The following is a 43,450-nucleotide window of genomic DNA, read 5'->3' as shown; positions in this document are numbered from 1 at the left end:
TTAATCCTTTTTCAAATCCGATATGATAAATTGCACCTTCTGACCAAATCAGATCAAATTCCTCTTCTTGAAATGGAAGGTTTTCCATATTCCCAACAATGCCTTTCACTTTATCTTGAAGATTTTTATTTTGGGCATTTTGGTTTAATTGACTAATAAAACCGTGCCAAGCATCAATACCGATAATTTCACACGGTGTATGTGCTCCTAATACCATTGTTTGACCACCTGTTCCACAACCAATGTCAGCAATTTTGGACTTTTCGGTAAGACCGTCTATAAAACCTAATGCTTTAAGCGTTTCTTCTGGATTTCCAGGTCCTTGTCTTTCTGTTTTTGAAAAATATTCATAAATAATATTCAAGTCAAATTCGTGAATTGTCTTTTTTTCGTTATTCATTTTTATTATTTTTTTGCACACACGAAAAGCATTACAATGCTTTCACAGTTGTACGCAGATTAAAACTTAAATTAATTCAATAAAAATAGCTCTCGAAAAGAATTATCCGAGAACAAACGAAGGTACAATCTATACAAAAAGCACAGATTGTTTACAGAACAATATCCAAATTAAAAGTAAACATCCATTTTTTTAATGTATGCAAAAGTATGAAAAAATTAGATAGATGAAAAAACCTAAAGCATTTTTCATCTATTTTTATTTAGTCGTTATACAATTCATAACTTTGCTTTCTGATAATCTGTCTATGTGCATTTTTTTACACTGACCGCTAACTTGTTTATATGGTACATAAACTGGACTTTATCTCCCCATATAGGATTGTAAAGCGCAGGTTTTTATGTTCTTTATATTTCAAAGTCATCCAACGGACTTTTTATGTTTTTCAAGCTATTTATGCTTACGAAGGTGTAGATTTCTGTAGTCTTGCTGGACTTATGTCCCAAAAGTTCCTGAATGTATCTTAAATCAGTTCCAGCTTCTAGTAAATGTGTAGCGTAACTATGTCGCAAACAATGTAAAGTAAATGTATGGTTTTTATTTATTTTACGAAACGATTCTTTAAAAATATTTCGCAAACTCGTGGCCGAATATTGCTGACCTACTTGTGGCCCTTCTATTAAATAGTAAACAGGTTTGTATTGCAGATAATACCTTCTGATCAATCCCAATAATTTTTCTGATAAAGGCAAACTCCGATCTCTATTTCCTTTTGCGTTAATAATGTAAACCATCATCCTTTTCGAGTCGATATCAACAATGCGTATATTTAATAACTCACTTCTTCTCAACCCTAAGCCATAAATTAAACTTAGCGCGGTTTTATGCTTGATGTTTTTGATCGATTCAAGCATTTTTTTGACATCCTCTTTTGCAATTACCTTTGGTAAAGTAGTTGATTTTCTGGGCCTTTCAATTTTTTCAATGTCATATGTTACATCCAGCATCTTAAAGAAAAATAATTTGATGGCATTTATCATCTGATTTTGAAACGAAACCGAAAACCCTTCTTTAATGATATAATCATAATTGAATTTGTTAATATCGTTTAGGTCAATTTCCGATATTTCTTTATCAGCATAAAAACCTAAAAATGTTTCGATCATACTCACGTAAGTGCGGATCGTATTTTCGCTGTACCGGTTTTGTATCAGCCATTTTTTAAAGGATGCGATAAGCCCGGTTTTTTCAGTATCAAGCAATTTCTTAATTGCTTTTGGCTTCGATTTCGACTTATTGTCTGTTTCACCGTAGATGATTCGGGATGGGTGTATGAAATATCGACTATCGTATTTTATTTGTTTCTGATCGAATTGATAGACCAGCTTTTTATAATTGTCGATAGAATATTCCTGATAAAAGCAACGGTTTGTCTGGCTCCACTTTACACCATCGATAACCGAAATCAACGATTTCAGGGCCACATCGTAAGGAAAGGTAATGGCAATACATGCCTTATCCTGATGTTTTAAATTACGTAATACGATAGTCGATATCATACAAAAAGCTTTAAATGCCTTTTATTAAATGGGGAGACGAAAATTTTTGATCGATTTATGTCATGCCGAACCTTAAATTTTCGAGGAATAAATGTATAAAAAAAATTCGAATGATAAATGATTATTGTTGAATGATAAATGAAGAATTTAGAATTCAGAATGTAAAATGTAGAATGTTAAATTTTGAATGATAAAGAATTTGTAAATGTTAATCAATTATCAATAATCATTCAACAATAATCATTTAACAGTCAATATTCCTCTTAAGCGAATGTCGTTGGAGGAAGCTCCTATCATGATCCTGAATTCACCCGGTTCTACGATGCGGTTCAGATTTAGGTCGAGCATGGCAAGCAATTCGGGGCCGATTTCAAAAGTCAGATCTTTTGTTTCTCCTTTTTTTAGGTAGATCCGTTGAAAGCCTTTTAGTTCCAATACAGGCCGTGCAACCGAAGCAAACAGATCCCTGATATATAATTGAACCACTTCGTCGCCATCGTAATCTCCGTTATTTGTCACTTTAAAATGAACAGTGGAACTTTCGTTTATATTGATCAGCGGCTTCTCAATGCTCAAAGCATGATATTCAAACCGCGTATAACTCAACCCATAACCGAACGGGAACAAAGGCTTTCCGCTAAGGTTTAAATAATCGTCGCCCCTTCCGGTGGGCTTATGGTTGTAATAAAGCGGCAATTGCGATTCATGAACCGGGAAAGTAATGGGCAATCGTCCGGCCGGATTGAAATCGCCAAACAAAATATCAGTCACTGCATTACCGCCTTCATCTCCGGGATACCAAACATCGATGATCGCTGGTACTTGGTCGATCCAGTTATTCATGGTAATGGCACTGCCTCCAACCAAAACAACTACCACAGGCTTTCCGGTAGCAGCTATCTTTTTAATCAATTCTTCCTGATGGCCGGGTAATGAAAGGTACGCACGGTCCCTGAATTCACCTTCTTCCAAGCCGGCAACAATGACTACCACATCACTTTTCATTGCCATTGCAACGGCATCCCCGATTTCTTTTTCATAGGAATTTTTTATACCCAAATTCCATATCAGTTTAAGCTTTACATTACCCGTGGTTTCATAAAATTCAACTTTTATATTATACTCCTTGCCTTTTTCAAAATGGTATTTTTTGGTAAGTGTCCGAAAAGATTGTTTTTTCCAATTATCGATAATTAATTGATCATCAAGATACAAGCGATATCCGTCGTCGCCTTCTAATCCGATATCAAATTCGCCTGTTTCGGGGGCCACAAGTTTACCCGTCCATCTGGCAGCAAACCAGTCGAAATTAATTTTTTCCTGATCGGGCGAAAACAAGGTCCACTGAAAGTTAATTTGCGGGTCAACACGGGTCAATGCAGGAGTCCCTTCCAGTGTTGTATTATTGAAATATTCTCCTTTTAATCCGGATATTTTTTTGTTATCCTTATAAAAAAAGAGGTTTTTATTTGGTATGGCAATATATGAAATTGATTCCCTGCCACAAGCCGGAGCATAATTAATGGTGCAGGTTTTGCCCACTTTACTTTCAATTCCCTGTAAAATATTTACGGGATTATTTCCGGGTCCTGAATAACCGCCCAATCGGGCTTCAATGGCATCAATTCCGATAAGTGCCAATGATTTTATGTCTTTTTTCAGCGGAAGGGTATTTCGCTCATTTTTAAGCAGTACAATCGATTCCAGGGCCGCTTTCTTTGCTAATTCACGATGTGCTGCCGATGCATTCCACTTTTCGGATTCATCCGCATCCACATATGGATTTTCGAACAATCCCAGTTTGAATTTAGCCCGAAGTACCCTTCGAACCGCTTCATCTATTGCTTTCTCGTCGATCATCCCATCTTCAAATGCCTTGTAAAATAAGGGGTAGTGATCGTAGGAAGTCTGGAAAATTACGTCCAACCCATTTTCGATGGATCGTTTGGTTGACTCAGCATAATCCTTAGTCGTAAAATGCAATACATTTGCTCCTCCGGTAGCACCGGCATCAGAGATTACGAATCCTTCAAAACCCCATTCATTTTTTAATTTTTTATTCAACAACCAATCATTTGCAGAGCATGGACTGCCATCGAGTGAGTTGTAGGACGTCATGATTGATCCGGCATTAGCTTTTTGAATACAGGCTTTAAATGCAGGGAAGTGAATTTCTTCGAGCAGGCGTTCGTTAAAATGAATCGGATAGCTGTCGCGCCCGCCATCACCAACATTTGCAATAAAATGTTTTGGGGTGGTTAAAACACCTGATTGCTCAAACTGCGAGATAAATGCTATCGCCATTTGAGTGGTGAGAAAGGGATCTTCGCCATAGGTTTCTTCGGTTCTGCCCCAGCGAACATCTCCGGCAATGTTTAGCACAGGTGAGAGGATTTGACGGATGCCTCTTGTTTTCGTCTCCATCGCGATGGCATGGGCAACCTTGCCCATCAATAAGGTATCCCAGGTTGCCGCCAAAGCAATGGATTGTGGAAATGCCGTGGCTCCATCCCTGATCAGGCCATGCAATGCTTCATCAAAAGGGATGATGGGTATTCCCAGCCGGGTTTCTTCAACGAAGTACTTTTGAATGTTGTTGATGAGTTCGGCTGTTTCTTTGGCTGTGCCACCATCTAAATGGTCCAGCAATTGTTCGACTTCTTTTCCTGATTTTCCTTTGGTCGACACCTGAAACCCAAATATTCCGTGTTTGTATTTTTCCTTTCCGTCTGATAAATCGTCCGGAATCATGAATAATTGCCAGAACTTCTCTTCCATTGTCATTCTTGACAAAAGATCATCAACTCTTTCTGCGATTGGAGTTTCCGGATTCTTATATTTTAAAACCTCATTCTTCCGACAAGAAATAAGCATTGCAATCACAATCGTAAAAATTAGATAGAGCGCAAAATTTCTAACCGGATTCTTACTCATAGTTTTTTGTTCTAAAATTCAACAAAATATGCCAATAGTCCCAAGAGTATCAATACAATCCCGGTTATCATCTTATCATGATTCTCGAGAAAATGAAAGTTAAATTTATTTACGCCTTTTAATCCGAAATGAACCAAGGCAATAATACTAAGCATTGTTACTGCCAGATAGGTAGTGGAAACGATTAAGATCCCAATCCAGCCAAGTGAGGCAGCCTGAAAATAATAAGCTTCTATTTCGAGACACGGCGAAAGAAACATGGCAATACTTAAAGAGGATATGATGGCAAATTTTGATTTCTTATTCTTAATGATTTGCTCTTCATTTTTATGATGATGGTGACGATGATCTGATTTTAGGTCGAGCAATAAATAAATTACCCCAATTGAAAGCAATACCAAAGGTGCGGCAATCTTAATGATATAATCATAATTTTCGGAGAGTTTAATGCCAAGAAAGCCAACAATAATCCCTATAATTATGGTACTCATCATATGTGCAAATCCAATAATGAAAGTTGCCGAAATGGTTTCTTTATACGTCCATTTTTGAATTTTTGAAATCGCGATTATCGGAATCCAATGATTGGGGATGGACGCGTGAATTAAGCTTAAAACTATACTGCCCAGAAATATTTGCCACATCTTTACTCGTTTTTGTTATTTTCGATAAAGGTCGGAAATGTATTTAATAATTGTACCTACAAAAATGGTAAAAATTTAACTGTTTTTTTGTTTCTTCTGTTGTTTGTATTTTGAAATGGTGAATTAGTAGATTGGTGAATTGGTGGATTGGTAAATTGGTGGATTGGTAAATTGGTGGATTGGTAAATAGGTGAATTTAAAATCAAATAAACACATAACTCATAATTTATAATTAGACATTCAACATTCTGCATTCAACATTAATCATTTGACATTCAAATAGCCTTTAATGTCTTCCACATATTTCTCGAATGCATCCCTGCCTATGCTCGTAATCTGGCAGCTTGTGTGAGGGTAATTGTTCCTGAAAGATTTGATGATTTCGATATAATTGGCTTCGTTCAGTTTTTTTAACTGATGGCTTAAATTGCCCTGTGTGGTGCCGATGGTTTCCATCAGGTAGAGGAAGTCGGCGCTTTTCACCCGCATGAGAATGGAGACGACTGCGAGACGAACCTGAGAACTTAAAACGGGGTCAAGATCTGTGAACATGGCTATGCTTTCTTAGGTTGAGTATATTTTAAAATATAGCCTGGTATTAGATAGCCTGTTACTATTGCAAGTGAGCTTACTAATGTATCAAATGGCTGCGGCACGAATAATGCAATGATCGAAAAGATGAAAAAAAGCACACCTCCAAAAATCATTGGTTTAAACTTAATAATTAATCCTGAAGCTAAGGTTCCTATTCCTGCTAGTAATAATACAAATGGAACAACTGTGTTGTGAAGCCATACGACCATAAATACAATAAAGAAGAATGAAACACCCAAAACGGTCCATAGATTCATAAAAACGGAATCGAGATATGTTTCATATTTTTTTTGTCGCTCAACTTTAAAACCGTAAATAATACAAGCAACAGTTCCAATTATTGCCATGATTGGCCAAACGTAATAATGGGTTTTTATATCCGTATATTTAATCATAATGAATTGCGCTATGCCGGAAATACTTACCAGCCATCCCCAAAGTAGAAAATAGAAGCTTCCGTTTTGCACATTTGATTTGGTTTTTTCAATGGTTTCGGCTATGAGTTTTAAACTTTCGGCCGGACTTAAAATTTTATCGTTTTCCATATTATTTGAGTTTTAAATATAAATTAACACTGCAATAATAATATAGTTTGCAATACAAACCTAATAATTTTAGTGATATTTTTTTGTCAATCTTGAATAGATTTTCAAAAGATGCTTGAAATCAGATATTTAAATGAATTTAAAAGAATGTTTTTTATTTTAATTTTAAATCAGCAATGATATTATTGATCTTGAACCCCAATTCTTTATCCAACTCGTCATATTCATCGGCTGAATAAAGTTGTTCCATTACGCTAAAGTAGAACTTGATTTTAGGTTCGGTACCTGAAGGGCGCACACTGATTTTCGACCCATCTTCGGTAAAGAACTGTAATACATTTGATTTGGGTAAGTCAATTTGTTTCATCGAATTGCCTGATAAATCAAATTCTTTTTGCAATTCATAATCTTTAATAATAATTACCCTGGAACCATTGATTTTCTCAGGAGGGTAGTTTCTGAAATCAGCCATCATTTGCTGGATTTCCTCTGCACCGGTTTTTCCCTTGCGAACGATTGAAATGAGCGACTCTTTATAAAGACCGAATTCAACTGCAATTTCGATGAGTATATCGTAAATGGTTTTGCCCTTTTTTGCTGCCCAGGCTGCTATTTCAGCAATCATTGCACAGGCACTTACGGCATCTTTATCGCGAATAAAATCACCAATCATATAGCCGTAACTTTCTTCACCGCCACCGATGAAGGTTTTAATTCCTTCTTTTTTGCGAATAACATCGGCAATCCATTTAAATCCGGTTAAAACATCAAAATATTCAACATTGAACTTGATGGCAATATCTTTCATTAATTCGCTGGTAACAATTGTTTTTACGATATATTCCTTACCGGTCAGTTTTTTATTATCTTCCCATTTTTTAAGCAAATAATAGGTGAGGAGGCAAGCAGTTTGATTGCCATTAACCAAAACGAATTCACTTTTTTGATTTCTAACGGCAATACCAACCCTGTCTCCATCCGGGTCGGTTGCCATTACCAATGAAGCATCAATTTTTATGGCCCTTTCGATAGCCATTTTTAAAGCTGCAGATTCTTCAGGGTTTGGTGACACTACCGTAGGAAAATTTCCGTCCGGAACAGATTGCTCTTCAACCGAGCTGATGTTTGTAAAGCCAAATTCTTTCAGGCATCTGGGAACCAGCATGGCACCTGTGCCATGCAGCGGTGTATAAACTATTTTAATATCATGATGGGCTTTTATGGCTTCGGGTGAAAGGGATAATCCCTTTATTTCTTTAAGATAGGCATTGTCGAGCACTTCACCAAGTATTTCGATATGCTCCTTTTTACCTTTAAATTTTACCTGGGCAATATCAAATATTTTAGAAGCTTCTTCAACCACATTTTTATCGTGTGGAGGAATGAGTTGTGCCCCATCGTTCCAATAAGCTTTGTAACCATTGTATTCTTTTGGGTTGTGCGATGCAGTAATGATAATTCCGCTATGACAATTTAAATAACGGATTGCAAAAGAAATTTCAGGAGTAGGGCGGAGATCCTCGAAAAGATAAACTTTACAACCGTTAGCAGAAAGAACATCCGCAGCAATTTCAGCGAAATATCGGCTATTATTACGTGAGTCGTATCCTATTACAACCTTAATTAATTCATCCTTAGGATAAGTTTTGATAAGATAATTGGCCAGTCCCTGTGTTGCCATCCCAACCGTATATTTGTTCATGCGATTGGTTCCAACGCCCATGATCCCTCTCAACCCTCCTGTGCCAAATTCCAAGTTTTTATAGAAAGACTCAGTGAGTTCTGCCGGGTCGTGATCAAGCAAATGCTGAACCTGAAGTCGTGTTTTTTCATCAAAACTTTTTGATAGCCAAGATTTTGCTTTTTCTAAGATTTCGCGTTCAGGGTTTTTCATTTTTGGTGGGTTAAATTTTTTTCAAACAGGTTTTTAAACTTTCTTTCCAAAATGGGATTTCTATATTCAACTCTTTTTTAATCTTGCTTTTATCGAGCAAACTGTATTTTGGCCTCACGGCTGCTGTTGGATATTCTTCGGTTGTGATAGGATTTACAACACAATTAATCTTTTTTAACTCCATGATGGCTTTTGCAAATTCGTACCAGGTACAACTACCTTCATTCGAATAATTGTAAAATGTAATTCCTTTAATTCTTACTTGTGTTAGGTTAATAATTGTATCAGCAAGATCAGCTGCATAAGTAGGTGACCCAAACTGGTCGTTAATTACATTTAAGCTTTCTTTCTCATTTCCTAACCTGATCATTGTTTTTACAAAATTGTTCCCGTATTCTGAATAGAGCCAGGAGGTGCGGATAATGATGGCATTTTCCGCGAACTGTTCGATCTTTTGTTCGGCTTCATATTTTGTAAGTCCGTAATACGATTTTGGATCAGGAATGTCAGTTTCCTTATAGGGGATATGGCTGGTGCCATCAAAAACATAATCGGTGGAAATGTGAATAAGTGTGGCATTATTTGCTTTTGCCTGTATCGACAGGTATTCTACTGCCGTCACGTTTATTAGAAAGGCTTTTTCCCGGTCCGTTTCTGCTTGGTCAACCGCGGTATAAGCTGCACAATTTATGACTATATTGATTTTATTTTTTTGAATAAATTTGCCAATTTGATCGTAGGAGGTAATATCCAATTCTTCAATATCCGTGAAGAAAAAATTGGAATTTATCAGCTTAGATGATATCTTTTTTATTGCATTCCCAAGCTGCCCTTTGCTACCGGTAACAAGGATGTTTTGCATCATACTATACTATAGTTTTGAAAAAATTGATTGTTTTGATCAAGCCTTCGTTTAAAGAAATTTTGGGTTCCCAGTTTAATTTTTCCCTGGCAAGTGTAATGTCAGGTTGCCGTTGCATAGGATCATCATCGGGAAGGGGTTCATAAACGATTTTTGATTTTGAGCCGATAAATTCAATGATTTTCTCAGCTAATTGAAGCATGGTAAATTCGCCGGGATTTCCAACATTTACGGGTCCGATAAAATCATCTCCGGTTTCCATCAGTCTTATCATCCCTTCGATTAAATCGTCTACATATTGAAAACTTCTGGTTTGTAATCCATCACCATAAATGGTAATATCCCTACCATGTAATGCTTGCATTATAAAATTGGAAACAACCCTTCCGTCGTTCGGGTGCATCCTTGGCCCATAGGTATTAAATATGCGCATGATTTTTATACGAACATTGTTTTGTTTATGATAATTTACGAACAGGGCTTCGGCACAACGTTTTCCCTCATCATAGCAGGCACGCGAACCGATCGGGTTTACATGCCCCCAGTATGATTCAGTTTGAGGGTGGATCTGTGGATCACCATAAACTTCACTTGTGGATGCTTGTAGGATTTTTGCATTTATACGCTTGGCCAATCCAAGCATATTGATTGCACCTGCAACAGAAGTTTTAATGGTTTTAATCGGATTGTACTGGTAATGAATAGGTGATGCAGGACAAGCCAAATTGTAAATTTGATCTACTTCGATAAAGAATGGCATGGTAACATCATGCCTGATCATTTCAAAGTAGGGGTTATCGAGCAGATGTATTACATTTTTCTTTTGACCGGTAAAATAATTATCAAGACAAATTACTTCATTACCATCATTTAAAAGCCGTTCACAAAGATGTGAGCCAAGAAATCCGGCACCTCCGGTTACTAGAATTTTTTTCATCTGTAAATAAGTTTAATTAGTTTATTAGATAAAACTCGCATATGAGATTTTCATCCTTAATTGTACTTAACGAACATGCCCGTTTGAATATGATCTTAATAATTATTTAATTCTTAAAGATAGAAAAAAAAGAAAAGCCTGATAGGTTTTATCAGGCTTTGCATTTATTTAATATTGATTCCAATGCAGGAATAATCAAATCCGAGCTTTTTAATTTCGTTATAATCGTAGATGTTACGACCATCAAATATCGCAGGATTCTTTAAAAGTTTTTTAATCCTTGCAAAATCCGGGAATTTGAATTCGGACCATTCGGTGATGATGACAAGACAATCGGCATTTTTAAGTGCATCATATTGGTTTTGAACATACTCAATAGAGTTGCCGAGTTTGATTTTTGCTTCTTCCATCGCTGCAGGATCATAAGCACTTACGCTTGCTCCGGCTTCAAGGAATTTTTTAATAATCACCAACGATGGAGCTTCACGCATATCATCAGTTTTAGGTTTAAATGACAAGCCCCATAAAGCAATTTTTTTACCTACTAATTTATTATCGAAATAGGCAGCAACTTTACGGTACATGATGGATTTTTGTCTTTCATTAACTTCTTCAACAGCTTTTAGTACATCTAAGGAATAGTTATTATCGTCGGCAGTTTTAATTAATGCTTTCACATCTTTTGGAAAACATGAGCCACCGTATCCTGCACCGGGATAAATAAATTTTGGGCCGATTCGGGTGTCGGAACCAATTCCTTTACGAACCATATTTACGTTTGCACCAACAATTTCGCATAGGTTGGCAATATCATTAATAAAGCTGATTTTTGTTGCGAGCATTGAGTTAGCGGCATATTTTGTCATCTCAGCTGAAATGATATCCATAAATACTACAGGATGGCCATTCATTGTAAATGGTTTATAAAGCTTTTGTATCAAGTCTTGTGCTTTAGGTTTGTCCACTCCTACAACAATTCGATCAGGGCGCATGAAATCATCAATAGCTGCTCCTTCCTTCAGAAATTCAGGATTTGAAGCTACGTCAAATTTAAGGTCAGATCTTCTGACATCAAGTGCCCCTTGTAATGCAGCTCTTACTTTTTCGGCTGTTCCAACCGGAACTGTGCTTTTTGTAACCATTAACAAATAGTCAGTCATGTGTTGTCCGACTTCTCTGGCAACTTCCAGAACATATTTTAAATCAGCGCTTCCATCCTCATCGGGAGGGGTTCCGACTGCACCAAAAACAACTTCACACCCATCAAGTGTGGAGGCCAAATCTGTAGTGAAATGTAATCTTCCTTTTTTGACATTTCTATGAACAAGTTCTTCCAGACCGGGCTCAAAAATTGGAATAATTCCTTTATTGAGGCCATCAATTTTTTTCTTATCAATATCCACACAACTAACATCAATGCCGACTTCAGCAAAGCATGTACCTGTTACTAAACCAACGTATCCGGTACCAACTATCGTAATTTTCATTGTATCATTTTTAATTTAAGGTCTAATTAAGTGCAGGCAAATATAATTATTATTGTTTGGAAGGACGAACAATAAATTAAATTAAATGAATATAGAATTGTTAATAAGTTGAGGGTTGATATGCGATAATCCTTAACTGCCTATTGGTTATAGATACACAGAAGCAATGGCATTTTTATAAGCGTAAACGATAACCTCAATCAAGTTTTTTGAACCGGTTTTTACCATTAGGTTTGATCTGTGTTTCTCAACTGTGCGGTCAGATATTTTTAGTTTGCTGGAGATTTGTTTGATGGGCAATCCCATACAGGAGAGTTGTAGTACCTCATTTTCACGCTTTGTCAATGATTCGCATAAAACAAAGTCGTTTAAGTTTACTGTTTTTGAATTATACTGCTGATCATAACGCTGAATACATGACTTTAAATCGTCAATATCTACCGGTTTTAGTATATAATCAAAAGCAGCATTTTTAATGGCCTTTATTGCATATTGATTGTATCCGGTAATAAAAATGAATTTAGGCAAGAAATATTTCGATCTTAAATCCTCAACAATATCAAATCCTGTGATCCGGGGCATTTCAATGTCCAGAAAAACAATATCCGGTTTTTTTTGAAGGATGGCAGCAACAAACGACTCCGGATCGGTTGATTTAAAAACAACCTGAACTGTATCGATTTTTTGCAAAAGCATTTCAAGCCTGTTCACGGCTGCCAGTTCATCATCAATTATTGCACATTTAATGTATCCCATAATGTAAACCTTCTATTGCTCTAACACAGATAACAAACATTATACAAATTACATAAGAATCACATTATCAGATATTAAGTAATAAAGTAATTTGTTATACGAAGGCATTTCGGGAAAGTATTTCCCATGCTGGGAAATTTTTATTCAGGGTTTTGAGTTGGGTAAGAAATTCTAATCAATGTCCCTTTTGGATTTTTATCCTCATCATACAGATCGGTAATCTGATAATTGATTTTAATTTTTACCAGTTCATAGAATAACTCAATCATTTCTTCTATAATCTCCAAACCTTTGCCTGTGCTGTTTATATTCTGATCTTTTGCTTTTTCCCGCCCAATCCCGTTATCCTGAATTAAAATGATAGTATTTTTATTTTCATTTATAAAATTAATACTTAAGTATCCTGCTTTTTTTAAGGGTTTAATTCCATGTTTAATCGAGTTCTCAACAAAGGTGTGGAGCATCATTTTAGGAAAAATGATTTTGTCGGCATTGTCCGGAATTGCTGTAATTTTATATTGAAAACGGTCTTCCATCCTGAATTTTTCAATATCAAGATAGTCCTGAATGTATTCAAGTTCATTCTCAAGAGTCGAGTATGCACTGCTTGAAGCAAATATGGTATTGCGAAGAAGTTTACTGTATTTGCCAAAAATATAGTCAGACGTTTCTGCATCATTTGCCTGAAAAGAATATCCAATAGAATTCAGTACGTTAAGCGTGAAATGAGGATCAAGTTGATTTCTGATGTTTTTTAGTTTGAGTTCGGCAATTTCTTTGGCGCATTCAATCCTTTTTTGTTTATAGATATTGAAAATCCTATTTAATAAGATCACTATTATGAGAATAATTACATAAAGAGCGAATAGGAGTAAATATCGATAAGAATATAATTTGTTCTTTAAATAATTTATATAAATCTGCTGATCACCATAAATGATGGATAATTGTGGGAATATTTTGTTGGTGAATTTTATTTCGATCTGTTTGGCATTGTCGTTAAATGGAAGCGGGAATATTATCGGATGTGAGAAATCATTTCTGGCAATGATCATAAATTGGTTTTTATCACCCATGAAAAGATATTCGGTTTCACCATCTTCATCCAGATCCATTTCAAAATATTCATTGAATGAAACATCTTCTAATTTCTTGTGTAAATGGATATTTAGTTTTTTGTCGATCTCAGCGATTTGGCCTTTTTTGATTAAAGAATAATAAAGGCTTTTTTCTGATTTGGAAATCTGATTGTCGTTGACCAACTCAGTTCTGTACTTATTGATCCTTGGAATCATTAAGATCATAACCCCCAAAAGAATGATTGAAAGTGAAAATGGATGGAAGATAATTTTGTAAAACCGTTTCATCGTTCTGGGGTATTTTGTGTTAACCTTTGTCAAAGTAAATATAAAAAATAAGTGTAGAATTTTCAGGATTAATTTTATAATAGTTTTTTATAGTTTATAATAGTTAGGGAGCTTTTGTCTAGTCTATAATTCTTTTTGCTAGCATTAAAGAAAGGACAATTAAAAGGCGAAAATTAGACCGGGGTAATAAATTACCCCGGTCCTTTATGTTCACAAAATTTAGTTGTTTTTGCTAGGGATCGACCCTGATGAACATAGTTTGAATGTTTGGCTGAGCTTGAGTTGGAGGTGTACCTTGAGGTACGAAAATTATAGCTGCCCAACCACCTGGCAATGGAACATAACCAGCTCCATATTGCGATGCTTGTGAAGCAATCGTGTGAGCTAATGAGCTACCGCCAGTATAATTGTTTAGTAATATCCAAATTGCATCTTGAATGTCCATAATGCTTGCAGTTGGATAATAATGTAAGTTATTCATTAACCAGTTTACCATTGGCCATACTTGCGCATGACGGGCGAATACCGGTATTAAATTTGGGTATAGTGAACTATAAACGTCCATATTGTATGGACCACTTCCGATGGTTGTGTTTTTATCAGCACACCATGATGGCCATGTTCCATTATACAATTCATATTTGGTTGATACATCACCTACGTTTGTGATTTTTGCATCAACATAAGCTCCCAGTGTGCTGTTTGGTAACCATGCAATTGCCTGATAAGTAGCTGTAGCAGGTAAGCTTATGTAAGGAGCTAAAATTAAATCAGCATCGGTTACCATGCAGTTTCCTAAAACAAAGTCAACTACATTATCCTGTCCGGCTGAAATTCTTGCATCATCATCAAATTCCCATGTATGGAATTTTTTATAGGTAAAATTGACTCCATCTTGCACGAGGATGAACAATTCAAACCTGAAATGGTTAACTTCACCATTATTGTCAACATATTTTACTTTTAATGGCTGACCTTGTCCTAACCATGAAGCATTGGAAAATGATTCGACAAAAGTACCGTTATTATAAACATCAATTTTAAAGATTGCCGGCATATCTATTTGCACACCATTAGTTTGGTTGGCATAAAGAGATCCTGCATAATCTGCGGGATGTTTAACACAAAGGTCACCAAAAAATACTTGCTCTCGAACTGAAACTTGGTCTATCCTAAACCATTTAAAACCGAATTCTTCATATTCTGTTTCTTCAAAACACAATACTTCAATTGGGATTTCATTTTTTTGGAATTCTGTCACCTGTGTTGTAAATGGTAATGGATTTGAAATAAAATCAGCGTATGGAGCACCTTGCTGCGGAGTTGCTTGTATAACGATATCATCACTGGTATTACCCGGTGTGAAATTATCACCCATTAAAACAAATTCAAGAATTTCCCAGGAACCCGGTTTTAGTTTAATGGATTGTGTGTAAGCGGTACCACCTAGATAGAATACCTCAGGATAAAAATCTAGGATGGTGCTTGATGCGGTATGTTTAACCTTAACAAAGGCATATTGTGCATCAGGGTTATCACAAGTTGCTTTAAGGTTATTTAATGAAGCTGCCACACCTTTGAAAACTACTTCATATTCTGAGTCGGCTGCAGGGTTGTCATCCCATTTTGCACAACTACTGAAAATGAGTGTAGTCGACAGGATTAAAAATAATAATTTTTTCATAGCAATAAGGTTTTGATTTATTAGTTATTTTAATTTTCAAATTTTACCGTGAATTTGTTTTTAACGGTTAATTAATATTTTAAATTCGCTGGTAAAATTATTGCATCAGTTAACCTTACACAATGAGTATTTTCCGAATACATACTACGTGTTTTCCGACACATGAATGGCTGTAACCATTGCTATTATTAATACTACAGAGAGTGATGATCTATCAATATTGGAGCCAAATTGATAGTTAAATGGTCAATTTTTGGGAAAATAGTTGTTCGATGCAAAAAAAAGGCCTTATCATTAGATAAAGCCTTAATATTCATAAAAGTTATGTAAAATCAATATCTGCAGAGTCCTACAAATAAATATGGGGCGATGTGTTAGACTTGCCGGGAAGTTAAGAGTAAGATATTGCTAGTTGCCAAATCTTGGATTGACGACATTGTTATAAATTGAACCAAAAGTATATGTCAGTCCAAAATGTGTAAAAAATGAATAACTTGTTTCCAGTTCTTTTCTACGAAGTAAGATTTCTTCGGATGTGGCCCCACCTTTTACCAGTGATAACTGATCATGAATCAGTTCGTAAACACCGCCCAAATTGAATGTTAGGCCCTTTGTTATTCTGAAATTAACATATCCTTCCAACGATAGATTATTTAATTTCCAATCGGAAAAATAATTTCTCCATCTCATATTTAATTCCATTGAACCCCATTTCTGGACAACTTCATAAGCTGCACAAAGCTGTTGTCCCAATTTACTTTCTTCGGTTTTATTATAGATTGTAGTATCGGTATACTGGTATGAATAGGCACCTATTGAGTATAACAATCTTAGCTGACGACGTGTTGATTCAGAGTAAGGAAATATATCATATTCGATACTTGGGAGGAATTCTGCACTAAATTTCCGATTGCTGTAAGTTGAAGAGCTTATTCTGGCAGTAGCTCCGTATGACCAATGTTCATTTATGCTTTTAACTATAAGAGCATTGAAATATTTTGATTTATTGACACTTTTAATTATTTCATCCTCAATCTCAAATTTATCTGTACCTTGGTTAATACCTAGATTATAATTCATCTTCCAGTTATCCGTAACTCGATTAGCAGAAAAAGAGCCATTGATATTACTTGATTTGTAGGTTTTCTGTCCTTGGAAAAAACCATTGAATCTGGTTCTGAATACCCAACTGTCCCATTTATCAGTAGAAACTTCCTCAGATAAAGGTTGAGAAAATTTGATATTGACATGTTTGGCCAAGGGTGTTTTGGCTATATATCGCATTAACCCCATTTTTAATACTTTCACCTGCCCCTCCCGTATTTGATCTTGGGTATCATCAGAAGAACTGACAAATGAAATCGTGTCGTTCATTCCGGTAAACTCATGCTGTCCATTCAAAAAGTACATAAACTCGTTACCTCCTGATCCGGTTCGCTGAGAACTAGATATAATATATACTTTTGCGTCTTTAATATCCCTCACGTAATTTACAAAAGGAATTTCTTTACGTATATAATCACTGGCTTGCATATAAACATTCAAGGCATCTTTACGAAGCGTATCAGGCTGTAGTGATTCATTTTGTGCAATTACTATTGTAAAAGAACTTAGAAAGATAAATGTTAGGAATGAAATTTTCATAAATTAGATTTTAATGTTTTAACTAGGTTTATTGATAGGTTTTTATTTCAATGAATAAGTACTTTTTTTTATTCGAATTGTTACACGTTATGTATAATATTTTGATGCAATAAAGGTATATTCTTACCGGATAAGCCTATGTTAATACATGGTTAATATTGGGTTAATGAATTAATAACATGAACATGATCCTTCATAAATCTCATTTATGGTTTTTTTGAAATTTTAATTTTGTCAATTTTTATACCACAAATCCAATCCTCTTAACCTCTTGCTAGTTAGCTGATTTGTCTTTATTGAATTTTAAAAATTCATTGTTCGGTTTGTACGGAATTTTGTTCGCTTCCGTACAAAACATACATTGGGTATTGTGATGATTAAGCTGAACCAGACCCTATAAAGCTGCCATAAAATTTTGGTTGTTTGTGAGCTGAGAATAATATATCTGTATAGATACATCAAAGTTCACTTCTTAATTCGTTTGTCCCGGTTCTTCGGGATGCTCTACCTTCGTTGCTATTTTGAAGAATCGATGAATTTTTTAGTAAAAAAGAAACAAAAAAAGACTGCCTGAACAGACAGTCTTCCGTGATCAGCCCGGGATTCGAACCCGGGACCCTCCCGACAATAAGTCGGGATGCTCTACCTCCGTTTCAATATTAATGAATCGATGAATTTTTCAGTAAAAAAGAAAAAAAAGACTGTCTGAACAGACAGTCTTCCGTGATCAGCCCGGGATTCGAACCCGGGACCCTTTGATTAAAAGTCAAATGCTCTACCGACTGAGCTAGCTAATCATTTCCCTTTTTTGGAGGTGCAAAAGTATAAAATAATTTTTAAAAACAATACTTTTATGTTAATTAATTATTGAAGTATTCCTTTTCCTTCTCTGATGACGGTGATCTGATCCTGTGTGCAATCTACAATGGTAGAGGGTAAGTTGTCGCCATACCCACCGTCAATTACAATGTCAACTAAATGCCCATACTTTTCATGGATCAATTCAGGATCGGTTGCGTATTCTATTATTTCATCCTCGTCATAAACTGAAGAAGACATAATAGGGTTCCCTAATTTCTGAACGATTTCATGAATTATATTATTGTCAGGAACCCTGATACCCACTGTTTTCTTTTTGCTTTGGAACAATTTAGGAACCTTATTGTTAGCCTCTAAGATGAATGTAAAAGGGCCAGGGAGGTTCCTTTTCATCAATTTATAAACTTCATTGTTTATCGGACGGGTAAAATCGGAGATGTGGCTTAAATTTGAGCAGATAAACGAGAAATTGGCTTTTTCTTTTTTTATTCCTTTAATCAATGCAATTTTTTCAACAGCCTTTGTTTTGTAAATGTCACATCCAATTCCATACACAGTATCGGTTGGGTATATGATTATTCCTCCATCATTTAAACAATCGAGTACTGTTTGAATATGGCGAGGGTTCGGATTATCAGGATGTATTTTGAGTAACATGATCGAAAAATATTAATCGTACATAGTAACAAAAAAAGGGTAAGCTACTTACATCGCACCGCTACAACCGTCTACCCTTGCTTTCTTCCGAACCTGGGGGAGTTCAACAGGAGCTGGTCGTATAAGACTTACCCTGCCGCAAAATTACAAATATGTTAGACACCTACAATGTTTTTTTTATGTTTTTAAGTTTTCTTATAATTTAGTATGTTTGCATATCATAACCCTATAAACTCAATTATCATGGAAGAAAACCAAAAATCATCATTTAAAGTTGCTTTAAATTATGCACTCATTACAGCGGCTTTGCTTATCGTTATCGATCTCATATTTTATGTGATGGATACTGCTTATGATAGTAAAATTAAATACGTTGCATATCTGATCTTCATTGGAGGAATCATTTGGGGTCAAAAGGTTTATCGTGATGCTCATTCTGAAGGATTAATTAGCTATGGAAAATCCTTTTCCGTGGGTTTTACGGTTGGTTTTTTCGCTGCATTAATTGCTGCAGTTTATGCATATGCATTTATGAAGTTTTTTGACCCGACTATTATCGCAAAAATATTGGAAACTTCGGAACAATCAATGATAAATAGAGGTGATTTGACGGATCAACAAATTGAGGACGCATTGTCAATATCGGCAAAGTTTACAACACCACTTATGGTTTCAATTATGGCATTGATATTCAATACCATTGCTGTAACGATTATTTCGTTAGTAACTTCAATCTTTATTAAAAAAGAAGCAAACTAGATTAAAATTTGTTTGATGGATATTTCAATTGTCGTTCCTTTTTTAAATGAAGAGGAATCAATTCAGGATTTGAGTGATTGGATAGCTAAAGTTATGTTGGCGCATAACTTTAGCTATGAAATTGTATGGATAGATGATGGAAGCACTGATTCATCCTGGTCCATTGTTGAAAAACTTTGTGCCGAAAATGAATTGAATAAAGGGATTAAGTTTCGACGGAATTATGGAAAGTCGGCAGCTTTGAATTCAGGTTTTGAAGTGGTTACAGGCAATGTCGTAATTACGATGGACGCCGACCTTCAGGATAGTCCCGAAGAAATTCCGGCACTGTATGACCTTATCATAAAAGATGATTATGATTTGGTTTCGGGATGGAAGCAAAAACGCCACGATCCAATTTCGAAACGTTGGCCATCGAAAGTTTACAATTCTATAAATAGGAGTATTACCGGTATCAAGCTACACGATTTTAATTGCGGGTTGAAAGCTTATAAAAAAGCAGTTGTAAAAAATATTGAAATTTACGGTGAAATGCATCGTTTTGTGCCGGTCATAGCAAAATGGGCAGGTTTTTCAAAGATTACTGAAAAGATTGTTTCGCATCAAAAAAGGCAACACGGCAATTCCAAGTTCGGTTTCGAACGATACAGGAGAGGCTTTTTGGATTTGATTTCAATCAGTTTTGTGTCAAGGTTTGGTAAACGTCCAATGCATTTATTTGGATCATTAGGTGCAATTCTTTTTTTGATCGGATTAGGGATTGCCGGTTATTTGGCATATGCAAAGATATTTATGCAGGGATATTTGATGACAGACAGGCCAATTTTTTACTTTGGCATTCTGGCAATGATTTTAGGGACCCAATTGTTTATGACCGGGTTTTTGGCCGAAATGATTTCCCGTAATTCTTCTGAACGTAATAAATATCAGATTGAGAAAAAACTCGGGGTCGACTAAATAAAGCTCATGACTAAGCAAAGAAGTGTTATTATTATTGGTTCTGCTTATCCTCTAAGGGGAGGTGGGATTGCTACTTTTAACGAACGGCTTGCGAAAGAATTTGTTGATCTTGGTTTCGATGTTCAAATCGAAACATTTAAATTACAATACCCTTCTATCCTTTTCCCGGGTAAGACGCAATATTCCGATGAAGCTGCACCCGAAAACCTGAAAATCAATGTCAGTATTAACTCCATAAATCCGTTTAACTGGATTAAAATTGGAAGAAAAATAAAAAAATTAAAGCCTGATTTAGTGGTCATACGTTTCTGGATTCCATTTATGGCACCCTGCCTTGGAACAATCGCCCGGATCATCAGGAAAAACAATATTACTAAGGTTGTAGCCATTGTTGATAATATTGTTCCGCACGAAAAGCATTTTGGTGATCGATTTTTGGCAAATTATTTTGTGAAAAATGTAGATGCTTTCGTAACAATGTCAAGATCTGTTTTGGCAGAATTGGAAACCTTTGATCAGGCAAAACCAAAAAAATACACGCTCCATCCTTTGTACGATAATTTCGGAGATCAGATCCCAAAGAAAGAAGCACTTGCCAAGCTTAAACTGTCGGAAGACTATAGGTATATTCTATTTTTTGGCTTCATCCGTCAATATAAAGGTTTGGATTTAGTACTGATGGCAATGGCCGAAGATTGGGTTAAGGCACAGAACATTAAATTGATCGTTGCAGGTGAGTTTTATAGTGATTCAAAACCTTATTTTGATTTGATCGAACAATTAGACATCAAAGATAAAGTAATCATGCACAATGATTTTATTCCGAATACAGAGGTGGTAAATTTCTTTTGTGCTGCCGATATTGTGGTACAACCATACAAAACCGCAACACAAAGTGGAGTTACACAAGTTGCCTATCATTTTGATAAACCTATGATTGTGACGAATGTTGGAGGCTTGGCAGAAATTGTACCTCACGAAAAAGTGGGTTATGTTGTTGATGTCGATCATAAAGAGATTGCAAATGCGATAAAATTATTTTACGAAAATGATCCTTCATCTGCCTTTATTAATAATATTAAATACGAAAAGAAAAAATATTCCTGGGGGAAAATGATCGAGGTGATCGAATTGCTTCAGCAAGAGATTAATAAAAAATAAAAGATACAATCTTTTTCCTGAAAAATAATAAGATAATGGTATTGATATTTGAAGATCAGGCTTTCTGAGTTTCTTTTTTAATACATTATATTTGCCGAGAAATCCGTAAGGCTGCAATTTAGCCTAGCAAGTCAATTTTATACTGTTTTAGCGTATTTTAAATTTTGAATTTATGAAGATAAAAGAGGCAATATTGGAGTCAATATTCATAAAAAAAACACTTTTAGAGTCTCCTGAACTACTAAGGAATATTCAAATTTCAGCCGATCTTTGTGTGAATTCGTTAAGGAACGGTGGTAAGATTTTGTTTTGTGGTAATGGCGGAAGTGCTGCTGATGCGCAACATTTGGCAGCCGAATTGAGTGGTAAGTTTTATTATGATCGTGATCCACTTGATGCTGAAGCACTGCATGTGAATACATCTTATCTGACAGCAGTTGCAAATGATTATTCGTACGATGAAATCTATGCAAGATTAATCAAGGCAAAAGGTAAACCGAAAGATGTGCTGATAGGAATTTCTACATCCGGAAATTCGGCAAATATTATCAGGGCAATGCAGATGGCAAAAAGTATAGGGATGAAAACAATTGGTTTGACCGGTGAAAGTGGAGGTAAATTAAAGATGGTTTCCGACTGTTTAATTAATGTTCCATCGACCGATACTCCTCGAATTCAGGAAGCGCATATTTTGGTGGGCCATATTATTTGTGAGATCATTGAATCTGAAATGTTCCCAAGATGATAAAAGAAGCCATTATTTTAACCAGCGGGAGGTATCAGACCTTGGGGGGCAAAGAACTTCCGGTTTCAATGCTGAGGTTCAATGATAAATATCTATTGGAGTATCAGTTGAATTATCTTGACTTTTATGGGGTAAACCATGTAATAATAGCTGTTGGTGATGATAAGGAAATGATTCATGAATTTTTTGGCAATAATTATAAATCCATTCAGATTGAATATTGTGAGAATTCGCATTTACTTGGAACAGGAGGTGCCTTAAAGAAGGCATTTGAAAGCGTGATGGGTCATACAGTTTTTGCGTTGAGCGGTGATCTGTTTTTCGATGTTAATTTGACAAGATTTGAAGATTTCAGAAGAATAAGAGAAGCTGCTATTTGCATAGCCACAAGATTTATTGATAGCACAACCCGATTGGGATCAGTGGTGGTTAATGAGCAAAATCGTGTAACAGGGTTTTCAGATAACGAGGATCCATTTAGTGATGATTTTATGAATGGTGGTTTCTATTGCATAAAATCAGCATATTTTATGAATAAAAATACACCGGAAGTGTTTTCATTTGAAAAAGAATTTTTGGAGGAAAATTATAAATCTGATCCATTTTACGGATACAGATGCTATTCAACATTTTTAGATCTGGCAACAAGTATTGATTGTAAAAGAGCAGCAAATGAATTTAGTAAATTACCATATCGATAAAAGCTGGACCTTATTTTTGGATAGGGATGGGGTGATTAATCGTCGGATTAAAGATGATTATGTTAAATCAATTGCTGAATTTGTTTTTCTGGAAAAAGTGCCAGAATCTCTTGAAAAATTGACGAAATTATTTGGCAGAATTTTCATTGTAACAAACCAGCAAGGTGTTGGTAAAGGATTGATTAACTTGAGTGATCTGCAGATAATTCATACATTTATGTTGAATGAAATTGAAAAAGCAGGAGGCAAAATTGATCAGGTATTTTTTTGTCCGGAATTAAATGAAACTAATCATCCCGATCGTAAACCACAAATTGGGATGGCCTTGAAAGCTAAGGGTGAATTCCCTGAAATTGATTTTTCAAAATCAATAATGGTAGGCGATTCAATTTCGGATATTGAATTTGGAAAAAATGCAGGAATGAGAACGGTATTCGTTTCAGCAAAACATAAAAAAAATGATGAAATCGGTGTAGATGCTATATGCGTATCTTTATCAAATTTTACAGATTTAATAATAAATAAACATTCATCAATAATAAATAATCATTCATCTTGAATCCTCAACTAATTTTATACAGCTTTTTAACTTACACTTTTTTGCTGTTTGTTATATCATGGTTTACTTCCAGGAAATCAAATAATGAATCTTTCTTTGTAGGCAATCGAAAATCTCCCTGGTTTGTTGTCGCCTATGGAATGGTGGGTGCTTCCTTGTCGGGAGTAACTTTTATATCAGTTCCGGGTTGGGTTGGCGATACCCAATTCTCGTATATGATGGTTGTATTTGGTTATGTATTGGGATACATTGCCATTGCCACGATTTTATTACCCATGTACTATCGGTTAAGGTTGACTTCCATTTATTCTTATCTGGAGCAGCGTTTAGGGTTTTGGTCGCATAAAACCGGGGCATTTTATTTTTTAATTTCCAGAATTATAGGTGCATCTTTCAGAATGTTTTTGGTCATCAATGTGTTACAAATATTCGTATTCGATAATTATCATGTACCATTTGCCCTGACATCCGTCATATTTATGCTGCTAATTTTGCTGTATACTTTTAAAGGTGGAATAAAAACGATTGTTTGGACCGATACCCTTCAAACCACTTTCATGTTGGGAGCAGTGGTTTTTTCATTGGTGATCATAGTTCAGGGTTTGGGCTTAAGTTTTTCTGAAATTATCGGAAAAGTATTCGATTCGGATTATTCCCGCATTGTTTATACCGATTGGCAGGATCCAAAAAACTTCATTAAACAATTTTTTAGCGGTGCATTTATAGCCATTGTCATGACCGGACTCGATCAAGATATGATGCAGAAAAACCTGAGCTGTAAAAAATTGCCCGATGCCCAGAAAAACATGATCACATTGAGTATCGTCCTGGTTTTTGTTAATTTGATGTTCCTGTTTTTAGGGGCTGCTCTATTTATTTATGCAGGATCAAAAGGAATTACTATTCCTGCATTAACCGATAATTTATTCCCTACCATTGTGCTTCAGCATCTTGGTGCTGTTGCCGGAATTGTATTTATAATTGGCATAATTTCAGCGGCATATTCCAGTGCCGATGGGGCACTTACTGCACTAACAACGTCATTTAGTATTGATTTACTTCGACTTGATAAGCTTCCATATGATGAAGCAAAAAAGATCAGACTCAGGAAAATAGTCCATTTATCAATGGCAGCTCTCCTTATTCTCGTGATTGTTGCTTTTAGTGCCATAAATAACGAGGCCGTCATTTCAAAATTATTTACCATAGCTGGTTATACCTATGGTCCGTTGCTCGGATTGTTCACCTTTGGCTTATTTACACAACGAACACTGAAAGATAGATGGGTTCCTCTGATTGCCATTCTGTCGCCAATTATTTGTTATATTGTAAGCGAAAACTCCATTCAATGGTTTAATGGTTATCGTTTTGGTTTTGAATTACTTATTCTGAACGGAATGCTTACTTTTACGGGTTTATTTATCATGTCGAACAAGAAAAAATACTAATCTAATGAACAATTTACGTTTTAAAGCACTTGATTTTATCAACACTAGAACTGCTAAAAAGTCAACTCCACCTACAGGGAAATTGTCGGAATATTATGGGACATCGACCTTTAACAAAAGGGCGATGCGCGAATTTTTACCTGTTGACGCTTTTGCTAATATTATTAATGCCATTGAAAGCAATGAAAAAATTGATCGTAAAATGGCTGATCAAATTGCCGCATCGATGAAGGCATGGGCAATTAGTCATGGTGCATCTCATTATACCCATTGGTTTCACCCGTTAACCGGTTCTACTGCTGAAAAGCATGATTCATTTATGCATCCGATTGAAGAAGGAAGAGCAATTGAACGTTTCAACGGATCTGAGTTGATTCAGCAGGAGCCCGATGCTTCTTCTTTCCCGAGTGGAGGAATAAGAAGTACTTTTGAGGCCAGGGGCTATACAGCCTGGGATCCTTCATCACCGGCATTTATTATAGATGATACTTTATGCATTCCTACTATTTTTGTTTCATATACAGGTGAAGCGCTTGATTTTAAGACCCCGTTGCTGAAATCGCTAAACGTTATTGGAAAATCAGCTGTTGATTTTTGTAAACTTTTTGGAAATGAAGTTAAAAAAGTGACCCCCACACTTGGTATTGAGCAGGAGTATTTTTTGGTTGATTCAGCCTTACATGCTGCCCGACCTGATTTAGCATTAACCGGTAGAACGGTTTTCGGACATGCATCGGCAAAGGATCAGCAGCTATCAGATCACTACTTTGGTACCATTCAGGAACGTGCGCTGGAGTTCATGAAAGATGTTGAAATTGAATCTTATAAATTAGGTATTCCTTTAAAAACCAGGCATAATGAAGTTGCACCGAACCAATTTGAGTGCGCACCTGTTTTCGAAGAAGTAAACCTTGCAGTTGATCACAATCAAATGTTGATGCACCTAATGCAGCGAATTGCAAGGCATCATGACTTGGTTGTATTATTGCACGAAAAACCATTTGCCGGGGTTAACGGATCGGGTAAGCATAATAACTGGTCGATGGCGACTGATACCGGTGAAAATTTATTGTCTCCGGGAAAAACACCGAAAGCGAAATTACGTTTTATCGCATTTTTTGTGACAGTTTTAAAGGCCATCAGCAATAACCCTGATTTATTAAGGGCAAGTATTGCAGCTGCTGGTAACGATCACCGATTAGGAGGGCATGAAGCTCCACCTGCGATTATTTCAGCATTTATTGGTGAGCAGTTATCCAAAACACTCGACGAAATTGAAAAGACAGGTGGAATTACTAAAGCAACTGCCTCAGATCATAATATATTTATACCCAAAATCCCTGAAATTTTTCTGGATAATACCGATCGGAATCGTACTTCTCCATTTGCATTTACAGGCAATAAATTTGAATTCAGGGCCGTGGGCTCTTCAGCAACTTGTGCCAAACCAATGATTGTTCTAAATCTGATGGTGGCTGATCAACTCAAAAAATTCAAGAATGAAGTAGATGCCCTGATCAAGAAAAAATATAAGCGAAACGATGCTATTTTAAAAGTGATCAAACAATATATCATCGATTCGAAGAAGATAAGATTCGAAGGAAATAACTATAGTGATGAATGGATTGCTGAAGCCAAAAAGAGGGGCCTTGCAAATATCACTTCAACTCCTCCTGCTCTGAAAGCATACATCTCGAAGGAAACGATCGATTTATTCGAGCGAAATAATATTTTAACGGCAAAAGAACTTGAGGCCAGATATCAGATCAATCTTGAAAATTACACTAAGAAGATTCAGATAGAATCAAGGGTTATGGGTGATTTGGCAAAAAATCATATCATCCCGATTGCCATCAGATATCAAAATACTTTAATTGAGAATACCTTAGGATTGAAGCAGGTTTTAGATGAAAAAACTTATGTTGGATTATCAAGAAATCAAATTCAAACGATTAAAGATATTTCGGAGCATATATCTCAGGTTAAGATGAAAACCGATGAAATGCTGGAGGAAAGAAAAATTGCCAATAGAATAGAAGATTTTGAATTAAAAGCCAAAGCTTATAATGAAAAGGTTGTTCCTTATTTTGATGAAATCAGAGATCATGTTGATAAACTTGAACTTCTGGTGGATGACGAATTATGGCCCTTGCCAAAATATCGGGAATTATTATTCTTAAGATAGGTTCAAAATTCGTATTTTGGTATTCAAATTTGACTTAAAAATTAAGTTATGAGATACAAGTATGTTTTTTTATTCGTCATTATTCAGTTATTTTTTATTCAGGCATTTGCTCAAATAAAAGTTCACCGCATTGGAACTTCAAATACTTTGAATACTAAGGATGGACTGTTTTACTCACTTCCGAGAACACTATTAAAGGTTGATGTAATTGTTGAATTGAGGGAAAATATTCCCGGTCCGTTGCATGAATATGCTGAAAAATATCTGGGCCTTGGTAAGGTAATTCAGGAACAAAGTTCTCATTATGAAATCAAGGAAGTGCGAATAAGTACCTTCACTCAACCTGATCCCGAACAATCATTTTTTGTATATATCGATAAAAAATCGAAGGAAGATAAATCATTTAACTTAAGTTTAACAAAATCAGGGATTATTAAAGGGGTGAATTTGTCGAATACAGTAGGGCAGGTAAATTATGAACAAGTGAATGTAAATCTGGATTCTAACAACGAGAAATCTTTATTTAATTATTTCGCCGATCACAATTTTTATCAGCATATTGATACGATAGTCAGAAGAATAAGTATAGATACAGCTTCATTTGAGCAATATTTTTACAATACCACTTGGCTTGAGAAAAACCTGGAGCAAAAAGCAAAAGAAACATCTGAATTTATAGCTAAACTTCGTGAAAACCGATTTTTGTTGTTGACAGGCTATCAGGAAACAAATTATGCCGGAAGTATGGTCTATATGGATACCGAATTGAAAAAAATGGAAGCAGAATACCTTTCACTTTTTATAGGCAGAACTAAAAAGGAACTGATTTTAAAATCATTTGTTTATTTGCCTCAAAAGAATGCTACTGGTAACCAAATGGTTTTTAATTTTTCTGAAAAGGAGGGATTTATAAGTGGTCCATCTCGAGGTACCGGAGTGCAAATAAAAATCATTCCCCAGCAAAATTCATCTGCAATCGATCGGTTTGTACAAGCTGTTACTACAGTTGAAGCAAGCGATATAAGCGGCTTCTATTACTGTATCCCTGAGCAAACTAATATTCAACTCTTATATAACGGTGAAATTATTCATGAAACTCAAAAGTTGATCAACCAGTTTGGAATTGTTGTGCAAAGCCCATCATTAAAATCAGAAATTGAATTTGATACCGAAACCGGAATGATTAAAAACATTAAGGTGAGATAGCTAATTTGTGAAGGGGCAATCAGAAAAGTTTAGCGCGACCTATGCGACTATTTGAGAAGCATGATTTGTAGTCGTTTATTTAGGAAACCAAATATACTTTTATCGTTTATTTCTTCGAATATGCTATAGTTTGGTTGACACTCTCTTTATAGGACCTGCCAATAGGTATTTCCTTATCTTGTATTAGGATTGTTGTAGAAGTGAATGCATTGATTTTATTGATAGAAGCTATGTAGGATTTATGTGTCCGGATAAAATGGTTTATATGTAAATTCGATTCATATTCATGCATCGTTTCTTTCGAAAGATAAGTCTTCTGAATCGTATGAATCTTTACATATTCGCCATATCCTTCAAAATACAGGATGTCATCCAAATTGATTTTATGAATCGTTTTTCCATCCTGAACATAAATAAAAGTCTTTTTAATTTCAGAGTCAGATACTGTTGTTTCTAGATTGATATTTTTAGCCAGACGTTCGCAGTATTTATTGATCGCTTTTAAAAATCTTTCGAATGAGATTGGTTTTAAGAGGTAATCGACAACATTGAGATCAAAGCCTTCAAGTGCATACTCCCGATATGCCGTAGTTATGATAACATAAGGTGGATGCGGCAGTGATTTAAGAAATTCCAAACCGGTTATTTTGGGCATATTAATATCGAGAAACATCAGATCGATATTTACAGTTCTTAAAACGTCAATCGCTTGTATGGCTGATTTGCATTCGCCCACTACCTCAATAAAATCAAATTTAGAGACATGTGATTTTATTAATTTGATAGCAAGGGGTTCATCATCAACAATAATGCATTTAGTTTTCATGGATATTATAGTTGAATTTCAAGTGTAACACTATAACTGTCAATTCTTTCTTCTATTACCAAAAGATGTCTTTCAGGATAGATAAGTTCGAGCCTTTTCTTTGTATTTTCAATGCCAATTCCTGAATTAGATAGTTCTGCTTCGTTTGGCTTACTGTTTTTTACCTTAAAATTAAGATTTCTTCCATCAACTTTCATAGATATATCAATCCAGGTGTTACCGGTGGTTTTGCTGGCACCATGTTTAAAGCTATTCTCTATAAAGGAATGCAGGATCATGGGTGCTATGAATTTACCATGAAAATCTCCAGAGATGGATACATTTAATTTTAAACTTTCATCATATCTTAATTTTTCGAGTTCAATATAACTATTGATAAATTCCAATTCCTTTTCCAATGATACCCTCTCGCTCCTGCAATCATAAATAATATAATTTAACAAATCAGCTACTTTAATGATAACTTCAGATGTTTTTTCAGATTTTTGAATGGAAAGAGAATATAAATTATTCAATGTATTAAATAAAAAGTGAGGATGAATCTGACCCTTGAGAAGTTTAAGTTCTGCTTCACGAAGCTTAAGTTCAGTCTCTAGTTTTTCATTTTTATTCATTTCACTCTGGACTGCTGTAATCCTAAGTTGTTTTAAAAATTTTACTCCTGCTAAAGGAACAATGTCGAATATAAGGATTAACAAAATTGACAGGAATTCATTATAAAAATTGTAAGAAGTATGTGTGTCATGAATAATGGGTGACACATAAAAAGTTACGATGGCATTTGAGAAAAACGGATAGACAAGTAATACCAATAGTTGCAGGAAAATATAGCTTCTGATTTTATTCTTGAAAAAATATTTGGGAATCAGGTAGTTGACACTAAAATAGGTAAAAAGCATTCCACCTGGCAGAAAGGCAGCATTCTCATGCAGCATGTCCAGAAAATCTGTGTAATTATTATTTGACCAAAATATCAGGGTAAAAAATAAAACATTTAATGTCCAGTATAACGCATGATAGTATATGTATTTATAATTAGAAAAATGAAGTATACCGAACCTTTTAGTTTTCATCTATAATCATGATTATTTAGACAAATGTATTATTTCTTAAGGTTATTTATTTCATCAATTTCAATATTATTTCCAAAATACAAGAATGGACCTATAAAATGCAATTTATCACGCATGAACGGGGTGGAAATTAGGTTTTTTACAAAATTAATTATTTAACTGTCATTGATATAGCTCTTTTTGTCATTGATAGATTATTAATTTTCAGAAACTACATTCATTCTATTTTTAGAAAAATTATAAAAAAATTATAAAATGAAAGTTGAAAAAAATATGCTGATCAGCTTATTGCTTGTGATGCTTTTTGCTTATTCCTGCAATAATTTAACACCCACTGTTGAAATCAACAAATCAGCCGAAATTGGGCTAATTGAAAAAGCCATTCATGGAGCCATTGGTTGGGCAAAGGATAAAGATTTTGAATTGCTCTATGGCATCATTGCAAATGATTCAAATTATTTGGAAGTTGGTCCTGGTGTGAGAATTACCCTAGGATTTAACGAGTTTAAAAAAGCAGAAACGTTTTGGGGCAGCCCAGATTTTAAAGCAATCAGTTATGAAATCAGGGATTTGAAGATATCTGTTTCTCAGTCTGGTACAGTTGCCTGGTACTATTGTGTCCTTGATGATGTGAACGAATGGAAGGGACAACCGGCAAGCTGGATGAATGCCCGTTGGACAGGCGTTCTGGAAAAGAGAGATGGGCGATGGGTCATTGTTCAGATGCATTTTTCATTTGCACAGAAGTGACAAGAATTTGTATGTGTTTTTTATCAAAAATGATAATTTATGTAATAAATCTGAAATCAATATTTAAACTAATGTTATAGTGACCAAAAGTGTTCAATATCATTCATCTAGTGAATCATTATCGTACAATTAATTTAAAATATCTGAAGGATTTTAAGGTCATCTTATTGATTTACAATATCAAAAAAAAATATGGTACTAAGATTGTGCATCATTATATTATAAATATTTTTTTCTAAGTCATTTATAAATAAATATTCTATGAAATCGAATTCCTGCAATTTATTATCGAAAGACAATCCTACCAGTAAAATAGGACTGATTATCCAAATTATTTATCATATAAAATCTTCTTAAAATTAAATCAATGAAAAGGAATAATCTAAAAATGATCATCATTGGATTTCTTTTAATCCTGTGTTCTCAATTATCTTTAGCCCAAGTCGGTAAAGTAAAATTGGCTGATGGCAAGCACATCCCTGCCGAATTATTTTTTAAACAGGAATTAAAGTCAGATTTCACCCTATCTCCAAACGGCAAGATGCTGGCATATATCACGCATGAAGAAAATCGTCATAATCTTGTTGTACAGACCATTGAAAATGGTAATCTTTTATCGGTTACATCCGATTCTGTGTCAAATTTTCCTGCCATCAACGGGTTCAGTAAAAGACCATATTATTGGATAAATGATGATCAACTGGTTTTTTGTAAGGACAGTTTAGGGAACAGAAGATACAAAGTTTTTATGGCCGATATTTCAAAAAATGTTGTGAAATGTCTGACTGATTTCGCTAATTCAAATTCTTCAATCATCACGATTCATTCCGGAACCGAAAATGAAATATTAATTGCTTCCAATAAAAGAGATCCAAGAGCAACAGATATCTATCGTCTGAATGTATTAACCGGTAGCCTAGAGCTAACCTTCCAGGATGAAGGTGGGTTGAAGATGTATTTTGCAGATAATGATGGAAAAATCAGAATAGCAAGAACACAAATGGGTATCATGAAGTTTAATGCAGACAAAAATAAATTTGATCTGGCTATTCCAACAACCTTAAATGAGTCCTTTTATCCTTTAGACTTTTCGGCTGATAACAAGTCAATTTATGCTTATTCAAATATTGGAAGAGAGCGAATGGCCATCCTTGAATATAATCTTGAGCTGATGAAAGAAGTAAGTGTAGTTTGCGAAAACCCGCAATACGATATCTGGAGTTTAGAGGAAAGTAATGATGTAATTTCTGAAACTGCACAACTCAATTATTCATGGGAATTCAAAAAACCGCTTTATGCTAATTATTATAGCGAAAAATACGAGCTGGTCTTTTTTGATAATGAAACCCAAAAAAGGTTTGATGCCATAAAACGAATTTTGGGAGATTATGAATATAAAATGATTTCCTATTCAAACGATTATAATAAAATTTTATTCAGAATTAGCAGTGGGGGCTTAAAGGGTGCCTATTATTATTTTGATTATCCGGCAAAAAAGGCAGAGCTTGTCTGGAGGCTGAGCAATTGGTTGCCTGAAAAGAACATCGCTGAAGTAAGAAATATCAGTTTTACTTCAAGAGACGGATTGACAATGAACGGCTATCTTACGGTTCCGTCCGGCTTAAAACTCAAGAGAGCACCTGTGATCATAAATGCTCATGGTGGTCCTCACCTGAGGGATATCCCGGGATACAATGATGTAAACCAGTTTTATGCTAATCTGGGTTATGTTGTAATGCAGATCAATTACAGGGGTTCAAAAGGATATGGAAGCGATTTTGAGAAAATGGGCTATAAGCAATGGGGCCTAAAGATGCAGGATGATATCATTGATGGCGTAAACTGGCTGATCAAAGAAGGAATTGCCGACAAAGAGAGAATTGCGATTTATGGATATAGTTCAGGTGGCTACAATGCACTCGCCGGACTTACATTTACTCCTGATCTGTTCGCCTGCGGGATCAGCGTGAGCGGAAATGTAAATCTATTCCCTTATTACAAATCCATTCCTAAAAACTATCAGGAAATATTTGGCGATCCGGTAAAGGACAGTATTCAGTTTGTGAATACTTCCCCCTTATTCCATGCCGCAAATTTGGTATATCCATTAATGATTGTCAATGGTGCCAGAGACCGTGGAAACCCAATCAATGAAGTGGATGACTTTGTTTCGCAGCTCAAAAAGAATGGAACGGAGGTTGAATATCTTAGGTTCGAGAATGCAGGCCATAATATTATGAATGATTTGAAATTAAAAATCGAAGTTTTTAAGACTGCAGAGGCATTTTTTGAGAAACATTTAGAAAAGGGAAAATGATGTGGTGTTACAATTAAAATCATACATTATCAGGTTGTTATAAATAGTTTTACAAATGAAAAAAAAGATTAAAAAATTATTGTTTTTACTTATTGCAGTGCTAATGCAAAATATGTCTGCCTTTTGCCAAACCAATCAAACAGATTTTCCGGTTTTAAAAGGTTCTTATCTTGGCCAGACTCAACTTGGGGATAAGAGCCAGGTTTTCGCTCCGGGATTTGTCTCGACCGAATATGGGGAATTAAATGCAGTATTTAACAGTGATGGGACGGAATTCTACTTTTCACGACGGGGTATACCCGGAACAAATACGATGCTTATGGTTACCAAGTTGATTGATAACGAGTGGACAAAACCTGAACCAGTCAACTTCTCCGGCACAAATGATGATATAGATCCATTTATTACTTCCGATGGAAATTCGATGATATACTGTTCTGGTAAGGTTCGGCACCTTGAAGGCAGGGCGTTTATGAATCACGATTTTTGGATTTCGGAACGCGAAGGGAATAAATGGGGTGAACCCGTTTTGTTTGCCAAAGAAGCTATCTCCGAATTCGAGGACTATTTTCCCATTGTAACAAAAAATGGGAATCTATACTTTAATTCCCAAAGGGGAGGGCAGGGAACCAATGATATTTTCTGTTCAAAATATGTGAATGGCCAATATACTGCTGCCGAAAAACTTCCCGAACCCATTAATTCACCACATCGTGAATTCGACGCTTTTTTATCCCAGGATGAAAAAATAATGATCTTTTCTTCAACCAAACCGGGAGGATTTGGAGCATCAGATATTTACATCAGCTGTAAAAAACCTGATAATTCCTGGTCGGAACCGACAAATCTGGGAAATGACATTAATTCAGCTGCGTCTGAATATGGCGCAACAATTACTCCCGATGGCAATTACTTTTTTTATACCAGTACACGGAATGGGAATGAGGATATCTTCTGGACCTCCGCAAAAAACATTAAAGAAATAGTTCGAAAATTTGAAAAACAGGAACTATAAATTCATAAGTATGATTACACCTAATATTTTATTGCAGATTGGATCGATACTGCATGTTTTAAGCAAAATGAAGTTCAATAATCTATTCAGGTAATTTGTATTAATTTATTTAACCAAAACAGATTGATAGTACTTTTTGAGCATCGATAGAATAATAAATACTTAATTTTTAACCAAATCTTATAAAAATGAAAAACTTAATCAACCTTTTAACAATGACCATCATGGTTATTGCATTACCTATTGCCTCACTTGCACAAGAAAATCAGGAAAATGAGAAAGAAGCCATCAAGAATGTTATCGTTACTGCATATGTCGATGGAATTTTTAACGAGGGGAATGTGAATAAGATTAAAGCCGGCTGGTATCCGGAGTGCGATATAAACATCTATAACGTACTGAATGATACTTGTACAAAATCAAAAGCTTTCAGGTTTATCCCAATGTTTGAAAGAAATCCTGTAGGGTTAACCCCGGGCACAACGTACAAAATACCTATGGTGCATATTACAGGATATGCTGCCATCGCAATTGTGGAAATATACCATAAAGAAAAGCAAATTTATACGGATTATATGAACCTGTACAAGTTTAGGGATGGATGGAAAATTGTAACCAAAACATTTTATGCATTTCCGAAATAGGTGATTATCCCAATACGATGGCTTTGATGTGATGGAAGGAGTAAATCTCTTTAAAATCTAATAAAAAATGAAAACACAAAAAATATTTTTTTTATTCGCTGTGCTGTTAATTTTTGTTATCAACACCCAAGCCCAGGAAATATTCGATGCCATTCGCAATGGCGACCTTACAAAGGTTAAAGAACTTGTCGAAAAAGACCCCCAACTTGTTTCAATCAGAAATGCTCGTCAGTCAACTCCTCTGCATGTTGCAGCAGCATATGATAATGATGAGATTGCTAGTTATTTAATAGACAAAGGTTCGGACATTAATCTCCCAAATGGAAATTTTTACTCCCCACTAATGTTTGCAGGAATTAAAGTTACAAAACTGCTTATTGAAAAAGGTGCTGATATTAACTACAAGTCACAATTTGGCTGGTCGGCAATGGCTGAAGCATTGTCGAGAGGTAGAATTGAAGTTGCAGAATATCTGATCGAAAGTGGGTTTAATATCCCTGATCCAAAGACTACAGAAGGTACAAATTTGCTAATTGCGGCTCTTAAAGTGGGATGTGTCGACTATTTTGAGAAATGTTTGCTGTTTGGATTAAACCCCACTTTTGAAAGCGAAGCCAAAAGTAACCTTATTCATTTTGCCGCCGAAAGCAATTCAACTGAATTGGTCGCAAAATTGATTGAATTCGGGGTCCTTGCAGATAAAACAAATATTTATGGTTGGAATCCTCTTCATATTGCAGCATATAATGGCAATAAATCTATTGTTGATCTGCTTATTAAAAAAGGGATAGATAAAAATATAAGAACAACGACAGGAAAAACCGCTTATAATCTTTCAAGTGAATCAAGGATGACATCCGTTGTTAATTACCTTGATTCAATTGGAGCAGATAAAAGTCCGCAGCAGTTTCCGGTAATTAAAGGCGATTATCTTGGACAGGATAAACCCGGTAAAAAGGCAGTTCCTTTTGCTCCCGGAATTCTGGCTGCTCAGTACAATTACCATAGTTCCATTGCATTTACTCCGGATGGAAATGAACTTTACGGGAAATCAATGGTGCCAATGAGCTTTTTGTTTTCTAAAAAAATTGATGGTAAATGGACAATTCCCGATACGCTCACAAACATGAACTATAGTGATGTACCATTCATTTCTCCAAATGGGAAGACATTTTATTATCTTTCTATGCAGCTGGTTCAAGGACAGCCTCCTATAGAATTAATTTATGCAATGGACAAAACGAATACAGGTTGGTCCGAACCATATCCTTTACCCGAAATAATCAACTCTATTCCTGGGATACACTGGCAGTCGTCTGTTGATAAAAATGGCAATTTATACTTTGGTGCCAGACAAAATGGAACTGTATCCTCAAGAATATACTGTTCTGAGTTCAAGAATGGCACATATACTGAACCCAAAATAATAGATAACCTGAAAGAAGTAGAAGCTCATTCACCATTTATTGCACCTGATGGCAGCTATTTAATTATCTCAACTTTAAAAGAATTACAGATCTTATTCAGGAAAAAAGATGGTAGTTGGACAAAAGAGAAGAGTTTAACGGATATTATTGGATGTGAAGGTCATTGCCCAATTGTAACGCATGATGGAAAATATATGTTTTTCGTTCATAATATCGGCGATAAATTTATTCCTTATTGGGTGTCTGCAAAATTTATTGAGGAGTTAAGACCGAAGGAATGAGTTAAATTATGAGTTATGAGTTAAAAGTTAAGAATAAAAAGAAAAAAATTATGAAAAAATTTCTGGTCAAAGCCGACTGGTGGTTTTATTTTATCCTTACATATTTTTTAAGTTGGACTATTTGGATATTGGGGGATAGTTTATTGCCAAAAGATTTAACCATAATTACAATGCTTTTAGGAGGATTTGGTCCATTTGGTTCAGCGATAATCATGGTTAGGTTCAGTAATGGTAAAACAGGTCTAAAAGATTGGTTTAAAAAAACATTCAATTTCAGAATTAATTACAAATGGTATATAATAGGTGCTATTATTCTACCATTTGTAATTGCGGTTACGCATCATGTTATTTATTTAGCTATTGGAGGTAAATCAGGTTTGATTTTTAGCTATAAATGGTTATTTTACTTTGTTGCCATTCTACCAACAGCATTGCTAACTGGCGGAAATGAAGAACCAGGTTGGCGAGGATATATTACTCCTGTATTAATGAACCGTTTCAATATCTACGTTGTTCATTTAATTGTTGGATTTGGTTGGGCTATTTGGCATTTACCTCTTTACTTTCTTGGAAATTGGGATGGGGGTGACCAATCTTTTATTTGGTTCATTCTTTATTGCATTCCGCTATCAATAATATTAACTTGGCTTTACTACAATTCAAAGAAAAGCATTATTCCAGTGATGTTACTACATGCAGGAACAAACGTAGTATTTAGATATTTCCCAATGGAAACTCATGTTTTCGATTTCGTGAAGGATGAATTTACCTTAATAAAAACAATTGTTTATTTCCTTATGGCAATCATTATATTAATAATATCAAAGGGAACCCTTGGATATACAAGTATTCAAAAGTAATAATAAAATAAAAATTTGTAAAAAAATGAAAATACGAATATTAATGATATTATTTGCAATCTTATTGCAAGTTTCAATTGCTTATTGCCAGAGCAACCTAAATGAATTTCCAGTATTGAAAGGCAAATACTTCGGACAAATCCCTCCGGGAGATACGGCTAAAATATTTGCCAAAGACCTAATCTCTGAAAAGGGACGGTTCGAATTTGGAGTAAGCTTTTCTCCCAATGGAAAAGAGTTGCTGGTTGGTACTCAGGAGCGTGATACTGCTTCAGTTATATACACCAAAAAAACAAAAAATGGTTGGGCTAAACCCAAAAAGACCTCTTTGTCGAATGGCAAGTTCACTAATGAAATGGAGCCTTTTTTTACTCCAGATGGGAAGCAAATATATTTTGCTCCGTTTAACCAATGGGACCGAATACGATTATGGAGTGTGGATATTTCTTCTCAAGGTTGGGTGAATCAAAGAATACTTGATACAGTTGTAGCTGCATTTCCAGCATTCTACCCTGTTTGTTCCTCAAATAAAACACTTTATTACAGCAATATTGATGATCGTAAAATTTATAAGTCTAAGTTCCAAAATGGAAGATATGCTAAACCTGAATTGGTAGGACTCCCGTTCGGTTTTCATTGTTTTATAGCCCCCGATGAGAGTTTTGCACTGATTGACGGCGACTTAAATGGTTTAGGCGAAAGTGATATTTGTGTCGTTTTTAAAAATAAAGCTGATCAATGGGGAAAGCCTATAAATTTAGGCAAACGTGTAAATAGTGAGTACAGTGAAACCTGTCCGGCCCTTTCACATGATGGTAAATACATTTTCTTTAGCCGCTATAATGAGGTGAACGAATTATCAGATATTTATTGGGTCTCTGCAAAAATTATTGAAGAGTTAAGGTTAAAGCAATAATAAATGTTAAAACAAAAAATTAAAGCAAAATGAAAAAATTACTATTCCTTATTCTTATTGGGCTAACAATAAAATTGAACTTGTTTTCTCAGCAAAACGGTAAAATTAATCTTGCAAAGGCCTTGTATGATGATATTCAGAATGTTGGATTTGAGATAGCAATTAATAAGTGGGATCAACTTAAATCAGATACAACCCATTATTTAATCAATGTTAATGAACTGATTTGTTTAGGTAATAATCTATTAAAAGAGAACAAAACAATTGAGTCTCTTAAAATATTTGATATTTGTACAGAATCCTTTCCAAATTCATATTGGGCATTTTATCAGGCTGGCAGAGCCTATATGACTGCAGGCAACTTCGAAACTGCAATTGAATTATTCAAAAAATCTAATGTAATTAAGGATTGGTTTGTAACTCAAAGATTCGTTTACACATTAAAAAATTACACAAAAACAGTTGTTGATATTCCCATGCGTGATGGAATTAAGCTGAAAACAATTATTTATAGTCCTAAAAGTACAACAGAAAAATTTCCTTTTCTGTTAGTAAGATCCCCTTATGGTATTGGGCCTTACGAAAAAAATACTTATAGAAGTTTGCCTGGACCAATGTGGTCTTTCGTTACAGAGGGCTACAACTTTGTTTTTCAAGATGTTCGCGGCAAAAGAATGTCGGAAGGCGAATTTGTTGAAGTCAGACCCTATAATCCTGAAAAGAAGTCAAATAAAGATATTGACGAAAGCACCGATGCCTTCGATACTTTTGAGTGGTTGCTAAATAATATTCCCAACAATAATGGAAAAATTGGTATGGTAGGCGGTTCATATCATGCATTTTACAGTCTGATGGCCTTGCTGTCGAAACATCCTGCATTGGTGGCCGTTTTGTCTGAAGCACCAATCACCGACTGGTTTATTGGTGATGATTTTCACCGGAATGGGGCATTTCATTTGTTACAAGCAGTTAATTTTTTTAAAACGAATGGCGTTCCTCGTTCAAATCTAATCTCTGAATCACCTGAAAGCATTTTAAAATATTCTTCACCTGATCTCTATTCATTTTTCTTAGGTGTTGGACCACTTAAGAATTGGAATGAAAAGTATTTTAACGATAGACTTCCATTCTGGAATGAAATGATGTCTCATGGCAACTATGATCAGTTTTGGAAAGAAAGAAACATCAGGCAATATCTCAGAAATATCAATACAGCCGTTTTGAATGTTGGGGGGTGGTATGATGCCGAAAATCTTTTTGGAACGCTAAATGCATATAAAACCATTGAAAAAAACAGTCCAGATAATAAAAATACAATAGTTATGGGGCCTTGGTTTCATACGGATTCTTCCCCGTTTGGCGAAGAAAGATATTCTGAGATTCTGGTTAACAAACAAACAACAAGGCAATTTTACGATGATTCAGTGATAGTGCCCTTTTTCAATTACCATCTGAAGGGAAAAGGGAAATTAAATTATACCGAAGCTCTAACATTTGATGTAGGTAAGTTAGAATGGCACCAATTTCAATCGTGGCCTCCAAAAAACACCTACGAAAAAGCATTATATTTCTCAGACAACAACAAACTTTCGGATGTGAAAAATGAAGTGGCTAAAACTAGCTTTGATGAGTATATAAGCGATCCTAAAAAGCCTGTTCCGCATAGCTATAAAATTGAAAATGGATGGGATTCGCACTTTATGATAACTGATCAACGATTTGCAGCGCGAAGACCAGATGTTGTTTGTTACGAAACAACAATACTTGAAAATGATCTGACTTTACTTGGTGAAATCGATGTTGAACTATACGTTTCGACAACAGGAACTGATGCCGACTGGTTTGTGAAAATTATTGACGTATACCCTTGTAATGAACCAGATTTCAAAGGAATTTCTGAAAAAACTCATATGGGAGAATACCAATCATTAGTTCGTATGGGAGTTATGCGGGGAAAGTTCAGGAATGGTTTTGAGAATCCTGAGCCATTTGTTCCAGGAAAAATAACAAAAGTGAAATTTAAACTCAACGATGTCTGCTATACTTTCAAAAAAGGACATAAACTAATGGTTCAAGTTCAAAGTTCATGTTTTCCATTGTTTGATATTAACCCACAAAACTTTATTAATATTTATGATGCTAACGAAGATGATTTTCATAAATCCACGCATTGTATTTTTCGTTCTGTTAAGTATCCATCTTGTATAAAATTTCGGGTTATTAATGATTAGCATTTAAAGGATAAAATCAATATTGGTTAATTAAATCTTTTTAAGTAAAGAATGAAATCTGATGATAATTCAAGAAGATAATGATTAAAAAAAATAAATAGAATAGAATTAAACAGAAGAAATAGTTTATTAAATAGACATAATATGAGAAAAGCAGCATTTACCCTGATTCTAATACTATTGCATATATTGCAAGCAATTTGCCAAACCAGCCAAAAAGATTTCCCTGTTTTAAAAGGTGCCTATCTTGGTCAAAAAACACCAGGATCAATACCTGAATTGTTTGCTCCTTACCTAATGACCTCACCCCAGGGTTACCATACTCCAATTATTTTCTCACCAGATTTAAACGAAGCTATTTGGCGGCCTATGAACAGAGAAATAAATCAATTGTATTACTCAAAAATTGCTAACGGTATTTGGACAGAGCCGGTAATCTTAAATTTTGGTGAAGGATTCGATCCATTGGATCCTTTCTTCTCATACGATGGCAAAAGAATCTATTTCCTCTCTTTTCACCCGGATATAACTGGTGGAGTAGAGAGGGAAAGGATTTGGTTTGTAGAGCGACAAAAACTTGGATGGTCGAAACCAAAACTTATTGATGATGTAATATGCCAGCATCCAACCCACTGGGCTTTTTCGCTTGCCCGAAACGGGAATCTTTATTTTACTTCAGAAATAAGTGGCAGTAGCAATCAGGATATTTATATCTCTGAATATAATGGTGGTAAATACCAGGAACCTAAAAAACTCGATGCCAACATTAATAGTGATGGCAAGGATTTTACCCCTTATATTGCGCAAGATGAAAGTTACCTGATTTTTGCAAGAAATGGAGTTGATACCAAAAAATCAGATTTGTATATAAGCTTTAAAAACAAGGACGGAAGCTGGTCAAAGGCAATTAGTTTAGGGAATTATATAAACTCAGACAAACACGATCTGGCACCTTATGTAACTCCCGATGGAAAATACCTTTTCTATATCAGTCAAAAGGAAGTTATGAATGGGATGCACTGGGTTTCAACAAAAATTATTAATGAGTTAAAGTTTTAATTAAGAGAACAATAAGATTTGATAAGTCCAAAAAAACAATTAATAGTGAGTATTTTATTAAAAAATTATAAAACAGTTGTTAACATTTAAAATAAGTATTATGAATATTTTAGCTAAAATTCCAAGAACCTGGCAACGTGTTGGGTTGTTTGTTGTCCTAACTTATGTAATAAGCACTCCATTTATGTTTTTGGCAATAATAAATGGAAGTATGAATGCAGCGCATGGGCTATATGCTTTGGGTGGGATGTCTAGTCCTTCAGTTGCAGCGCTTATAACTGTACTTATATTCAAGAAAGAAGTTGGCAGCTTTGGTTGGCATTGGGGAAAATGGAAATATCAAATATGGAGCATTTTAATCCCATTTTTTTACTGTCTTATTGGGTACAGTCTTGTGTGGCTTCTTGGATTAGGCAATTTACTACCTGAAAAAGTTGTCTCTAGGCTTGTTCCTCTCGCAATTTCTTTAACAATGGGTTGTATATTTGCACTCGGTGAAGAAATTGGATGGACTGGATTTCTAATTCCACAAGTTGCGAAGGAATACGGATTTACCACAGCGGCTTTTACAAGAGGAATAGTATGGTCAGTGTGGCATTATCCGATGATTATTTATGGGATCTATGGCAATCAATCAACTCCATTATGGTTCAACCTGTTTTGCTTTACAATTTTTCTAACCGGGATTAGCTTCATATTCACATGGCTTCGATTGAAGTCAGGAAGTCTTTGGACTGGTATGTTTATCCATGCAAGCCACAACGGTTTTATTCAGTCATTCTTTACACCAATCACAGGTACCTCTTTAATTACGGGATATTTTATTGGCGAGTTTGGAGTAGCACTCACGTTAATATCTATAGTATTAGCATTTCTTTTCTGGAGAAAAAGAACCAATCTGCCAACTGAAGTAGTATAATGGTAAAACCCTTTGAATATATCAATTAAAGATAATGCAATTACTATAAATTGAAAATTGATAGAGCCTTAGTTGACATAACTAGAATTGTCTAGCCATAAGTTCTTTCTTATGTTTTGGATTAAATCTATTGAAAACTCAAGCTATATTAATTTAAGAACAATTTGAAATGGAAAAAATAATAGTTTTATTGGTAATGCTTATGGTTGTTTCGATTGCAAATTGCCAAACAACTCCAAAAGAATTCCCTGTTTTGAAAGGGCCATACCTTGGCCAAAAACCTCCAGGAATAGTTCCGGAATTATTTGCACCTGATATTGTATCTCGTTCTGAGTATTTTGAGCATAGTGCTGCAATTTTTACTCCCGATGGTAATGAGGTTTACTGGGCGGCAAAACCAAATAGTGAGAGGTTTTATAGAATTTATTGCATGAAAATGGTTGATGGAAAATGGTCAAAACCTGAAGTAGCCAGCTTCTGTAAGGAAAATGAATATTATCAACAATTTACGCTATCGCCGGATGGGAAAAAACTCTATTTTACCAATGGAGAGAAGTTACTATATGTCGAAAAACAAAAGAATGGCTAGAGTTCGCCATCAGATGTGCCAGCAATAATTACATCT

The 43,450-nt window shown here is 35.2% G+C and carries 37 protein-coding genes, 1 tRNA gene and 1 other RNA gene; 20 read left to right on the top strand and 19 right to left on the bottom strand.

Annotated elements, in window-relative coordinates:
• The 17 genes from KKG99_03280 to ffs all read right to left on the bottom strand — a co-directional run.
• Nucleotides 1-400: class I SAM-dependent methyltransferase (locus tag KKG99_03280; protein MBU1012003.1), on the bottom strand; the 400-nt coding region annotated here is incomplete at its 3' end.
• Nucleotides 401-807: 407 nt separating this feature from the next.
• Entirely contained in the window at nucleotides 808-1,959 is a 1,152-nt protein-coding gene (locus KKG99_03275) for a site-specific integrase (GenBank protein ID MBU1012002.1), read from the bottom strand.
• A 240-nt stretch (nucleotides 1,960-2,199) separates the two neighbouring features.
• A complete protein-coding gene (locus tag KKG99_03270) occupies nucleotides 2,200-4,893 on the bottom strand; it encodes a glycoside hydrolase family 3 C-terminal domain-containing protein (GenBank protein ID MBU1012001.1) in 2,694 nt (897 codons plus the stop codon).
• Nucleotides 4,894-4,904: 11 nt separating this feature from the next.
• A complete protein-coding gene (locus KKG99_03265) occupies nucleotides 4,905-5,537 on the bottom strand; it encodes a hypothetical protein (GenBank protein MBU1012000.1) in 633 nt (210 codons plus the stop codon).
• 264 nt (nucleotides 5,538-5,801) lie between these two features.
• Nucleotides 5,802-6,089 carry a transcriptional regulator gene (locus KKG99_03260; protein ID MBU1011999.1) on the bottom strand — a complete coding sequence of 96 codons (288 nt, stop codon included), beginning with the start codon at nucleotides 6,087-6,089 and terminating at the stop codon, nucleotides 5,802-5,804.
• Between the two features lie 2 nt (nucleotides 6,090-6,091).
• Nucleotides 6,092-6,676, bottom strand: a complete 585-nt coding sequence (locus KKG99_03255; GenBank protein ID MBU1011998.1) for a hypothetical protein — start codon at nucleotides 6,674-6,676, stop codon at nucleotides 6,092-6,094.
• A 154-nt stretch (nucleotides 6,677-6,830) separates the two neighbouring features.
• A complete protein-coding gene (locus KKG99_03250; GenBank protein MBU1011997.1) occupies nucleotides 6,831-8,570 on the bottom strand; it encodes a phospho-sugar mutase in 1,740 nt (579 codons plus the stop codon).
• A gap of 10 nt (nucleotides 8,571-8,580) precedes the next feature.
• On the bottom strand, nucleotides 8,581-9,432 hold the full coding sequence (rfbD, locus tag KKG99_03245; protein ID MBU1011996.1) for a dTDP-4-dehydrorhamnose reductase: 852 nt from the start codon (nucleotides 9,430-9,432) through the stop codon (nucleotides 8,581-8,583).
• Nucleotides 9,433-9,436: 4 nt separating this feature from the next.
• Nucleotides 9,437-10,369 (bottom strand): SDR family oxidoreductase, encoded by a 933-nt coding sequence (locus KKG99_03240; protein ID MBU1011995.1) that lies wholly within the window; start codon nucleotides 10,367-10,369, stop codon nucleotides 9,437-9,439.
• A 164-nt stretch (nucleotides 10,370-10,533) separates the two neighbouring features.
• On the bottom strand, nucleotides 10,534-11,856 hold the full coding sequence (locus KKG99_03235) for a UDP-glucose/GDP-mannose dehydrogenase family protein (GenBank protein ID MBU1011994.1): 1,323 nt from the start codon (nucleotides 11,854-11,856) through the stop codon (nucleotides 10,534-10,536).
• Nucleotides 11,857-12,003: 147 nt separating this feature from the next.
• Nucleotides 12,004-12,612, bottom strand: a complete 609-nt coding sequence (locus KKG99_03230; protein MBU1011993.1) for a response regulator transcription factor — start codon at nucleotides 12,610-12,612, stop codon at nucleotides 12,004-12,006.
• Between the two features lie 140 nt (nucleotides 12,613-12,752).
• Complete coding sequence (locus tag KKG99_03225) at nucleotides 12,753-13,979, bottom strand: histidine kinase (protein ID MBU1011992.1); 1,227 nt, start codon at nucleotides 13,977-13,979, stop codon at nucleotides 12,753-12,755.
• Nucleotides 13,980-14,211: 232 nt separating this feature from the next.
• Nucleotides 14,212-15,663, bottom strand: coding sequence for a hypothetical protein (locus tag KKG99_03220; protein MBU1011991.1), 1,452 nt, complete (start codon nucleotides 15,661-15,663; stop codon nucleotides 14,212-14,214).
• A 408-nt stretch (nucleotides 15,664-16,071) separates the two neighbouring features.
• A complete protein-coding gene (locus KKG99_03215; GenBank protein ID MBU1011990.1) occupies nucleotides 16,072-17,307 on the bottom strand; it encodes a hypothetical protein in 1,236 nt (411 codons plus the stop codon).
• Between the two features lie 724 nt (nucleotides 17,308-18,031).
• Nucleotides 18,032-18,104 (bottom strand) — tRNA-Lys (locus tag KKG99_03210).
• Nucleotides 18,105-18,171: 67 nt separating this feature from the next.
• On the bottom strand, nucleotides 18,172-18,783 hold the full coding sequence (locus KKG99_03205) for a threonylcarbamoyl-AMP synthase (GenBank protein ID MBU1011989.1): 612 nt from the start codon (nucleotides 18,781-18,783) through the stop codon (nucleotides 18,172-18,174).
• Nucleotides 18,784-18,817: 34 nt separating this feature from the next.
• Nucleotides 18,818-18,917, bottom strand: an RNA gene (gene ffs, locus KKG99_03200) — signal recognition particle sRNA small type.
• 109 nt (nucleotides 18,918-19,026) lie between these two features.
• Between ffs and KKG99_03195 the strand changes: the two genes are divergently transcribed.
• The 9 genes from KKG99_03195 (at nucleotide 19,027) to KKG99_03155 (ending at nucleotide 28,507) form a co-directional block, all read left to right on the top strand.
• Nucleotides 19,027-19,542 carry a DUF4199 domain-containing protein gene (locus KKG99_03195; protein MBU1011988.1) on the top strand — a complete coding sequence of 172 codons (516 nt, stop codon included), beginning with the start codon at nucleotides 19,027-19,029 and terminating at the stop codon, nucleotides 19,540-19,542.
• A gap of 15 nt (nucleotides 19,543-19,557) precedes the next feature.
• Nucleotides 19,558-20,499: a glycosyltransferase gene (locus KKG99_03190; GenBank protein ID MBU1011987.1), complete on the top strand. Its 942-nt coding sequence runs from the start codon at nucleotides 19,558-19,560 to the stop codon at nucleotides 20,497-20,499.
• 9 nt (nucleotides 20,500-20,508) lie between these two features.
• A complete protein-coding gene (locus KKG99_03185) occupies nucleotides 20,509-21,663 on the top strand; it encodes a glycosyltransferase (protein ID MBU1011986.1) in 1,155 nt (384 codons plus the stop codon).
• 172 nt (nucleotides 21,664-21,835) lie between these two features.
• Nucleotides 21,836-22,408: a D-sedoheptulose 7-phosphate isomerase gene (locus tag KKG99_03180; protein ID MBU1011985.1), complete on the top strand. Its 573-nt coding sequence runs from the start codon at nucleotides 21,836-21,838 to the stop codon at nucleotides 22,406-22,408.
• Nucleotides 22,405-23,109 (top strand): hypothetical protein, encoded by a 705-nt coding sequence (locus tag KKG99_03175; GenBank protein MBU1011984.1) that lies wholly within the window; start codon nucleotides 22,405-22,407, stop codon nucleotides 23,107-23,109. Before KKG99_03180 ends, KKG99_03175 begins: the two co-directional genes overlap by 4 nt.
• Entirely contained in the window at nucleotides 23,081-23,668 is a 588-nt protein-coding gene (locus tag KKG99_03170) for an HAD family hydrolase (GenBank protein ID MBU1011983.1), read from the top strand. The genes KKG99_03175 and KKG99_03170 overlap by 29 nt, the downstream gene beginning before the upstream one ends.
• Nucleotides 23,665-25,116, top strand: a complete 1,452-nt coding sequence (locus KKG99_03165; GenBank protein ID MBU1011982.1) for a sodium:solute symporter — start codon at nucleotides 23,665-23,667, stop codon at nucleotides 25,114-25,116. The genes KKG99_03170 and KKG99_03165 overlap by 4 nt, the downstream gene beginning before the upstream one ends.
• Before the next feature lie 4 nt (nucleotides 25,117-25,120).
• Complete coding sequence (locus KKG99_03160; GenBank protein MBU1011981.1) at nucleotides 25,121-27,301, top strand: glutamine synthetase III; 2,181 nt, start codon at nucleotides 25,121-25,123, stop codon at nucleotides 27,299-27,301.
• Nucleotides 27,302-27,349: 48 nt separating this feature from the next.
• Nucleotides 27,350-28,507: a DUF4831 family protein gene (locus tag KKG99_03155; GenBank protein MBU1011980.1), complete on the top strand. Its 1,158-nt coding sequence runs from the start codon at nucleotides 27,350-27,352 to the stop codon at nucleotides 28,505-28,507.
• A 106-nt stretch (nucleotides 28,508-28,613) separates the two neighbouring features.
• On the opposite strand, the gene KKG99_03150 is transcribed toward KKG99_03155, so the two are convergent.
• Together KKG99_03150 and KKG99_03145 are read right to left on the bottom strand one after the other, a co-directional pair.
• Nucleotides 28,614-29,333, bottom strand: coding sequence for a LytTR family DNA-binding domain-containing protein (locus tag KKG99_03150; protein ID MBU1011979.1), 720 nt, complete (start codon nucleotides 29,331-29,333; stop codon nucleotides 28,614-28,616).
• A 5-nt stretch (nucleotides 29,334-29,338) separates the two neighbouring features.
• Nucleotides 29,339-30,406 carry a histidine kinase gene (locus KKG99_03145; protein ID MBU1011978.1) on the bottom strand — a complete coding sequence of 356 codons (1,068 nt, stop codon included), beginning with the start codon at nucleotides 30,404-30,406 and terminating at the stop codon, nucleotides 29,339-29,341.
• A 255-nt stretch (nucleotides 30,407-30,661) separates the two neighbouring features.
• Here KKG99_03145 and KKG99_03140 point away from each other — a divergent pair, with 255 nt between their 5' ends.
• The 11 genes from KKG99_03140 (at nucleotide 30,662) to KKG99_03090 (ending at nucleotide 43,414) form a co-directional block, all read left to right on the top strand.
• Nucleotides 30,662-31,156 carry a nuclear transport factor 2 family protein gene (locus tag KKG99_03140; protein MBU1011977.1) on the top strand — a complete coding sequence of 165 codons (495 nt, stop codon included), beginning with the start codon at nucleotides 30,662-30,664 and terminating at the stop codon, nucleotides 31,154-31,156.
• A gap of 367 nt (nucleotides 31,157-31,523) precedes the next feature.
• Complete coding sequence (locus KKG99_03135) at nucleotides 31,524-33,473, top strand: prolyl oligopeptidase family serine peptidase (GenBank protein MBU1011976.1); 1,950 nt, start codon at nucleotides 31,524-31,526, stop codon at nucleotides 33,471-33,473.
• A gap of 55 nt (nucleotides 33,474-33,528) precedes the next feature.
• On the top strand, nucleotides 33,529-34,488 hold the full coding sequence (locus KKG99_03130; protein ID MBU1011975.1) for a hypothetical protein: 960 nt from the start codon (nucleotides 33,529-33,531) through the stop codon (nucleotides 34,486-34,488).
• Between the two features lie 188 nt (nucleotides 34,489-34,676).
• Nucleotides 34,677-35,132, top strand: coding sequence for a nuclear transport factor 2 family protein (locus KKG99_03125; GenBank protein ID MBU1011974.1), 456 nt, complete (start codon nucleotides 34,677-34,679; stop codon nucleotides 35,130-35,132).
• Nucleotides 35,133-35,199: 67 nt separating this feature from the next.
• The gene (locus tag KKG99_03120) at nucleotides 35,200-36,840 is read left to right on the top strand and encodes an ankyrin repeat domain-containing protein (GenBank protein MBU1011973.1); all 1,641 of its coding nucleotides are present in this window, start codon (nucleotides 35,200-35,202) and stop codon (nucleotides 36,838-36,840) included.
• Nucleotides 36,841-36,890: 50 nt separating this feature from the next.
• Complete coding sequence (locus KKG99_03115; GenBank protein MBU1011972.1) at nucleotides 36,891-37,700, top strand: CPBP family intramembrane metalloprotease; 810 nt, start codon at nucleotides 36,891-36,893, stop codon at nucleotides 37,698-37,700.
• 25 nt (nucleotides 37,701-37,725) lie between these two features.
• Entirely contained in the window at nucleotides 37,726-38,616 is an 891-nt protein-coding gene (locus KKG99_03110; GenBank protein ID MBU1011971.1) for a hypothetical protein, read from the top strand.
• A 29-nt stretch (nucleotides 38,617-38,645) separates the two neighbouring features.
• The gene (locus KKG99_03105) at nucleotides 38,646-40,847 is read left to right on the top strand and encodes a CocE/NonD family hydrolase (GenBank protein MBU1011970.1); all 2,202 of its coding nucleotides are present in this window, start codon (nucleotides 38,646-38,648) and stop codon (nucleotides 40,845-40,847) included.
• 144 nt (nucleotides 40,848-40,991) lie between these two features.
• Nucleotides 40,992-41,906 carry a hypothetical protein gene (locus tag KKG99_03100; protein ID MBU1011969.1) on the top strand — a complete coding sequence of 305 codons (915 nt, stop codon included), beginning with the start codon at nucleotides 40,992-40,994 and terminating at the stop codon, nucleotides 41,904-41,906.
• Between the two features lie 100 nt (nucleotides 41,907-42,006).
• Nucleotides 42,007-42,825 carry a CPBP family intramembrane metalloprotease gene (locus KKG99_03095; GenBank protein MBU1011968.1) on the top strand — a complete coding sequence of 273 codons (819 nt, stop codon included), beginning with the start codon at nucleotides 42,007-42,009 and terminating at the stop codon, nucleotides 42,823-42,825.
• A gap of 169 nt (nucleotides 42,826-42,994) precedes the next feature.
• Entirely contained in the window at nucleotides 42,995-43,414 is a 420-nt protein-coding gene (locus KKG99_03090; GenBank protein ID MBU1011967.1) for a hypothetical protein, read from the top strand.
• Nucleotides 43,415-43,450: the final 36 nt, after the last annotated feature.

Source organism: Bacteroidota bacterium (genome assembly GCA_018816945.1).
Classification (GTDB): Bacteria; Bacteroidota; Bacteroidia; order Bacteroidales.
The sequence above is the reverse complement of the archived record's forward strand: the minus strand, read 5'-3'. Positions and strand labels throughout refer to the sequence as shown.

Excerpts from the sequence above, each read along its gene's own strand:
- KKG99_03140 (MBU1011977.1), top strand. The coding sequence starts at position 30,662 with ATGAAAGTTGAAAAAAATATGCTGATCAGCTTATTGCTTGTGATGCTT.
- KKG99_03160 (MBU1011981.1), top strand. The coding sequence starts at position 25,121 with ATGAACAATTTACGTTTTAAAGCACTTGATTTTATCAACACTAGAACT.
- KKG99_03125 (MBU1011974.1), top strand. The coding sequence starts at position 34,677 with ATGAAAAACTTAATCAACCTTTTAACAATGACCATCATGGTTATTGCA.
- KKG99_03180 (MBU1011985.1), top strand. The coding sequence starts at position 21,836 with ATGAAGATAAAAGAGGCAATATTGGAGTCAATATTCATAAAAAAAACA.
- KKG99_03120 (MBU1011973.1), top strand. The coding sequence starts at position 35,200 with ATGAAAACACAAAAAATATTTTTTTTATTCGCTGTGCTGTTAATTTTT.
- KKG99_03235 (MBU1011994.1), bottom strand. The coding sequence starts at position 11,856 with ATGAAAATTACGATAGTTGGTACCGGATACGTTGGTTTAGTAACAGGT.
- KKG99_03270 (MBU1012001.1), bottom strand. The coding sequence starts at position 4,893 with ATGAGTAAGAATCCGGTTAGAAATTTTGCGCTCTATCTAATTTTTACG.
- KKG99_03095 (MBU1011968.1), top strand. The coding sequence starts at position 42,007 with ATGAATATTTTAGCTAAAATTCCAAGAACCTGGCAACGTGTTGGGTTG.
- KKG99_03225 (MBU1011992.1), bottom strand. The coding sequence starts at position 13,979 with ATGAAACGGTTTTACAAAATTATCTTCCATCCATTTTCACTTTCAATC.
- KKG99_03175 (MBU1011984.1), top strand. The coding sequence starts at position 22,405 with ATGATAAAAGAAGCCATTATTTTAACCAGCGGGAGGTATCAGACCTTG.
- KKG99_03230 (MBU1011993.1), bottom strand. The coding sequence starts at position 12,612 with ATGGGATACATTAAATGTGCAATAATTGATGATGAACTGGCAGCCGTG.
- KKG99_03130 (MBU1011975.1), top strand. The coding sequence starts at position 33,529 with ATGAAAAAAAAGATTAAAAAATTATTGTTTTTACTTATTGCAGTGCTA.
- KKG99_03240 (MBU1011995.1), bottom strand. The coding sequence starts at position 10,369 with ATGAAAAAAATTCTAGTAACCGGAGGTGCCGGATTTCTTGGCTCACAT.
- KKG99_03105 (MBU1011970.1), top strand. The coding sequence starts at position 38,646 with ATGAAAAAATTACTATTCCTTATTCTTATTGGGCTAACAATAAAATTG.
- KKG99_03135 (MBU1011976.1), top strand. The coding sequence starts at position 31,524 with ATGAAAAGGAATAATCTAAAAATGATCATCATTGGATTTCTTTTAATC.
- KKG99_03190 (MBU1011987.1), top strand. The coding sequence starts at position 19,558 with ATGGATATTTCAATTGTCGTTCCTTTTTTAAATGAAGAGGAATCAATT.
- KKG99_03255 (MBU1011998.1), bottom strand. The coding sequence starts at position 6,676 with ATGGAAAACGATAAAATTTTAAGTCCGGCCGAAAGTTTAAAACTCATA.
- KKG99_03265 (MBU1012000.1), bottom strand. The coding sequence starts at position 5,537 with ATGTGGCAAATATTTCTGGGCAGTATAGTTTTAAGCTTAATTCACGCG.
- KKG99_03250 (MBU1011997.1), bottom strand. The coding sequence starts at position 8,570 with ATGAAAAACCCTGAACGCGAAATCTTAGAAAAAGCAAAATCTTGGCTA.
- KKG99_03150 (MBU1011979.1), bottom strand. The coding sequence starts at position 29,333 with ATGAAAACTAAATGCATTATTGTTGATGATGAACCCCTTGCTATCAAA.
- KKG99_03110 (MBU1011971.1), top strand. The coding sequence starts at position 37,726 with ATGAAAATACGAATATTAATGATATTATTTGCAATCTTATTGCAAGTT.
- KKG99_03185 (MBU1011986.1), top strand. The coding sequence starts at position 20,509 with ATGACTAAGCAAAGAAGTGTTATTATTATTGGTTCTGCTTATCCTCTA.
- KKG99_03260 (MBU1011999.1), bottom strand. The coding sequence starts at position 6,089 with ATGTTCACAGATCTTGACCCCGTTTTAAGTTCTCAGGTTCGTCTCGCA.
- KKG99_03170 (MBU1011983.1), top strand. The coding sequence starts at position 23,081 with ATGAATTTAGTAAATTACCATATCGATAAAAGCTGGACCTTATTTTTG.
- KKG99_03215 (MBU1011990.1), bottom strand. The coding sequence starts at position 17,307 with ATGAAAATTTCATTCCTAACATTTATCTTTCTAAGTTCTTTTACAATA.
- KKG99_03205 (MBU1011989.1), bottom strand. The coding sequence starts at position 18,783 with ATGTTACTCAAAATACATCCTGATAATCCGAACCCTCGCCATATTCAA.
- KKG99_03090 (MBU1011967.1), top strand. The coding sequence starts at position 42,995 with ATGGAAAAAATAATAGTTTTATTGGTAATGCTTATGGTTGTTTCGATT.
- KKG99_03275 (MBU1012002.1), bottom strand. The coding sequence starts at position 1,959 with ATGATATCGACTATCGTATTACGTAATTTAAAACATCAGGATAAGGCA.
- rfbD (MBU1011996.1), bottom strand. The coding sequence starts at position 9,432 with ATGCAAAACATCCTTGTTACCGGTAGCAAAGGGCAGCTTGGGAATGCA.
- KKG99_03220 (MBU1011991.1), bottom strand. The coding sequence starts at position 15,663 with ATGAAAAAATTATTATTTTTAATCCTGTCGACTACACTCATTTTCAGT.
- KKG99_03155 (MBU1011980.1), top strand. The coding sequence starts at position 27,350 with ATGAGATACAAGTATGTTTTTTTATTCGTCATTATTCAGTTATTTTTT.
- KKG99_03115 (MBU1011972.1), top strand. The coding sequence starts at position 36,891 with ATGAAAAAATTTCTGGTCAAAGCCGACTGGTGGTTTTATTTTATCCTT.
- KKG99_03145 (MBU1011978.1), bottom strand. The coding sequence starts at position 30,406 with ATGAAAACTAAAAGGTTCGGTATACTTCATTTTTCTAATTATAAATAC.
- KKG99_03195 (MBU1011988.1), top strand. The coding sequence starts at position 19,027 with ATGGAAGAAAACCAAAAATCATCATTTAAAGTTGCTTTAAATTATGCA.
- KKG99_03100 (MBU1011969.1), top strand. The coding sequence starts at position 40,992 with ATGAGAAAAGCAGCATTTACCCTGATTCTAATACTATTGCATATATTG.